At 40.1% G+C, this 55,727-nt stretch carries 67 protein-coding genes, 3 pseudogenes and 1 riboswitch (1 of these 71 running past the window's edge); of the genes and pseudogenes, 14 read left to right on the top strand and 56 right to left on the bottom strand.

Going from position 1 to position 55,727, the window contains the following annotated elements; all coding sequences use genetic code 11:
* From HT709_RS03560 to rpsJ, 31 genes are all read right to left on the bottom strand, one after another.
* Positions 1-845: the 5' portion of a PFL family protein gene (locus HT709_RS03560; protein ID WP_172925523.1), read on the bottom strand. 493 nt of this gene lie to the left of the window's left edge; only the first 845 of its 1,338 coding nucleotides appear in the window; its start codon is at positions 843-845; its stop codon lies off the left edge, out of view.
* A 9-nt stretch (positions 846-854) separates the two neighbouring features.
* Complete coding sequence (locus HT709_RS03555; RefSeq protein WP_000644123.1) at positions 855-1,121, bottom strand: ACT domain-containing protein; 267 nt, start codon at positions 1,119-1,121, stop codon at positions 855-857.
* Between the two features lie 264 nt (positions 1,122-1,385).
* Positions 1,386-1,772, bottom strand: a complete 387-nt coding sequence (rplQ, locus tag HT709_RS03550; protein WP_000331493.1) for a 50S ribosomal protein L17 — start codon at positions 1,770-1,772, stop codon at positions 1,386-1,388.
* 11 nt (positions 1,773-1,783) lie between these two features.
* Complete coding sequence (locus HT709_RS03545; RefSeq protein WP_000568988.1) at positions 1,784-2,719, bottom strand: DNA-directed RNA polymerase subunit alpha; 936 nt, start codon at positions 2,717-2,719, stop codon at positions 1,784-1,786.
* A gap of 42 nt (positions 2,720-2,761) precedes the next feature.
* On the bottom strand, positions 2,762-3,145 hold the full coding sequence (gene rpsK, locus HT709_RS03540) for a 30S ribosomal protein S11 (protein ID WP_001118385.1): 384 nt from the start codon (positions 3,143-3,145) through the stop codon (positions 2,762-2,764).
* Between the two features lie 17 nt (positions 3,146-3,162).
* Positions 3,163-3,528 carry a 30S ribosomal protein S13 gene (gene rpsM, locus HT709_RS03535; RefSeq protein ID WP_000090781.1) on the bottom strand — a complete coding sequence of 122 codons (366 nt, stop codon included), beginning with the start codon at positions 3,526-3,528 and terminating at the stop codon, positions 3,163-3,165.
* A 17-nt stretch (positions 3,529-3,545) separates the two neighbouring features.
* Entirely contained in the window at positions 3,546-3,662 is a 117-nt protein-coding gene (gene rpmJ, locus HT709_RS03530; protein ID WP_001808836.1) for a 50S ribosomal protein L36, read from the bottom strand.
* Between the two features lie 24 nt (positions 3,663-3,686).
* Positions 3,687-3,905, bottom strand: a complete 219-nt coding sequence (gene infA / locus HT709_RS03525) for a translation initiation factor IF-1 (RefSeq protein WP_001029883.1) — start codon at positions 3,903-3,905, stop codon at positions 3,687-3,689.
* A gap of 116 nt (positions 3,906-4,021) precedes the next feature.
* Positions 4,022-4,660 (bottom strand): adenylate kinase, encoded by a 639-nt coding sequence (locus HT709_RS03520; protein WP_001050436.1) that lies wholly within the window; start codon positions 4,658-4,660, stop codon positions 4,022-4,024.
* Between the two features lie 150 nt (positions 4,661-4,810).
* Positions 4,811-6,121 (bottom strand): preprotein translocase subunit SecY, encoded by a 1,311-nt coding sequence (gene secY / locus HT709_RS03515; RefSeq protein WP_000465393.1) that lies wholly within the window; start codon positions 6,119-6,121, stop codon positions 4,811-4,813.
* Between the two features lie 12 nt (positions 6,122-6,133).
* A complete protein-coding gene (rplO, locus tag HT709_RS03510) occupies positions 6,134-6,574 on the bottom strand; it encodes a 50S ribosomal protein L15 (protein ID WP_000766086.1) in 441 nt (146 codons plus the stop codon).
* A gap of 144 nt (positions 6,575-6,718) precedes the next feature.
* A complete protein-coding gene (gene rpmD / locus HT709_RS03505) occupies positions 6,719-6,901 on the bottom strand; it encodes a 50S ribosomal protein L30 (RefSeq protein ID WP_000057241.1) in 183 nt (60 codons plus the stop codon).
* Positions 6,902-6,914: 13 nt separating this feature from the next.
* On the bottom strand, positions 6,915-7,409 hold the full coding sequence (gene rpsE, locus HT709_RS03500) for a 30S ribosomal protein S5 (RefSeq protein WP_000874202.1): 495 nt from the start codon (positions 7,407-7,409) through the stop codon (positions 6,915-6,917).
* Between the two features lie 17 nt (positions 7,410-7,426).
* Positions 7,427-7,783, bottom strand: a complete 357-nt coding sequence (rplR, locus tag HT709_RS03495; RefSeq protein WP_000624044.1) for a 50S ribosomal protein L18 — start codon at positions 7,781-7,783, stop codon at positions 7,427-7,429.
* A gap of 83 nt (positions 7,784-7,866) precedes the next feature.
* Positions 7,867-8,403, bottom strand: a complete 537-nt coding sequence (rplF, locus tag HT709_RS03490) for a 50S ribosomal protein L6 (protein ID WP_000086635.1) — start codon at positions 8,401-8,403, stop codon at positions 7,867-7,869.
* 187 nt (positions 8,404-8,590) lie between these two features.
* Positions 8,591-8,989 carry a 30S ribosomal protein S8 gene (gene rpsH / locus HT709_RS03485; protein WP_000245503.1) on the bottom strand — a complete coding sequence of 133 codons (399 nt, stop codon included), beginning with the start codon at positions 8,987-8,989 and terminating at the stop codon, positions 8,591-8,593.
* Between the two features lie 285 nt (positions 8,990-9,274).
* Positions 9,275-9,544, bottom strand: a complete 270-nt coding sequence (gene rpsN / locus HT709_RS03480; RefSeq protein ID WP_001085703.1) for a 30S ribosomal protein S14 — start codon at positions 9,542-9,544, stop codon at positions 9,275-9,277.
* A gap of 17 nt (positions 9,545-9,561) precedes the next feature.
* A complete protein-coding gene (rplE, locus tag HT709_RS03475; RefSeq protein ID WP_000013542.1) occupies positions 9,562-10,104 on the bottom strand; it encodes a 50S ribosomal protein L5 in 543 nt (180 codons plus the stop codon).
* Between the two features lie 23 nt (positions 10,105-10,127).
* A complete protein-coding gene (rplX, locus tag HT709_RS03470; RefSeq protein ID WP_000497691.1) occupies positions 10,128-10,433 on the bottom strand; it encodes a 50S ribosomal protein L24 in 306 nt (101 codons plus the stop codon).
* Between the two features lie 182 nt (positions 10,434-10,615).
* A complete protein-coding gene (rplN, locus tag HT709_RS03465; protein WP_000616545.1) occupies positions 10,616-10,984 on the bottom strand; it encodes a 50S ribosomal protein L14 in 369 nt (122 codons plus the stop codon).
* A gap of 25 nt (positions 10,985-11,009) precedes the next feature.
* On the bottom strand, positions 11,010-11,270 hold the full coding sequence (gene rpsQ / locus HT709_RS03460) for a 30S ribosomal protein S17 (protein WP_000440801.1): 261 nt from the start codon (positions 11,268-11,270) through the stop codon (positions 11,010-11,012).
* 24 nt (positions 11,271-11,294) lie between these two features.
* Entirely contained in the window at positions 11,295-11,501 is a 207-nt protein-coding gene (gene rpmC / locus HT709_RS03455) for a 50S ribosomal protein L29 (protein WP_000772918.1), read from the bottom strand.
* A gap of 9 nt (positions 11,502-11,510) precedes the next feature.
* Positions 11,511-11,924: a 50S ribosomal protein L16 gene (gene rplP / locus HT709_RS03450; RefSeq protein ID WP_000960946.1), complete on the bottom strand. Its 414-nt coding sequence runs from the start codon at positions 11,922-11,924 to the stop codon at positions 11,511-11,513.
* Positions 11,925-11,927: 3 nt separating this feature from the next.
* Positions 11,928-12,581, bottom strand: coding sequence for a 30S ribosomal protein S3 (rpsC, locus tag HT709_RS03445; protein ID WP_000529936.1), 654 nt, complete (start codon positions 12,579-12,581; stop codon positions 11,928-11,930).
* 12 nt (positions 12,582-12,593) lie between these two features.
* The gene (gene rplV / locus HT709_RS03440; RefSeq protein ID WP_000818137.1) at positions 12,594-12,938 is read right to left on the bottom strand and encodes a 50S ribosomal protein L22; all 345 of its coding nucleotides are present in this window, start codon (positions 12,936-12,938) and stop codon (positions 12,594-12,596) included.
* Between the two features lie 11 nt (positions 12,939-12,949).
* Complete coding sequence (gene rpsS, locus HT709_RS03435) at positions 12,950-13,231, bottom strand: 30S ribosomal protein S19 (RefSeq protein WP_000533766.1); 282 nt, start codon at positions 13,229-13,231, stop codon at positions 12,950-12,952.
* A gap of 103 nt (positions 13,232-13,334) precedes the next feature.
* Positions 13,335-14,168, bottom strand: a complete 834-nt coding sequence (gene rplB, locus HT709_RS03430; protein ID WP_000512910.1) for a 50S ribosomal protein L2 — start codon at positions 14,166-14,168, stop codon at positions 13,335-13,337.
* A gap of 17 nt (positions 14,169-14,185) precedes the next feature.
* Positions 14,186-14,482, bottom strand: a complete 297-nt coding sequence (locus tag HT709_RS03425) for a 50S ribosomal protein L23 (protein WP_001055347.1) — start codon at positions 14,480-14,482, stop codon at positions 14,186-14,188.
* Complete coding sequence (gene rplD, locus HT709_RS03420; protein ID WP_000024547.1) at positions 14,482-15,105, bottom strand: 50S ribosomal protein L4; 624 nt, start codon at positions 15,103-15,105, stop codon at positions 14,482-14,484. The genes HT709_RS03425 and rplD overlap by 1 nt, the downstream gene beginning before the upstream one ends.
* Before the next feature lie 24 nt (positions 15,106-15,129).
* Positions 15,130-15,756 carry a 50S ribosomal protein L3 gene (rplC, locus tag HT709_RS03415; protein ID WP_000160201.1) on the bottom strand — a complete coding sequence of 209 codons (627 nt, stop codon included), beginning with the start codon at positions 15,754-15,756 and terminating at the stop codon, positions 15,130-15,132.
* A 216-nt stretch (positions 15,757-15,972) separates the two neighbouring features.
* Positions 15,973-16,281, bottom strand: coding sequence for a 30S ribosomal protein S10 (gene rpsJ / locus HT709_RS03410; protein WP_001284513.1), 309 nt, complete (start codon positions 16,279-16,281; stop codon positions 15,973-15,975).
* Positions 16,282-16,800: 519 nt separating this feature from the next.
* Here rpsJ and HT709_RS03405 point away from each other — a divergent pair.
* The 3 genes from HT709_RS03405 (at position 16,801) to HT709_RS03395 (ending at position 20,018) form a co-directional block, all read left to right on the top strand.
* Positions 16,801-17,241, top strand: coding sequence for a hypothetical protein (locus HT709_RS03405; RefSeq protein WP_100104104.1), 441 nt, complete (start codon positions 16,801-16,803; stop codon positions 17,239-17,241).
* 32 nt (positions 17,242-17,273) lie between these two features.
* Positions 17,274-17,612: a hypothetical protein gene (locus tag HT709_RS03400; protein WP_100104105.1), complete on the top strand. Its 339-nt coding sequence runs from the start codon at positions 17,274-17,276 to the stop codon at positions 17,610-17,612.
* A 267-nt stretch (positions 17,613-17,879) separates the two neighbouring features.
* A complete protein-coding gene (locus HT709_RS03395) occupies positions 17,880-20,018 on the top strand; it encodes an ATP-binding cassette domain-containing protein (protein WP_172925522.1) in 2,139 nt (712 codons plus the stop codon).
* Between the two features lie 273 nt (positions 20,019-20,291).
* Here HT709_RS03395 and HT709_RS03390 read toward each other — a convergent pair.
* The 16 genes and pseudogenes from HT709_RS03390 to uvrA all read right to left on the bottom strand — a co-directional run.
* Positions 20,292-20,438, bottom strand: a pseudogene (locus HT709_RS03390) (transposase); the annotation flags it as partial.
* A pseudogene (locus HT709_RS03385) lies at positions 20,430-20,642 on the bottom strand (phosphoribulokinase); the annotation flags it as partial. The pseudogenes HT709_RS03390 and HT709_RS03385, both read right to left, overlap by 9 nt.
* A gap of 34 nt (positions 20,643-20,676) precedes the next feature.
* On the bottom strand, positions 20,677-21,267 hold the full coding sequence (gene nrdG, locus HT709_RS03380) for an anaerobic ribonucleoside-triphosphate reductase activating protein (protein ID WP_172925521.1): 591 nt from the start codon (positions 21,265-21,267) through the stop codon (positions 20,677-20,679).
* On the bottom strand, positions 21,260-21,766 hold the full coding sequence (locus HT709_RS03375) for a GNAT family N-acetyltransferase (RefSeq protein WP_100104337.1): 507 nt from the start codon (positions 21,764-21,766) through the stop codon (positions 21,260-21,262). The genes nrdG and HT709_RS03375 overlap by 8 nt, the downstream gene beginning before the upstream one ends.
* 195 nt (positions 21,767-21,961) lie before the next feature.
* Positions 21,962-24,169 carry an anaerobic ribonucleoside-triphosphate reductase gene (gene nrdD / locus HT709_RS03370; RefSeq protein ID WP_172925520.1) on the bottom strand — a complete coding sequence of 736 codons (2,208 nt, stop codon included), beginning with the start codon at positions 24,167-24,169 and terminating at the stop codon, positions 21,962-21,964.
* 119 nt (positions 24,170-24,288) lie between these two features.
* A complete protein-coding gene (locus HT709_RS03365; protein ID WP_172925519.1) occupies positions 24,289-25,827 on the bottom strand; it encodes a damage-inducible protein CinA in 1,539 nt (512 codons plus the stop codon).
* A gap of 255 nt (positions 25,828-26,082) precedes the next feature.
* Entirely contained in the window at positions 26,083-27,615 is a 1,533-nt protein-coding gene (gene cls / locus HT709_RS03360; protein ID WP_172925518.1) for a cardiolipin synthase, read from the bottom strand.
* 107 nt (positions 27,616-27,722) lie between these two features.
* Positions 27,723-28,187 (bottom strand): annotated as a pseudogene (locus HT709_RS03355) (SP_0198 family lipoprotein).
* Positions 28,188-28,270: 83 nt separating this feature from the next.
* Positions 28,271-29,521, bottom strand: a complete 1,251-nt coding sequence (locus HT709_RS03350) for a folylpolyglutamate synthase/dihydrofolate synthase family protein (protein WP_000464366.1) — start codon at positions 29,519-29,521, stop codon at positions 28,271-28,273.
* Between the two features lie 205 nt (positions 29,522-29,726).
* The gene (locus HT709_RS03345) at positions 29,727-30,032 is read right to left on the bottom strand and encodes a DUF1292 domain-containing protein (protein WP_000017620.1); all 306 of its coding nucleotides are present in this window, start codon (positions 30,030-30,032) and stop codon (positions 29,727-29,729) included.
* 15 nt (positions 30,033-30,047) lie between these two features.
* A complete protein-coding gene (gene ruvX / locus HT709_RS03340; protein WP_001808830.1) occupies positions 30,048-30,467 on the bottom strand; it encodes a Holliday junction resolvase RuvX in 420 nt (139 codons plus the stop codon).
* Positions 30,468-30,470: 3 nt separating this feature from the next.
* The gene (locus HT709_RS03335; RefSeq protein WP_000507059.1) at positions 30,471-30,737 is read right to left on the bottom strand and encodes an IreB family regulatory phosphoprotein; all 267 of its coding nucleotides are present in this window, start codon (positions 30,735-30,737) and stop codon (positions 30,471-30,473) included.
* A gap of 86 nt (positions 30,738-30,823) precedes the next feature.
* Positions 30,824-31,393, bottom strand: coding sequence for an SP0191 family lipoprotein (locus HT709_RS03330; protein ID WP_000725131.1), 570 nt, complete (start codon positions 31,391-31,393; stop codon positions 30,824-30,826).
* A 65-nt stretch (positions 31,394-31,458) separates the two neighbouring features.
* Positions 31,459-31,857: a transcriptional regulator Spx gene (gene spx / locus HT709_RS03325; RefSeq protein ID WP_172925517.1), complete on the bottom strand. Its 399-nt coding sequence runs from the start codon at positions 31,855-31,857 to the stop codon at positions 31,459-31,461.
* Positions 31,858-31,988: 131 nt separating this feature from the next.
* On the bottom strand, positions 31,989-33,050 hold the full coding sequence (locus tag HT709_RS03320) for a Xaa-Pro peptidase family protein (RefSeq protein WP_001042864.1): 1,062 nt from the start codon (positions 33,048-33,050) through the stop codon (positions 31,989-31,991).
* On the bottom strand, positions 33,043-35,874 hold the full coding sequence (uvrA, locus tag HT709_RS03315; RefSeq protein WP_001152847.1) for an excinuclease ABC subunit UvrA: 2,832 nt from the start codon (positions 35,872-35,874) through the stop codon (positions 33,043-33,045). The genes HT709_RS03320 and uvrA overlap by 8 nt, the downstream gene beginning before the upstream one ends.
* Before the next feature lie 131 nt (positions 35,875-36,005).
* On the opposite strand from uvrA, the gene HT709_RS03310 reads away from it, so the two are divergent.
* The 3 genes from HT709_RS03310 to HT709_RS03300 all read left to right on the top strand — a co-directional run bounded on the left by HT709_RS03310 (position 36,006) and on the right by HT709_RS03300 (position 38,930).
* Positions 36,006-36,950 carry a magnesium transporter CorA family protein gene (locus HT709_RS03310; protein ID WP_000815629.1) on the top strand — a complete coding sequence of 315 codons (945 nt, stop codon included), beginning with the start codon at positions 36,006-36,008 and terminating at the stop codon, positions 36,948-36,950.
* An 11-nt stretch (positions 36,951-36,961) separates the two neighbouring features.
* Entirely contained in the window at positions 36,962-37,645 is a 684-nt protein-coding gene (locus HT709_RS03305; RefSeq protein ID WP_000078022.1) for a DUF1129 domain-containing protein, read from the top strand.
* 253 nt (positions 37,646-37,898) lie between these two features.
* A complete protein-coding gene (locus tag HT709_RS03300) occupies positions 37,899-38,930 on the top strand; it encodes a S66 peptidase family protein (protein ID WP_138707690.1) in 1,032 nt (343 codons plus the stop codon).
* Positions 38,931-39,084: 154 nt separating this feature from the next.
* Here HT709_RS03300 and HT709_RS03295 read toward each other — a convergent pair whose 3' ends face one another.
* The 3 genes from HT709_RS03295 to ruvA are packed head-to-tail and all read right to left on the bottom strand — an operon-like array spanning position 39,085 to position 40,925.
* Positions 39,085-39,762, bottom strand: coding sequence for a type II CAAX endopeptidase family protein (locus tag HT709_RS03295; protein ID WP_023935572.1), 678 nt, complete (start codon positions 39,760-39,762; stop codon positions 39,085-39,087).
* Complete coding sequence (locus HT709_RS03290) at positions 39,759-40,322, bottom strand: DNA-3-methyladenine glycosylase I (RefSeq protein ID WP_000166586.1); 564 nt, start codon at positions 40,320-40,322, stop codon at positions 39,759-39,761. Before HT709_RS03290 ends, HT709_RS03295 begins: the two co-directional genes overlap by 4 nt.
* A gap of 9 nt (positions 40,323-40,331) precedes the next feature.
* Positions 40,332-40,925 carry a Holliday junction branch migration protein RuvA gene (ruvA, locus tag HT709_RS03285; protein WP_000271489.1) on the bottom strand — a complete coding sequence of 198 codons (594 nt, stop codon included), beginning with the start codon at positions 40,923-40,925 and terminating at the stop codon, positions 40,332-40,334.
* Positions 40,926-41,081: 156 nt separating this feature from the next.
* Positions 41,082-41,196: riboswitch (FMN riboswitch) on the top strand.
* A 134-nt stretch (positions 41,197-41,330) separates the two neighbouring features.
* Here ruvA and ribD point away from each other — a divergent pair.
* From ribD to ribE (HT709_RS03265), 4 genes are read left to right on the top strand one after another with little or no spacing between them, the layout of a single operon-like run.
* Positions 41,331-42,431 (top strand): bifunctional diaminohydroxyphosphoribosylaminopyrimidine deaminase/5-amino-6-(5-phosphoribosylamino)uracil reductase RibD, encoded by a 1,101-nt coding sequence (gene ribD / locus HT709_RS03280; protein WP_001284096.1) that lies wholly within the window; start codon positions 41,331-41,333, stop codon positions 42,429-42,431.
* Positions 42,416-43,051 carry a riboflavin synthase gene (gene ribE, locus HT709_RS03275; protein ID WP_000493842.1) on the top strand — a complete coding sequence of 212 codons (636 nt, stop codon included), beginning with the start codon at positions 42,416-42,418 and terminating at the stop codon, positions 43,049-43,051. Before ribD ends, ribE (HT709_RS03275) begins: the two co-directional genes overlap by 16 nt.
* A gap of 19 nt (positions 43,052-43,070) precedes the next feature.
* Positions 43,071-44,276, top strand: a complete 1,206-nt coding sequence (locus tag HT709_RS03270) for a bifunctional 3,4-dihydroxy-2-butanone-4-phosphate synthase/GTP cyclohydrolase II (RefSeq protein WP_138704593.1) — start codon at positions 43,071-43,073, stop codon at positions 44,274-44,276.
* A complete protein-coding gene (gene ribE / locus HT709_RS03265; protein ID WP_001099502.1) occupies positions 44,277-44,744 on the top strand; it encodes a 6,7-dimethyl-8-ribityllumazine synthase in 468 nt (155 codons plus the stop codon).
* 324 nt (positions 44,745-45,068) lie between these two features.
* Here ribE (HT709_RS03265) and mutL read toward each other — a convergent pair whose 3' ends face one another.
* Positions 45,069-47,018 (bottom strand): DNA mismatch repair endonuclease MutL, encoded by a 1,950-nt coding sequence (gene mutL, locus HT709_RS03260; protein WP_172924724.1) that lies wholly within the window; start codon positions 47,016-47,018, stop codon positions 45,069-45,071.
* 310 nt (positions 47,019-47,328) lie between these two features.
* On the opposite strand from mutL, the gene HT709_RS03255 reads away from it, so the two are divergent.
* The 3 genes from HT709_RS03255 to HT709_RS03245 all read left to right on the top strand — a co-directional run bounded on the left by HT709_RS03255 (position 47,329) and on the right by HT709_RS03245 (position 49,796).
* A complete protein-coding gene (locus HT709_RS03255; RefSeq protein WP_172924723.1) occupies positions 47,329-47,769 on the top strand; it encodes a LytTR family DNA-binding domain-containing protein in 441 nt (146 codons plus the stop codon).
* Positions 47,766-48,224 (top strand): DUF3021 domain-containing protein, encoded by a 459-nt coding sequence (locus HT709_RS03250; RefSeq protein WP_023939708.1) that lies wholly within the window; start codon positions 47,766-47,768, stop codon positions 48,222-48,224. The genes HT709_RS03255 and HT709_RS03250 overlap by 4 nt, the downstream gene beginning before the upstream one ends.
* 309 nt (positions 48,225-48,533) lie before the next feature.
* Positions 48,534-49,796, top strand: a complete 1,263-nt coding sequence (locus HT709_RS03245) for an NRAMP family divalent metal transporter (protein ID WP_050260592.1) — start codon at positions 48,534-48,536, stop codon at positions 49,794-49,796.
* A gap of 292 nt (positions 49,797-50,088) precedes the next feature.
* Here the strand turns inward: HT709_RS03245 and nrdI are convergent, their stop codons facing one another.
* The 5 genes from nrdI to HT709_RS03220 all read right to left on the bottom strand — a co-directional run bounded on the left by nrdI (position 50,089) and on the right by HT709_RS03220 (position 54,791).
* A complete protein-coding gene (gene nrdI, locus HT709_RS03240) occupies positions 50,089-50,559 on the bottom strand; it encodes a class Ib ribonucleoside-diphosphate reductase assembly flavoprotein NrdI (RefSeq protein ID WP_050209058.1) in 471 nt (156 codons plus the stop codon).
* A gap of 77 nt (positions 50,560-50,636) precedes the next feature.
* Positions 50,637-51,170 (bottom strand): ABC transporter permease, encoded by a 534-nt coding sequence (locus tag HT709_RS03235; protein ID WP_172925516.1) that lies wholly within the window; start codon positions 51,168-51,170, stop codon positions 50,637-50,639.
* Between the two features lie 60 nt (positions 51,171-51,230).
* The gene (locus HT709_RS03230) at positions 51,231-52,517 is read right to left on the bottom strand and encodes a response regulator transcription factor (protein ID WP_172925515.1); all 1,287 of its coding nucleotides are present in this window, start codon (positions 52,515-52,517) and stop codon (positions 51,231-51,233) included.
* Positions 52,518-52,528: 11 nt separating this feature from the next.
* On the bottom strand, positions 52,529-54,199 hold the full coding sequence (locus HT709_RS03225) for a sensor histidine kinase (protein ID WP_345890583.1): 1,671 nt from the start codon (positions 54,197-54,199) through the stop codon (positions 52,529-52,531).
* Positions 54,177-54,791 carry a YesL family protein gene (locus HT709_RS03220; protein WP_119946711.1) on the bottom strand — a complete coding sequence of 205 codons (615 nt, stop codon included), beginning with the start codon at positions 54,789-54,791 and terminating at the stop codon, positions 54,177-54,179. Before HT709_RS03220 ends, HT709_RS03225 begins: the two co-directional genes overlap by 23 nt.
* Before the next feature lie 134 nt (positions 54,792-54,925).
* Between HT709_RS03220 and HT709_RS03215 the strand changes: the two genes are divergently transcribed.
* A complete protein-coding gene (locus HT709_RS03215) occupies positions 54,926-55,495 on the top strand; it encodes an MptD family putative ECF transporter S component (RefSeq protein WP_166727337.1) in 570 nt (189 codons plus the stop codon).
* Positions 55,496-55,727: the final 232 nt, after the last annotated feature.

Below are 55,727 nucleotides of genomic sequence, written 5' to 3'. Positions count from 1 at the left end.
GCCACAGAATCTCCAACCGCAGGAGTTGGTGCCAAACTCAAGTCCACAATACCAAACTCCACACCCAGTCTCTCGCTGGCCATTTGACCAACCAATTGACCGATACGAGTGATCTTGAAGGCAGTCTTCTTAACGGTTTCGGCTACTACATCAAAGCTCTGTCCACGAACTTTTTCCAAAGCACGTTTTACCACACCAGGACCAGAAACTCCGACATTGATGATAACATCTGCCTCCCCAACACCATGGAAGGCACCCGCCATAAATGGATTATCCTCAACAGCATTAGCGAATACAACCAACTTGGCTGCCCCCATATCTGATAGATTAGCCGTTTCCTTGATAATACGTCCCATATCTGCAACAGCCGTCATATTGATACCAGACTTGGTTGAGCCGATATTGACTGACGAGCAGACCTTGTCCGTTTCAGCCAAAGCACGAGGAATAGAATTGATAAGAATCTCATCTCCCTTTTGATAACCTTTTTGTACTAATGCAGAGAAACCACCTATAAAATCTACACCTATTTCTTTCGCAGCCTTATCAAGCGCTTTTGCTAAAACTACATAGTCCGTCGCATTTGTCGCTGCTCCAATCAGAGAAATAGGAGTCACCGATACACGCTTATTAACGATAGGAATTCCCAACTCAGCTGCAATTTCATCCCCAATAGCCACTAAATTGGCTGCCTTGCTCGTAATCTTTTGATAAATTTTCTCCGCAGCACGATTGATATCTGGATCGATACAGTCCAAAAGGGAAATCCCCATGGTAATGGTTCTGATATCGAAGTTTTGCTCCTCAATCATGGCGATGGTTTCAGTAACTTGTCTAATATCCATGTGCACCTCCTAGATATTATACATAGCTTCGAAAATCGCTGCACTCTGAATATTGATTTTCACATTCAAAATTTGCCCAAAAGCTTCAAATTCATTACGAAGATAAGTAAAATCTTGCTTTTCATCGCTAGAGACGACAGCCATCATCGTGAAATATTCATCCAAGACAGTTTGAGAGATATCATCAATATTCAAACCCAATTCTGCAATTTTACCAGAAACACCTGCAACAATTCCAGATTTATCTTTACCAACAACAGTTATAATCGCTTTCATAAGCAAACTCCAATTCTTCTTTTAATAGGAAACCTGAACATTAAACAGGATTCTTTTCAAATAGTATAGCATAATTCTAACTAAAATACTCAAAAACGCCTGCTTACGAAGTTGTTCTTAAGCAAAAAACAATTTCGTAAACAAGCGTCTACTATCCCAACTTATGATGAGTGTTCCCGCTAGGACCGAAATCCTAGCGGTAGACCAGAGCTAGACTAAGAGCACAAGACTCCATCATCATAACACTCAACAAAATTGATGATTTTATACTAATTCGATGATCGCCATTGGTGCTGCATCACCACGACGTGGTTCAGTTTTAAGGATACGAGTGTATCCACCGTTACGTTCAGCATAACGAGGTGCGATTTCTGAGAACAATTTTTGAAGTGCTGTAGTAGAAGTGTACTTATCAGTTGCTTCATCATAGTTTTCAGATGCGATTTCATTACGTACGAAAGCAGCCGCTTGACGACGTGCATGCAAATCACCACGTTTACCTAGAGTAATCATTTTTTCAACAGTTTTACGGATTTCTTTAGCACGAGCTTCAGTTGTCACGATTGATTCGTTGATCAAAAGGTCAGTTGTCAAATCGCGAAGCATTGCTTTACGTTGTGAGCTAGTGCGTCCTAGTTTACGGTAAGCCATGTATTCCTCCTTTATTTATCTTTTAATCCAAGACCCAAATCAATGAGTTTGAGTTTCACTTCTTCCAAACTCTTGCGTCCAAGATTTCGTACTTTCATCATCTCTGCTTCAGATTTTTCTGTCAAATCATGCACAGTATTGATACCGGCACGTTTCAAACAGTTGTATGAACGCACAGACAAGTCCAGTTCCTCAATCGTACGATCCAAAATACGATCGTCAGATTCAGTATCAGCTTCTTTCATCACTTCAGTTGACTTAGCAATCTCAGTAAGATTTGTAAACAAATCAAGATGTTCTGTCAAAATACGTGCTGAAAGCCCTAAAGCATCTTCTGGAATAATTGTTCCATTTGTCAAGATTTCAAGGGTTAATTTGTCAAATCCATCATTGCTACCTACACGAGCAGGTTCCACTTGATAGTTGACTTTTGTAACTGGTGTATAAATAGAATCTACAGCAAGTGTTCCAACTGGTGCATTATCCTTTTTATTTTCATCAGCAGGTACATATCCACGACCACTGTTAACAGTCATAGTCGCTTTTAGAGAAGAACCTTCACCGATTGTAAAAAGATAATGATCTGGATTTACAATTTCAATATCGCTATCTGTCAAAATGTCACCAGCTGTTACTTCAGCAGGACCTTCAACATCCAGTTCGATGATTTTTTCGTCTTCAACGTACGATTTCACTGCAATTCCTTTAATGTTCAGAATGATTTGCATCACGTCTTCACGAACACCTGGAACTGTGTCAAATTCATGTAACACACCATCAATATTGATAGATGTCACAGCTGCTCCTGGTAGAGAAGCTAGAAGTACACGACGAAGAGAGTTACCAAGAGTTGTACCGTAGCCACGTTCAAGTGGTTCGATTACAAACTTGCCATAATCTTTATTTTCATCAATTTTTGTTATATTTGGTTTTTCAAACTCGATCATTTAGTTACTCCCTCTTAAACGAAAAGCAGTGTAATGCGATGATTATACACGGCGACGTTTTGGAGGACGAGCACCATTGTGTGGCACTGGAGTCACATCACGAATTGCTGTTACTTCAAGACCAGCGGCAGCAAGCGCACGAATAGCTGACTCACGACCAGAACCTGGACCTTTTACAGTAACTTCAACTGATTTAAGACCGTGTTCTTGTGCAGATTTAGCAGCAGCTTCAGAAGCCATTTGAGCAGCGAATGGTGTAGATTTACGAGAACCTTTGAAACCAAGAGCACCAGCTGATGACCAAGCAATTGCATTACCATGCACATCAGTAATCATAACAATAGTGTTATTAAATGTAGCGTGAATATGAGCAATACCAGATTCGATATTCTTTTTCACACGACGTTTACGTGTTGGTTTAGCCAAGACTTTTACCTCCTATATTATTTTTTCTTACCAGCAATCGCAACAGCTTTACCTTTACGAGTGCGAGCGTTGTTTTTAGTGTTTTGTCCACGGACAGGAAGTCCACGACGGTGACGGATACCACGGTATGAACCGATTTCCATCAAACGTTTGATGTTCAAGTTTACTTCACGACGAAGGTCACCTTCAACTTTGATTGCATCCACTTCACGACGGATAGCATCTTCTTGATCTGATGTAAGATCACGTACACGAACATCTTCTGAGATTCCAGCAGCAGCCAAAATTTTCTTAGATGTTGCAAGTCCGATACCATAAACATAAGTCAATGAGATTACTACGCGTTTGTCATTTGGAATGTCAACTCCAGCAATACGAGCCATGTTTTCTCCTTTCTATCTTATCCTTGACGTTGTTTGTGTTTTGGATTTGCTGGGCAAATTACCATAACACGACCATTACGACGAATGACTTTACAGTATTCGCAAATTGGTTTGACCGATGGTCTTACTTTCATTTCTTATCCCTCCAAGTTTTTCGATTATTTAAAGCGGTAAGTGATACGTCCACGTGTCAAGTCATATGGACTCATTTCGACAGTAACACGATCTCCCGCTAAAATACGAATATAGTTTTTACGAATTTTACCAGAAACTGTTGCTAAAATCTGATGTCCATTTTCAAGTTCAACCGTAAACATTGCATTCGGCATTGTATCAACTACTTTGCCTTCAACTTCAATCACATCGTCTTTTGCCACGCAAAAGCACCTCCATAAATTTCGATTCGATGCCTCTAGACACAGAGACAACAATTATAAGTCAGACTATCTCAGTATAACATTTGTAGCGGATTTTTGCAAGTGTGAAAAGCGCTTTATTTCAAATTTGTCAATACTTTTTCGATATCTGAGAAGACATCATTGATATCTTGATTACCTTCGATGTCATGAACCAAACCTTTGGCACGGTAGTGAGCAATGATTGGTTCTCCTTGAGCAATATTAACGTCCAATCGACGTTTTACTGTCTCAGGTTTATCATCTTCACGTTGGTAGTAATCTTCTTCTTTATAGTCAACTGGTGGGTTAAAGACCTTGTGGAAAGTTTCTCCAGTTACGCGGTGGATGATACGGCCACTCAAACGTTCCAAGAGGCTATCTGGATTCACTTCTATGTTGATGACGCCTTCTAGTTCAATGCCAAGTTCAGCCAATGTTTTGTCCAAGGCATGAGCTTGTTCGATTGTACGTGGGTAACCATCCAACAAGAATCCTGTTTCTTTAATATCATCTTGTGAAAGACGTTCTTTTACGATTCCATTTGTAACTTCATCAGGAACTAATTCACCCTTGTCAATATATGACTTAGCAAGAACACCCATTTCAGTTTGATTTGCCATTGCAGCGCGGAACATATCACCTGTTGAGATATGTGCAACATGGAATTGTTCTACGATTTTTGCTGCTTGAGTTCCCTTACCTGCACCAGGTAAGCCCATAATCAAAAGATTCATGATTTGATCTCCTTATTTTATTTTTAAATAGAAGCAAACAGTCTTTTCACCCCTATTTAAAAACAAAATAGAAGAGGGGAGATCCAACTCTTACAAATGTCAGAGTTTAAACCTCCACTCCCTCAGCATTTACTGATTCAGTAAATACTTTTATTCTGTTCTGTCCATGAAACCAACATACTTACGTTTCAATAGGTAACCTTCCAATTGCTTGATTCCTTCGATACCTGTAGAGATAATGATCAAGAGACTTGTTCCACCAAAGGCAACAACATCAGAAAGACCAAATACATCTTTAGCTGCAATCGGCAAAATGGAAATCACACCAAGGAAGAGGGAACCAACCGTTGCAAGACGACGAAGAAGTTTAGACATATATTCTTCTGTACCTTTACCAGGACGAACTCCATGGATATAGGCACCGCTCTTTTGTAGGTTCTCTGCCGCTTTTTCAGGATTAATCTGTACAAACGTATAGAAGAATGTAAAGAGAATAATCAATAAAGCATACATAGCAATACCAGTTGGAGAAGTGGTTGCCAACATCTCTTGTGCTACCCTTACCCAAGCCCAATCATGACCTGTGGCGCTCAAAAACTGAAGAATAGCCGCAGGCGCTGCAGTAATGGAACTGGCAAAGATAACAGGGATAACTCCAGCAGGGTTTACCTTCAATGGAAGGTAAGAGCTAGATGGAGCACCTTGTGCAACCTTAGTATATTGGATTGGAATTTTGTATTCTGCTTGTTGAACATAAGTTGTAAAGTAAATGATCAACAATACAGTAATAATCAAAATGATTACGAAAATGATAGATGAAGTGATACGGCTACTTGGGACGTTCACAAAGTAGTCCACATAGATGCCCTGAATCATCTCTGGAATTGAGGCAACAATCCCGGCAAAGATAATCATAGAAACACCATTTCCGTATCCCTTATCTGTAATTTGCTCTCCCAACCAAGTGACAATCATACTACCAGCTGTTAAGATGATACCAATCGTCAGAAAAACTTGGGGAGTTAAAGCAGTTTTAATCAATTGAGCTCCAGCCAAGGTATTAAAACCAGCTGTAATCCCGATAGATTGCACAAAGGCTAGACCAAGGGCAATATAACGAGTAGCTTGGTTCAATTTTCTTCGACCTACTTCCCCTTGTTTTCCCCACTCTACAAATTTCGGTAAAATATCCATTTGTAAGAGTTGGACAACGATAGAAGCAGTAATATAGGGACTAACTCCTAGGGCAAAAATCGAAAAGTTTTTTAGGGCATTCCCCGACACCAAGCTCAACATGTTTAAGAAGGATAATCCACTTAAAGCATTCAAGCTATTGGCATTCACACCAGGAACTGTAATGCTAGTTCCGATACGAAAGACCAAAACGATAAAAATTGTAAATAAAATTTTTGATCGAACCTGCTTGACTTTAAGAGCTTCTCTTAATAATTTAAAAAACATAGGTCACCTCTCTTAGATGACTTCTACTGAACCACCTTTAGCAGTGATAGCTTCTTCAGCTGATTTAGAGAATTTAGCTGCTTTCACAGTCAATTTCTTAATCAACTCACCGTTACCAAGAATTTTAATACCTGACTTTTCAGCTTTAACAATTCCTGCTTCGATAAGAACAACTGGAGTTACTTCAGCACCATCTTCAAAGACGTTCAATTGGTCAAGGTTCACAATTGCGTATTCTTTAGCGTTGATGTTAGTGAATCCACGTTTTGGAAGACGACGGAACAATGGAGTTTGTCCACCTTCAAAACCAAGGCGAACTCCGCCACCGCTACGAGCTTTTTGACCTTTTTGACCACGACCAGATGTTTTACCGTTACCTGATGAAGTACCACGACCAACGCGGTTACGTACTTTACGAGAACCTTCTGCAGGTTTCAATTCATGAAGTTTCATTTTTATTTTCTCCTCTTTTGTAAAATGCTAGCGCCGATAAGGGAGAAAAGGTTGTCTCCCCCATCAACTCGCCTATACGACGTCATCATAGATGACTATATCTAGTTTTAGGGGATGGTATAGTGCACATCCCCTAAAAATTCATTAGTTTACTTCTTCAACTGTTACCAAGTGAGATACTGCAGTGATCATACCACGGATAGCAGCGTTATCTTCTTTAATAACAGAGCTGTTCAATTTGCCAAGTCCAAGTGCTACAACAGTTTTACGTTGTGATGGAATGCGTCCGATTGGAGACTTAGTCAAAGTAATTTTAATTTGAGCCATTTTATCCCCTTTCTTATGCCAAATCAGAAACTGAAATACCACGAAGGGCAGCAACTTCTTCAGCGCGTTTCAATTGTTTCAAACCTTCAACAGTTGCACGAACAATGTTGATTGGAGTGTTAGAACCAAGTGATTTAGATGTAATATCTGCCACACCTGCCAATTCCACAACGGCACGAACTGCACCACCAGCGGCAACTCCAGAACCTTCTACAGCAGGTTTCAACAATACTTTAGCTCCACCGAATTCTGAAAGAACTTCGTGTGGGATTGTTGTTCCAACCATAGGAACTTCGATCAAGTTTTTCTTAGCATCATCTACTGCTTTACGGATTGCTTCTGGAACTTCTTGAGCTTTACCAGTACCAAATCCTACGCGACCGTTGTGGTCACCAACAACAACAAGAGCTGCGAAACGAAGACGACGTCCACCTTTAACAACTTTTGTAACACGATTGACAGCAACTACGCGTTCTTCTAATTCAACTGCATTGTCTTTAAATGCCATTTTCTAGTGTCCTCCTATTAGAATTTCAATCCGTTTTCACGAGCTGCATCAGCCAAAGCTTTCACACGTCCGTGATATAGATATCCACCGCGGTCGAACACCACTTCTGAAATACCTTTAGCGTTTGCACGTTCTGCAACGAGTTTACCGACAGCAACAGCTTGTTCAGTTTTAGTTCCTTTTGAAACTTCTTTATCAAGAGTTGAAGCACTTGCGAGCGTTACACCCGCTACGTCATCAATCACTTGAGCGTAGATGCCTGTATTAGAACGGAATACGTTCAAACGTGGGCGATCAGCAGTTCCAGAGAGTTTTCCGCGAACGCGACGGTGGCGTTTTTGGCGGAGTTTGTTTTTATCTGGTTTTGAAATCACAGTTTTCACCTCTTTAGTTTTAAATCGTGTGCTATGCACAAAGTTGGAAAATAGGTTGGTGGTTGAAAATCAACCACTCAACATTATTTACCTGTTTTACCTTCTTTACGGCGAACGAATTCACCAACGTAACGGATACCTTTACCTTTATATGGTTCTGGTGAACGAAGGCTACGTACGTAAGCAGCTGTTTGTCCAACTACTTCTTTTGAAATTCCGCTAACAACGATTGTTGTTGGGTTTGGAAGTTCAAAAGTAATTCCTTCTGGAGCTTCAACTTCGTCTGGGTGAGATTTACCAACAGCCAAAACAAGTTTAGATCCTTGAAGTTGTGCACGGTAACCAACCCCACGCATTTCAAGTTCTTTCTTGAATCCTTCTGATACACCAACAACCATGTTGTTCAAAAGGGCACGAGTAGTTCCGTGGATAGTTTTCATTTCTTTTGAATCGTTTGGACGGTGAAGGGTTACTTCAGTACCTTCCACACGGATTTCAATATCTTTTGAGAACTCACGAGTAAGTTCTCCTTTAGGTCCTTTTACAGTTACAAGGTTGTCATTGTTAGTGAGTTCAACACCAGCAGGCAACACGATAACTTTATTACCAATACGTGACATGTTTATTTTCTCCTGTTAAATTGTCAGGCCAGAACGGCCAGTTTTCACGGGGCTAAATCGATTTCTCGATTTAAAGGAACATTTAGGTTTCAATTTCAAAGTGAATCTAGGCATCGTCTCGCAGGCATAACTTTGGGTTAGGCAAGAGACGATAACGAAGAGTCACAAAGAAATTGGGAGCTAAATATTACCAAACGTAAGCGATAACTTCTCCACCAACATTCTTTTGGCGTGCTTCTTTATCAGTAAGCAAACCTTCAGAAGTTGAAAGGATAGCAATTCCAAGTCCGTTAAGAACTTTTGGAAGGTCTTCACGTTTTTTGTAGACACGAAGTCCTGGTTTAGAAATACGTTTCAAGTTAGTGATAACTTTTTCACCGTTTGGTCCGTATTTAAGAAATACACGGATGATGCCTTGTTTGTCATCTTCGATGATTTCAACGTTTTTTACAAAACCTTCGCGTTTAAGGATTTCAGCAATCCCTTTTTTGATGTTTGATGCAGGTACTTCAAGTACTTCGTGTTTAGCTTGGTTAGCGTTACGAATACGAGTTAGGAAGTCTGCGATTGGGTCAGTCATAACCATTTTGTTTTTCTCCTCTTACTAGTAGTTTGCAAGTTGCACTTGCTAGTTAATACATGATACAAAGAGCGTAACAGCAAGAGCAAAAATAGGCAATTTGATGCAGGAGCGATGCTCCAAAGAAAATTGGTCTTTTTTTGCCAAAGCTGTAGCTCGTGTTCAAATTGGCTAGCCCAACTGAACCCGGGCTAAACTCTGTGTGAAAAAGATAAACTTTCCTAGAAACCTCAGTTTCTTCGTCAAGTTTCCTATTTTCACTTAGAGTTTTGACGCCCTTGATATCTTAAATTACCAAGATGCTTTTGTTACACCAGGAATTTGACCTTTATGCGCAAGTTCGCGAAAAGCGATACGACTCAGACCAAATTTGCGGTAAACTGAATGTGGGCGCCCCGTAACTCTACAACGATTATGTAAACGAGTCGGTGAGGCGTTGCGAGGTAATTTAGATAAACCTTCATAGTCCCCTGCTGCCTTTAATGCAGCACGTTTTTCAGCATAACGGTCAACAATTTTTTGGCGTTTAGCCTCTCTAGCTACCATTGATTTTTTAGCCATTAGATTTACCTCCTATATTATTTTGCAAAAGGCATTCCAAGGCCTGTAAGCAATGCACGTGACTCTTCGTCAGTGTTAGCAGTTGTCACGATAACGATGTCAAGACCACGAGTTTTGTCAACGTCATCAAAGTTGATTTCTGGGAAAATCAATTGTTCTTTCACACCAAGTGTGTAGTTTCCGCGTCCGTCAAATGATTTTGTTGGAACACCGTGGAAGTCACGTACACGTGGAAGTGAAACTGAAACCAATTTATCCAAGAATTCGTACATACGTTCACCACGAAGGGTAACTTTTGCACCGATCGCAACACCTTCACGAAGACGGAAGCCGGCGATTGATTTTTTAGCTTTAGTGATAAGTGGTTTTTGACCTGAGATAAGTGCCAATTCTTCAGCAGCTTTTTCAAGGCTTTTAGCGTTTGATACAGCTTCACCAACACCCATGTTCAAAACGATCTTATCTACTTTAGGCACAGCCATCACTGATGAGTAGTTAAATTGTTCTGTCAAAGCAGGAACTACTTCATTAAGATATTTTTCTTTTAAACGATTTGCCATTATACTTCTCCTTTCCTTCGTGATTAATCAAGCACTTCGCCTGATTTTTTGTTGTAGCGAACTTTTTTACCGTCTACAAATTTGTAACCAACACGACCAGCTACACCATTTTTGTCCAAAACTTGAACGTTTGATACGTGGATAGCTGCTTCTTTCTCGATGATACCACCTTGAGGAAGCTCGTTAGTTGGACGTTGGTGTTTCTTAACGATGTTAACACCTTCAACGATAACTTTGTTTACTTTTGGAAGGGCAGTAAGGACAACAGCTTCTGTTCCCTTATCTTTACCAGCGATTACGCGAACTTTGTCGCCTTTTTTTACAAACATTAGGTTTCTCCTTGATTTTTCTTACGCCCATAAGGGCACCCTAGCTTGAAGCTAGGGGACTAGTTTGTTTGTTTTTGCTCTTCGAAAATCAAAGCAATCCTTCGTCAGTTTCAACTCACCTAACTTAAGTTATGCTTTCGTTTTACTTCCTAGACTTGTTTTAATTTTCTTTGAGCAACCAATTAAAGTACTTCTGGAGCAAGTGACACGATCTTCATGAAGCCACCTTCACGCAATTCACGTGCGACTGGGCCAAAGATACGTGTTCCGCGAGGAGTTTTGTCTTCACGGATGATAACTGCTGCGTTTTCGTCAAATTTGATGTATGAACCATCAGCACGACGAGCACCTGATTTAGTACGAACGATAACTGCTTTAACAACGTCACCTTTTTTAACCGCACCACCAGGAGTAGCTTGTTTTACAGATGCCACGATAACATCACCGATGTTTGCAAATTTACGTCCTGAACCACCAAGAACTTTGATAGTCAAGATTTCGCGAGCACCGCTGTTGTCTGCGACTTTCAAACGAGTTTCTGTTTGAATCATTTCAGTTTTCTCCTTTCAGGTTTGATTAGATGATGACCGCTTCTTCAACAACTTCTACAAGACGGAAACGTTTTGTAGCTGAAAGCGGGCGAGTTTCCATGATACGTACGATATCGCCTTCTTTGGCAACATTGTTTTCATCATGAGCTTTATATTTTTTAGAGTAGTTAATACGTTTACCATAGACTGGGTGGTTACGTTTTGTTTCAACTACAACTGTGATTGTCTTGTCCATTTTGTCAGATACAACACGTCCAACAAGAACTTTACGATTATTGCGTTCCATTGAAATTTCTCCTTCCCTAGTCTATTATTTCGCTTCAGATTGAACTGTTTTGATACGAGCGATTTGTTTTTTAACTTCTTTCAAGCGAGCTGTTTGTTCCAATTGACCAGTAGCAGCTTGGAAACGAAGTTCAAACAATTCTTTTTTCAATTCGTTTTCGCGCTTCGCGAGTTCTTCTTGAGAAAGACCACGAAGTTCTTTAACAAATTCTTTTACTTCATTAAGTTTCATGCCTTCTCCTTATTCTGCTTCACGTTTTACGAATTTACATTTAACTGGCAATTTGTGGCTAGCAAGACGAAGCGCTTCGCGTGCGATCTCTTCAGATACACCAGCAATTTCGAACATCACTTTACCACGTTTAACTGGTGCTACCCAACCTTCAGGTGCCCCTTTACCAGATCCCATACGCACACCGATAGCTTTAGCAGTGTATGATTTGTGTGGGAAGATTTTAATCCAAACTTTACCACCACGTTTCATGTAACGAGTCATGGCGATACGAGCAGCTTCGATTTGGCGGTTAGTGATCCAGTGGCTAGTTGTAGCTTGAAGACCGTATTCACCGAATGCTACTTCTTTTCCACCTTTTGCTTCACCGCGCATTTTTCCACGGAATTCACGACGGTGTTTAACACGTTTAGGTACTAACATTGGTTATTTACCTCCTTTAGTGTTTTTGCGAGCTGGAAGAACTTCACCACGGTAAATCCATACTTTAACACCAAGTTTACCGTATGTAGTATCTGCTTCTTCCCAAGCGTAATCGATATCTGCACGAAGTGTGTGAAGTGGAACAGTTCCTTCAGAGTATCCTTCAGCACGGGCGATATCTGCACCGTTCAAGCGACCTGATACTTGAGTTTTAATTCCTTTAGCTCCAGCACGCATTGCACGTTGGATTGCTTGTTTTTGTGCACGACGGAAAGCAACACGTTGCTCCAATTGACGAGCAATTCCTTCACCTACAAGGTGAGCATCCAAATCAGGTTGTTTGATTTCGATGATGTTGATGTGTACTTGTTTTCCAGTCAATTTGTTAAGTTTTGCACGGAGTGCATCAACGTTAGCACCACCTTTACCGATAACCATACCTGGTTTAGCAGTGTGAAGTGAAACGTTAACTTTGTTTACTGCGCGTTCGATTTCGATAGTTGAAACTGCTGCGTCAGCAAGTTCTTTTTGAACGAATTTACGGATTGCAAGATCTTCATGAAGGTAATCCGCGTATTCTTTTTCAGCATACCATTTGGCATCCCAATCACGGATGATGCCGACACGCATACCAATTGGATGTACTTTTTGACCCACGATTTTACCTCCTTATTTTTCTGCAACAGCTACAGTGATGTGAGCTGTACGTTTGTTGATTGGTGAAGCTGAACCTTTCGCACGTGGACGGAAACGTTTCATAGTTGGTCCTTCGTTTGCGAATGCTTCAGAGACTACCAAGTTAGCTTTATCCAAACCAAAGTTGTTTTCAGCGTTAGCTACAGCTGAGTTCAAAACTTTCAAGATGATTTCAGCAGCTTTGTTTGGAGTGAATGTCAAGATTGCGATTGCATCGGCTACGCTTTTACCACGGATGTTATCAAGAACAAGACGTGATTTACGAGGTGAAACACGTACTGTACGAGCCATTGCTTTAGCTGAAGTAATTTCTGCCATTTATGTTCTCCTTATTTTCTACGTGTTTTCTTGTCGTCTGCAGCGTGACCTTTGTAAGTACGAGTTGGTGCAAATTCACCAAGTTTGTGACCTACCATGTCTTCTTGGATGTAAACAGGTACGTGTTTACGTCCGTCATAAACTGCGATAGTGTAACCAATGAAACTTGGGAAGATCGTTGAACGACGTGACCAAGTTTTAATAACTTTTTTCTTTTCGTCGTTAGCTTGAGCTTCAACTTTTTTCATCAAATGCTCATCGACGAAAGGTCCTTTTTTAAGACTGCGTCCCATTTTTATATTTTCTCCTTTAAATGTTGTACCACAGCGGCTTGCGCTCACATGGAGCGCTACCGAGCTGGCGGATTTACTAGTTGCTTAAGCGACTAGTTTAATATTATTTCTCGTTGCGACGACGAACGATAAGTTTGTCAGATTTCGCTTTCTTGTTACGAGTTTTAAGACCAAGAGCAGGTTTGCCCCATGGAGTAGATGGTGCTTTACGACCAACTGGTGCTTTACCTTCACCACCACCGTGTGGGTGATCGTTAGGGTTCATTACAGAACCACGAACTGTTGGGCGGATACCTTTCCAACGGCTACGTCCTGCTTTACCAAGGTTTACAAGTCCATGTTGTTCGTTTCCGACAACACCAACTGTAGCACGGCAAGTTCCAAGAATCATACGAACTTCACCTGATTGAAGACGAACAAGAACGTATTTACCTTCTTGACCCAATACTTGAGCAGATGCTCCAGCAGCACGTACCAATTCACCACCACGACCTGGTTTCAATTCGATGTTGTGGATCAAAGTACCAACTGGGATGTTAGCAAGTGGAAGAGCGTTTCCGACTTTGATATCTGCTTCTGGACCTGAAACGATACGTTGACCAACTTCAAGACCTTTTGGAGCGATGATGTATGCTTTCACACCGTCAGTGTAGTGTACAAGAGCGATGTTTGCAGAACGGTTTGGATCGTACTCGATTGTTTTAACAACTGCTTCAACGTTGTCTTTGTTACGTTTGAAGTCAACCAAGCGGTAGAAACGTTTGTGTCCACCACCTTGGTGACGAACTGTGATACGACCGTTGTTGTTACGACCAGCCTTGCTCTTCAATGCAACAAGCAATGATTTTTCAGGAGTGCTTGTTGTGATTTCAGCGAAATCCAAAGAAGTCATATTACGGCGACCGTTTGTTGTTGGTTTATAAACACGAATTCCCACGATATTTCCTCCTTAGATTATTCAGCTTCAGCAGCAAACAACTCGATTGCTTTAGAATCAGCTGTAAGTGTGATGATAGCTTTTTTAGTTTTGTTAGTAAAACCAGTGTAACGTCCAACACGTTTAGCTTTTGGTTTTACGTTGATTGTGTTAACATTGGCAACTTTAACACCTTCGAAAGCAGCTTCAACAGCTTGCTTGATCAAAAGCTTGTGTGCACGAGTGTCAACTTCAAATACATATTTGCCTGCTTCAAGTTGAGCCATTGAGCTTTCAGTGATGACAGGTTTTTTGATAACATCATACAAATTCATTATGCAAGAACCTCCTCGATTTTAGAGATAGCTGCTTGAGTAACAAGAAGTTTGTCACTATTTGCGATGTCAAGAACACTTGCAGTTGTAGCAGTCGCAACTTTCACGTTTGGAAGGTTACGAGCTGAGAGAGCTGCGAATTCGTTTCCTTCTTCAAGAATAACAAGGACTTTAGAATCGATGCTCAAAGCTGCAAGAACTTTTGCAAATTCAGCAGTTTTTGGAGCTGTAAATTCAAGAGAATCAACGGCTACAAATTTATTTTCAGCAACTTTTTCTGAGTAAACAGATTTAAGCGCAAGGCGACGAACTTTTTGAGGAAGTTTGTACGCATAGCTACGTGGAGTTGGTCCGAAGACGATTCCACCACCACGCCATTGTGGAGAGCGGATAGAACCTTGACGAGCACGTCCAGTTCCTTTTTGACGCCATGGTTTGCGTCCGCCACCTGAAACAGCTGAGCGGTTTTTAACTGCGTGAGTTCCTTGACGAAGGCTTGCGCGTTGGCTGATGATTACATCAAACACAACTGATTCATTTGGTTCGATACCAAAGATTGCATCGTTAAGAACAACTTCGCCCGCTTGTTTACCAGTTTGGTCGAATAATGTTACATTTGCCATTTTGACTGTATTCCCCTTTCCTTATTATTTACCAGCTTTAACTGCTGACTTGATAGTGATAAGAGATTTCTTAGCACCTGGTACGTTACCTTTGATAAGGATAACGTTCTTTTCTGGAACAACTTGTACAACTTCAAGGTTTTGAATTGTTACGCGGTCACCACCCATACGTCCTGCAAGGTTTTTACCTTTGAATACGCGGTTAGGTGCAACAGGCCCCATAGAACCTGGACGACGGTGGTAACGAGAACCGTGAGCCATTGGTCCACGTGATTGTCCGTGGCGTTTGATAACACCTTGGAAACCTTTACCTTTAGAAGTACCAGTTACATCAACAACATCTCCAGCTGCGAATGTTTCAACTGTAATTTCAGCACCAACTTCCAAGCCTTCAACGTTTTTGAATTCACGAATGAAGCGCTTAGGAGCCGTGTTAGCTTTCGCTACATGTCCTTTAGCAGGTTTGTTGCTCAATACTTCGCGTTTGTCACCAAAACCAACTTGGATAGCGTTGTATCCGTCTGTTTCAACAGTTTTAACTTGAAGAACAACGTTTGGAGTTGCTTCAATAACTGTTACAGGGATCAATTCGCCAGCTTCAGTGAAGATTTGAGTCATTCCCACTTTTTTCCCTAAGATTCCTTTTGTCATGAGAAAATAGTTCCTTTTCTATATTTTTTATTCAAAAAGTTTTTAACGAGCGTTTTTTATGCTCAAGTCTAAGATACAAAGGGCGTCAAACTCAAAGTGAAAATAGGAAACTGACACAGTGTCTAGCAGACACGAGGAAGTTTATCTTTTTCACACCGAATTTAGCCCGTGTTCAATTAGATTGAAACACCAGCCTCTGCTCTTTTATATTTTAGATTAAAGTTTGATTTCTACGTTTACACCACTTGGAAGATCCAATTTCATCAACGCATCAACTGTTTTTTGAGTTGGGTTAACGATATCGATCAAACGTTTGTGTGTACGCATTTCAAATTGTTCGCGAGAGTCTTTATATTTGTGAGTCGCACGAATGATTGTGTAGAGGCTACGTTCAGTTGGAAGTGGGATTGGCCCCGCAACTTGTGCACCTGTACGAGTAGCTGATTCTACGATTTTTGCAGCCGCTGTGTCAAGCGTACGGTGTTCGTAAGCTTTCAAACGGATACGAATTTTTTTGTTTGCCATCTTTTTCTCCTTTTCGTCTATTTAAGATAATAGGCTAGCTCCACAAGAAAACCGACGCGGTGTTGCGTGGCAATGCAACCGAGCGTGTCGCAACCTCTTGCATCAAAGCTAAAGCTGTAATTTACAGCACCATAATAGAATAACACAAAGCCCCTGCGATTGCAAGGGATTTGTTAGGTTTTTTCGTTTTTTTGGGATGAAATCGCTTTTGATGAAAAGTTTTACAAAAAATCAAGAAATAAAACAGCGAAAGCGTTGTCAAATTAAAAATAATAGAGTATAATAAGAGATGTAAATATAATTTAAAAAATAGGACAAATCAAAACAAAAACGGAAGGGGAGATGTTTTAAGAAAAAATTATTATACCTTCATTGAGAGGACTAATTTTAGTTCTCAAAAATATTGGTAGAATTTGTGGGAGTTTAGCAAGCTCTCGCCAATGAATGAAATTAGTTAAAATGTTGTAAATGGAACTATAAACTAGATTTTCTTCAATAAGATTGGAATGTGAGTAAGCTATGATTAGAAAAAAATTTTTATTAGCGATTATTGGGATTATTTTGCTATTTTTGGGGTATTGGGGCTGGAAAGTATATCAAGACAGTACAAGAGAAATTATTCCACTAGAGTCTTTACAAGTAACGGTAATAAAAACCGATAAAGATTATTCTATATCTGTTAAAGCAGATTTAGATAATTTTGAACAACTCTCAAATTATCAAGCAATACAAATAGGTAATGATGTCTATTTATATTTTATGAAAACGAAGTCAATTTTTAAAAAAAATACAGTAGATGCAGATTTATCAAATATCTTGGTTGGCGATATAAACCAAGCCATCAACAACATATATGTCGTTAGTGGCAATGATATTATCGTTAAATTTAATGATAGTAAGTATAATTACATCAATGTTTTGAAGTATACTGATAGAAAATTGTTGCTTCGTTTAAATTAAAAAGCGCATTACTTAATAAGAAAGGAAAAAATATGTTAAGAAAATTTAAATCATTAATATTTCTGTCTCTTGCTTCACTATCTCTTATTTCTGGGACTGCTGCATTCGCCGCACAAGGTTCATGGTTTTCTAATTTCCAATTTGACGTAAACGGTGTTTCAGGGGTAGGGACCTCTAATTCTTTTAATGAGGTAGGTCACTTTACTTTTAGAGTAATCCGAGCAGATGGTTCTTGGATTGGCTATAGTAATCACACAATAGGGCCTGATCAATCAGCTTCTAATAGTTACTGGGGGCAACCTGCTTTAGATAGACAGGGGCAAGTTATTATAAACAATAGATATTGGCATACGCCTTGGTTTAATTCATAAAAACTTTATGTGTCTGAATATTAGTACTTTTGGCTAATGTCTAACCCTTCAAAATAGCAAAAATCTATCAGTTGAGTTACATTAGTATTATTCTAAATAACTCAACTTTTATTTTTGGGAAAATATATTATATATCCATGGTGCTTAGTCAATTAAAAATAATAAAATCATACTGACATAAATTTGAACTATTTTAAAATTAACTAGTACCGTGATTCTACAGCAGGTTCTCATATTATTTTTAGATGTCATTGGAGAGTAAAAGGTATGTTGAAAATTTCAAATCTTGACAAAAAATATAAAGAAAAAATAGTTTTGAATTCAGTTACACTCAATATAGAAGACTCAAATAAAATTTATTCTTTAATAGGTGAAAGCGGAACAGGTAAATCAACATTGTTTAATATTTTATTTGGTTTAGATCAGGAGTATGAAGGAGAGTATACTTTATTCAAGCAAAACGCAAAAGAATATAGTTTGGATACATGGGCGCAGTTAAGAGAATCAAAGATAGGATTAGTTTTTCAAGATTATAAACTTTTGGAAGACTTTACTGTTTTTGAAAATTTAAAATTAGCAAGTAATGCACCGGATTCAGATATCGGAAGTATCATGAAAGAATTAGATATTTTTGATTTGAAATCTAAGTTTTGCTTTGAGTTAAGCGGAGGGCAAAAGCAGAGGGTAGCTCTTGCACGTGCAGCCATAAAAAAACCAAAGATTTTACTATTAGATGAACCTACAGGAAACTTAGATACTTCAACCAGCCAATTAGTTTTTAAATATCTACAAAAACTTAGAAATAGAGGGATTCTTATTTTCTATATCACTCATGATAGAGAGTTGGCTAATTTGGCAGATGTTGTATATGAGATAAAAGATAAAACAATTAAAGAAGTCAGGAGAACAGAGGAAAATATAAAGTTATCTGATAACTTCAACGAAAATACTCGAAAAATTCCCTTTAATTTTACTATAGATTATGTAAAATATAAGTCAATTCGAAATATGAAGAGGCAATTACTTCTAATAGTTCCTATGACTTTAATAATATCTATTTTTATACTAGGCTTTACTGCGTATCGTTCAGCTTCTTTACTTAGTTTTGAGAGTTTTTTTTCTGGAATAAGTGAAAGAGTCATAGTGGCATCTACTCAGCAACTCAATACAGATACAATAAAAGATTATAATGAAAATAATATACAAAGCCCTTATGATGGTAAGAGAATAGGTTTTTCGGATAAAGATAAACAACAAGTTGAATCTATTGATGGAATTGAGAAGGTAATTTTATTTAATCATGGTGTAAAATCTAATTATAACAATGCTTATAATAGTTTAAATTTAAATTTTTCTGAAAAAGATTTTTCTAGTAAAATAAGACAGTTTAACTATGGCCGGAATAAAATTTCTTCACTTTCATTCAATTTCCAAAAACTCGATGTTCCTAAATACTTTATTTCAGATTATAATTCTGAGAATATAATCCTGTTATCAGGTGACTATCCAAAGGATGACAGTAATGAAGTTTTAGTACCAGATACTTTTATTTTGCAACATTTAAATACTGAAGACTATCAAAAAGTTCTTAGAAAAGAAATTGATTTGGAAACAGCAAATATATACTCTAAGGAAAAAAAGAATGATAAAGTAATAATTAGCGGTGTTTATCAAACATATTATCAAAATAGTTTGAAATCAAATTATCCAATTTACTCATCTTATTTTGAAGAATCTAATCTTGAATATTTTTTAAGTCAAGAATCATATGAGCATCACAAACAAATATTATCGTTGACTCCTGAAACATCAAAGGCTAGTAAAGACATTGTAGATAGTTATGAAAATTATGTAAATGCTGTAGGGACGAGCAAAGATGGATTGTTAATAAAAATAACTGGTGATGTAGAGACTATTTCTAAAAATCTGCAAAAACTATTTCCTAAGTATCGATTAGCTTCCAGATATGATATGAGGTCAGGAACTTTTAGTGATATTTATGGTAGCTTAGTGAGAATATTGATAGTTGGTTCGACTGTAATTTCTCTGGTCATAGGATTAGTAGTTGCATTTTTAAATAAGGGATATATAATCAATAGATCAAAAGAGTTAGCTATTTTATATAGCTTAGGGTATAAGAAAAAGTATATTTTTTCAATAATATTTTTTGACAATATATTAATTTTTCTTTTATCTTTCTTTAGTGCAGTGCTAATAACTACAGGATTAAATTTAGTTTATCTCAGTAAGACTGTGTACTTCTCCTATTTTTCATCGTTATCATCATTATCAAATATGGGATATATTTTTGCACTTGTTATATTGATGATGTTAGTATCGGATATATGGGGGTTGAACACTGTTAAACAAAGGCAACTCCGGAAATTTTTGAATAATCAATTTTAACAATGTTAATCAAGAGTTTATTACATCAAATTTTGTGAACACTCTTTGATTTTAGCTAAAATATCTCATTGTCATGGATATTGGGAGGCTTTAAGATATTAAAAGAGAGGGAATTGAACTCAGTAATATCATTAATTTAATGAGCTAACTATTTGAATAGAAGATATGATTGAAATCATCAAAGCGATTCTCTATCCTATCTTCTATTTTTTTGCATAACAAACAGAGGGGGGCACCCCATTTTTTGAGATTTATGTTACTCTATAGATATAGTTAATTGAAACAAGAGCAGGACAGAAGAGACTCGTAAAAGGTATTGCAACTTGGTAATACCTTTTTGAGGTGCTTTTTGATATGAGCCCATGTTTTCTCAATAGGATTGTACTCAGATGAGTAGGGAGGAAGAGGTAAAAGTTCATGCGCCACCGGCAGACAAGCTGTCACCTTTTGATTTGGTGCGTCCTTTGGCACTACCAGATGGCGTTCTGAGGTGATATAAGGATCTGTTTCTAGCAAATTTACTGTAGTAGAATCTAAAGCTTGGTACAATTCTTGAGCAAAGGTTGATTTACCCGAAGCTCCATGACCGTATATTCCCAGTGTCCTGACTTTCCCCGTCTCGATCTCTGAGACTAGTTGGTCTACTAAGTCTTTTTCTTCATTCTCTCTTCACCTGTTCATAGCTTTCTTTTCCGTAATTGAGCTTGTCCCAAATCACTACTTGCCCACTTTTGAGCGATTTTTGCACATCGATAACTCGTTGGTTAGACGAACCTCGAAACTGGAGCATATGATTTCTCTTAATTCGATCATATCGTCCATCGACAAGAATGTCAATCAGTGACAAGAGTTCCAGTTTATCTGGAGTTTCCAACATCATTTCTTCCCAAGTGTAGCCGGTCCAGGACCAGATGTCCTTGTCTGGCAATTCCTTCCGAATCCGCTTAGCAAGTGGCAAGAGAATCCCAGTATTAAGAAAAGGCTCCCCTCCCAGCAAGGTCAAGCCTTGAACATAAGGTTGAGCGAGATCTTCCATGATCTGTTCTTCTAATTCTGCTGTATAGGGAATTCCGGCATTGAAGGACCAGGTGGCAACATTATAACATCCCTCGCAATGAAACATGCAACCTGATACATAGAGAGAGTTACGCACGCCTTCGCCATCCACAAAGTTAAAGGCCTTGTAGTCAATGATACGCCCTTGACTGAGTTCCTCGCTTTTCCATTCTTGTGGTTTTGGATTATTCATTCGCTACCTCTATCCAATAACGCTCCACACCATTACGAACGTCCTCAAGGAGCCCACCATTTGCTAAAATGACTGCTCTACTAGCAGAATTATTCACACTACAGGTCACCAGAGCTTTCTTGATATTCTTTTCCTTAGCAACTTTCAAGCCCTGACGGAGAGTCTCTTTTGCATAACCTTTGCCTCTTTCTGATGGACGGATGGAGTAGCCAATGTGGCCAGCATAATTCAGTAACCCCTCATTCAGTCTCAATCGCAGATTCAAAAATCCTAGAGCACGACCTACATCATCAAATGATACAAATTGAATAGAAGGAACACGATTTTCAGGCAAGTTTATTCCCATTTCTTTTTGCATATTTGTTTCCAACCATTCTTCATACACAAAGTTCTCCGTATCCCAAAATCCTCCATCATGGGCTGATTGGCTCTTTTCAAACTCTGTCATCATCTCTAAAACTGTTTCTTTATCTGCTAATCTTGGTCTTCGTAGTTCCATCCTTACCTCCCACTAAGAGAAAAGCGAGAGCTGACTCTCACTTTTATTTCTTCTTATTCTTATTTAAAAATTGTTCTCTGAGGTTGAGCAAGCGTTCTTTTTTACCAGCTCCACCTTTAGAGTGTTTCTAGTGATAACGGGTCACTTGTGCGCGCCCCTTATCGTCTAATTGATATTTTCCCATTTCATTTCTTTCTAATTTGTTACTTGATGTCCAGCTATTTTAATCGTTGAGCCATTCATATGTTTGACACGCGCTGCGATTTCCTTGTGACGGCCATTGACCATCGGTCTCGCTTGAGGATTCCCTAGATAGCCACAAGTTCGTTTAACAACGTCTACTGTTTTAGGGTCGCTATTGCCACAGTTTGGACAAGCAAATCCTCTTTCAGTTGGTTCAAAATCCCCTTCAAAGTCACACTTGTAGCAACGGTCAATCGGAGTATTGGTGCCTAGATAGCCTACACGGTCATAAGCATAATCCCAGACAGCTTCCAAGGCTTTAGGATTTTGCTGGAGAACTGGATACTCACAATAATGGATGAAACCACCTGACGCACCTGCTTCTGGATAGACTTTCTCAAAGTCCAATTTTTCAAACGGTGTTGGATTTTTACGAACATCGTAGTGGAAAGAGTTGGTGTAGTATTCCTTATCTGTAATATCAGGAATAGAACCGAACTTGTCTGTATCTAGTCGACAGAAACGGTCTGTCAAACTTTCAGACGGTGTTGAGTAGATAGAGAAATGATAACCGTATTGGTCTGACCACTCTTCTACACGGCGTTTCATATCGCGAATGATGTCTAGCGTGAATTCCTTGGCTTCTGGATTGTGTTCCCAGCTATTTCCAAAGAAGACGGTAGCCACTTCGTACAAACCGATGTAACCCAGCGAAACGGTTGCCCGACAATTCTTAAAGAGCTGGTCAACACTTTCTTCTTTACCTAGACGATGGCCAAAAGCACCGTACTGATAGAGGATAGGAGCATTGGCTGGTGTCGCCTCTTTAGTGCGTTCGACACGATAAACCAGAGCATCTTCAGCGATATTCATCCGCTCGTTGAAGATTTCCCAGAACTTATTCATGTCGCCCTCAGACTCGAGGGCAATACGAGGAAGGTTGACCGTCACAACACCTAAATTCATCCGACCTAAATTAACTTCTATACCATTCTCATCCTTCCATCCTTGAAGGAAAGAACGGCAGCCCATAGGAACCTTGAAAGAACCAGTCAACTCGATAATCTTATCGTAAGACAAGACGTCTGGATACATCCGTTTAGTTGCACATTCTAGAGTCAACTGCTTGATGTCATAGTTGGGAGTTCCTTCCTCTAAGTTGAGACCTCGTTTCAGAGTAAAAATGAGTTTAGGAAAGATAGCCGTACGATGTTCCGAACCAAGCCCCTTGATGCGAATGTTTAAAATAGCTTTTTGAATTTCCCGTTCGAAACGGCTAGTTCCTAAACCAAAACCGAGCGAAGTAAAAGGTGTTTGTCCATTTGAAGTGAAGAGGGTGTTGATTTCATACTCAAGAGATTGCATGGCATCGTAGATGTCCTTTTGCGTTTTCTTCCAAGCGTAATCTTCCCGTTTTTCAGGCAAGACCCACTCTTCTGCATCTTTGAGATGTTTTTGATAGTTCTTCTCTGCATAAGGCGCCAGGATTTCATCGATACGGTCAGCTGAACAGCCACCGTACTGGCTAGAAGCAACGTTGGCGATGATTTGAGAAATCTGTGCTGTCGCAGTCTGGATAGACTTGGGACTTTCTACCTCTGCATTTCCAATCTTAAAACCATTTTCCAACATCCCCTTGAAATCAATCAAACAGCAGTTGGTCATAGGTGTATAGGGGCTGTAGTCCAAATCGTGATAGTGGATATCCCCCTTTTGGTGGGCATTGGCTACGTGCTTAGGAAGCATTTGCAGTCCGATTGATTTTCCAACGATGCCCGCTGTCAAATCACGCTGGGTATTAAAGACATCGCTGTCTTTATTGGCATTTTCATTGACAACTGCCTGGTCTTTGTTGAGAAGTTTATGGATACTAAAGTTAATATCTGTCGCTTTTGAGCGCTCAAAATCCCTTTGTGTCCGATAAGTAATATACTCCTCAGCCAGCGCATATTCTTTGGCTTCAAGCAGTTCATGTTCTACAATATTTTGAATTTCATAAATCTTAACCCCCTGTGGAAAGCGACTATGAATTTCTGTGACAATTCGCTCAGTCAGAGCATTGAGGCGTTTTTCGACCAAGGGTGTCACATCCATAACCTTGTCTGCAGCCTTGTGGAGAGCCTTGTCAATCTTGTCCACATCAAATACAACACGTCTCCCATCTCGTTTCTCGACGAAGAGAGTTGGCAAAATTGTAATTTTTTCTTCTAGTGCAATCATATGCATGCTCTTTTCTAAAATGTTCTTTCTAAAAAGTATTATACCACTCTAAAAAGAAAAATCAATATCTTGTGTTAAAAATCCTAAAATTTTTAAAAATACACAAGATATTGATTTGGTTATTTAATTTTATAGACTTTAAACTCTGAGTAATCCGTCTTTACTGGTTGGTAATTTTCTTTTAAGAGTGTTTCCACTTCAGACCAGACTGGCACCTTGTCATTCACCACAATCACCTTGGGTTGTTTTTCTTTCAAGTCATTAAGTAACTTATTCCGATTTTCCTCAGTTGCTGTATAGTGCACAGGAGACAAAATCGCCGATGGCGACAAGCGCTCACTCTTACGATAAAGAGTTGCAGTATCATCCCATGCATAGATAGCATCTTCCGTATTTGTCTCCTCTTTTACCAAATCAGCAAGACGATTACGTTCTTGATAAGGTACTGGATAAAGGACAAACCTCATCAAAAAGGGAACAGTCAAGAGATAGACAAGCCCTAAAACTGGCAGATATAGATTTCCTTTGAAGAAACGACTCCATAGGCTAACTGGCGTTTCTCTTCGTCTTCTTCTAACACTACGCCCCCTCTGTTGACCCTTAATATTGGTTACCAATAAAAGTAGGAAAACAGGGAAGACGACCATCAAATAAGAAGCGTGCAGAGGCTCTTGTGAAAAGAAAAGCAAAATCAAACCTAAAATTGTCACAAGACTTGCAGGAACCGAAATGACGTATAGTTTAGAGGGCTTGGATTGAAAGAGACCTAAAAAGATACAAACCACAAATCCCAAACCAAGGGACAACAAGCCATAAAAAGCCATATTCTCTAAAATTTTAGAAGTGAAATCAAAGCGAATACTGTCAATAGGATAACGAATACCACTAATGGCATCCCCAAAACTTCCTGTTGCAACACTATAGTAGGCAGTTGGATAAAAGACAAGTGAAAAACCTAAAGCCACTGCAAGAAACTGATAAAACCCATGCACAAAGCGTCTATGCCCAAGGTTAAAGACCAACAAGCCTAAACTCACTACAGCAATAAACAGGAGCGATGACAAGGGAGCAAAGAAAAATCCGCCTGCCAAAGCTAGCCCAATCCGTACAAATCCCTTATCATGACTTGGATTGCTTAGATAAGTCGCAACTAAACTAAAGGCTGCAAATAAGAAAGGAAGCGCTAAAAGAGTCGCATAACCTCCACCAAAAGCAAGACCTGTAACTAGCATGTAAAAAATAGTCACCAGTTGTCCAGCTTGGTCTCCTTGCTCTGTCAAGGTGTCTGCCGATCGAAAGAGGAAAAATCCTCCTGCTACCAAGGCTAACCACTCAAAGATGGCAAAGAAAAATCCGCCCTGACTCACGTAAGTCAGCAAATAATAAAGCAAACCTTGACTTCCATAATAGTCGCTGTAAATCTTCCCTGTCTGATGAAGCGCCCAACCTGCATAAAAATCCTGCACTTCCTGTGCACTCATTAAGTCGAGTAATAGCGGTACTCCTAGAGTTATCCCCGTTACAAGCGTACTCCATAGTAAAATTTTCACCAAAGGAAGACGACTTGATTCACGATGATGCAATTCTTGTTTGATTTGGTATTCTAGAGGTTCACTATTCTCCTGATGAACTTCTTCTACTCTACCATACACACTCATATCGTTTCTCCTATTCAATTTATCTGTCTTAGTATATCAAAAAGTCCTAGGATTGTCAGCTTGCGATGGCTGTTTGAGTGATTTTTTGCATAGTTTCACAAAGGTTTCAATTTCCCGAAAGCGATGTAAATTCGTCTGTTTAAATGTTATGATATAATCCAATTCTTTCTGAGTCAGCATCGTCCCTCCCTATATCTTTCTATTCGTAAAAAGCAAGAAAAAGAGGACTCGGTCATTTCCTAAGTCCTAGATTTCTTATAAGATTGGGGCGAATAACTGGGCGATTTCTTTTACAAGTTTTTGATACCAGCTCGTTTTGATAGAATGAGGATAGACTTCCTGAGAATCTGCAAATATATTTTGAAAATCTCGGGCGATTTCCATTATAGAAGGAGTTTTATAGAGTAAGACTGCATTTTCATAATGGTGTACCAAGCTTCGGTAGTCGAGATTGATTGTCCCCACCACCGCAAAATCTTCGTCTACCAACATCTGCTTACTATGAATAAAACCTGGACTATACTCATAAATCCGAACACCAGCAGAAAGAAGGTCTGGATAAGCGCCTCTTGTGACTAACTGAATGAACTTCTTATCTGGTATGTAAGGGGTGATAATCCGAACATCGACTCCTCTCATAGCAGCATTTTTGATTGTCTCTGTTAAATCATAGTCCATAATCAAATAAGGTGTCGTAATATAGACCGATTCAGTTGCTTGATTGATCAAACTCTGATAAACCTTTTTCCCTACCTGCGTTCGAAAAATTGGCTTGGGCCCACTCCCGTATGGAATGGTTAAACCGTCACTTGGGATAGAATGATTTTCTAAATGATACTGATCAAAATCACTAATCTCTCCTCGATTAATGTACCAAGTGGTCAAAAATAAGCGTGTCAGAGCTTTTACTGCTAGTCCGTCCAAGCGAATTCCACTATCCTTCCAATAACCAAATCTCTCGACGTGGTTAATGTACTCATCTGCCAGATTGACCCCACCAGTATAGGCTATCTGACCATCAATAATCAATATTTTTCTATGATCTCTGTTATTATAGGCTACTGTCAAACGGGGAATAACTTTATTGAATTTATGGGCCTCGATGCCCAGCTGTCGAAGTCGATGAGCATAATCTCCTGTTAAAGTAGCCATACAGCCAATATCGTCATAGAGCAGTTTAACTTCAATGCCTTGAGCAACTTTTTCCTCCAAGATTTCTAGAATACTATTCCACATCAAACCTTCTTCTATAATGTAATATTCCAAGAAGATAAATTTCTCAGCCTTTTTGAGATCTTCTACCATCTTTTTCCACATCGCTTCTCCGATAGAAAAAAATGTAGAGTCAGTTTGATCATAGACATCGGCATTGGTATCCATACTCAACAAGGACTTGATGACGCCATAAGCTGCCTTGTCACTTTCTTTTAATTCCTCTTTTAGTAGCTGGCTATTTGCTTCTTGGAAATGCATGGAGCCTAGCTTCTTCAGTTGTTTGATTTCTTTTTTGGACAATCGCCTTTCCCCAAACATCAGATAGAGCAGGGGGCCAAATACTGGTACAAAGGCTACTAATAACCAGGTTACCTTATTCTCAGGAGTCGTATTACGGTTGACTATCGAAATGATTGTGATGATACTCAGTAGAATGAGGGCAGTAACCCATAAAATGGGAGCCATGCGCCCTAAATAAAGAAAGAGACCAAAAACCAGACAAAGTTCAAGTAGCATAATTGAAAGACTAAAGCCATACTTGGACATCAATAATTGAAATTTTCTATATTTCATATCCCCTCCTTGATATTTTGAATGCTAAAAACAAGTAATTGATACTAGTATAACTCAGCTATTCGACAGAAGGCAAGTATTTATGATTATTTTCTACTTGTATAGTCTTATTTAGTTAAAACGATTTGGTCCGATGGGTCTCTAGCCATATCGTCTACGACGATTTGATTACCGTTTACAGTGTAAATTTTGACATCATCACCAATAATCATGCGTTGATTTGCTGCATCAAATGTGACCTGTTTGACTTTCTGATCCCCGTCAGATTCGAGCTCAGTCCATGTACCAGTCGTTCCAGTTACCACTAAAGTGATACGGTCTCCGTCATCTTGGCCTGTATAAGTCCCATCAATATCAGTCGGTTGAGCCTCAGGTGCATTTTGTGAAGAACTTGTTGCTACCTGGTTTGTATTTTCTGTAGACGATGAAGCAGCAGGTTGTGATTGCTGAGTTTGTTATATTTGTGCTTGAGCTGCTGGTTGTTGAATCTGTTGAGCTCTTTGTGAACAAGCTACTACGAGACTAAGACTTGCTAGAGAAGCAAGAGAAAGTGTGAATCTTTTTAATTTCATGATGGATTTCCTTTCTACTACCAATTTAGAGAAATTTTCTCTAACCAGCAATTCCCCTAGTATAACAAGTTCAAAAAAGGTGGTCAATTTATCTGTTCATGCCCCAGCAGGTAGCCCCGTACTTCTGAGATAAAATAGAGAGACCCTGTAATGAATAACAAATCCTGAGCATCTGTTCTTTCTTCAAAATCGCTGATAAATTCTCGGTAAGAAGAAACTATATCGTAACCTGTCACATCCCTTTCGTCCAAAGCTCCCTGATAATCAAAGCCAGTTACCTTGAGTTCCACCTGAGGCAAATTCTCAGTCAGATAACCTAACATCCCTTGATAATCCTTCCGTTTCAAGGACCCAAAGAGGATTTGAGGACGATAGGCTTCCTGCTCTTTTTCTTTGATAAACTCAACCAAGCGAGTCAAGGCAGGGAGGTTATGAGCACCATCCAAGTAAATCTGTGGGCGAATACGCTCCAAGCGACCAGCCCAATGGGTCTGTTCCAAGGCCTTTCTTACAGCCTGTTCATCAATAGCTTCCTTTCTTTCTCCCATAAAAAGAAGAAAAGTTTGCAACGCCAAGGCCGCATTCTCCTGCTGATAGGCTCCTTCTAAGCCTATGTTCAGCTGTGAAAGATTTAGTAAAGAGCTTGAAAAATCACCATTCAGCACTGAAAAATCTTGACCTGCCTGATAAAGGTCAACAGCTAAAGATTCGGCTTTTTTCTGACAGACAAGTCTAGCTTCTGGAGGCAATTTCGCAATCACTGCCTTTTTACCAGCCTTGAAAATACCAGCTTTCTGCTCTGCAATTGCTTCTAGACTATCACCCAAGGTTTCTTGATGGTCAAGCCCAATGGAGCTGATGACAGCAATCTCTCCAGTTACCACATTGGTCGTGTCAAGTAAGCCGCCAATTCCCACTTCTAGTAAAACCAAATCCACTTCTTGCTCCCTAAAATAGAGAAAAGCAAGCAAGGTCAGCAACTCAAAAAAAGACAACTGGTCATGAGTTTGCAGAAGCGTTTTCTCCATCTCCTTGACCTGATTAGCCAAACGGATGAAGTCTGCATCAGCTATTGGTTGCCCGTTAATACAGATTCGATCATTGATGGATACGATATGAGGGGAGGTAAATGTTGCAACTTTTTTGCCATGCCCCATAAATAACTCCCTCATAAAAGCAATGGTAGAACCTTTCCCATTAGTCCCTGTTACGTGGATAATAGGGTAAGACTGCTCAGGATTTCCTAACAAATCCACCGCTTGTTGCATTCGGCTCAAGCCTGATCGAAAATTCAAACCAATCCGACTATAAAGCCATTCTCCTACTTCAAACATACACATCTCCTTGACAAAAGTCTAATCAATTATCTAGCAAAATTCCGTAGATAACAAAAAATGAGGTCAGGATTTTCGTCCCGACCTCTCACCTGGTTAGCTAATCACTAACAACTATGAATATTAACTTGGGCTAAAACATCCACTGGATGTTCCAACTCTTCTAATTTTCAGGAGTTGGGCTGATACAGTCTCCCAGACTGTATCACTCCTCCATAAAACTATTAAAGACTTCTTCAATCATGTTCCATTCGTCTTCTGAGTCTTCTGGGATTGGTTGCAATTCGCCTTCTGTTCCATCTTCGTTTTCGATGAATGAGTAAGCTTGGATTTCAACTTGTCCGTCTTCGTCTTCTTCTGCGTTAACTGGTACTAGAAGAACATAGTTTTTACCAAATTCTTCTTTTCCATCAATTGTCAAAAGGATTTCAAACAAGGTTTCATTTCCTTGCTCATCTACTAGTGTGATTAGTTCACGTTCTTCGTGGTCGTGGTTATGATCGTGTGACATATCCTCTCCTTTATATTAAAATTTTCTATCTAAATAATTTTGTAAAATCAGCTGAGCTGCTAACTTATCAATGACTTTCTTGCGCTTATTGCGACTGATATCTGCTTGTTCAATCAACATACGCTCAGCAGCCACTGTTGTCAAGCGTTCATCCTGATAGTCTACTGGTAAACCAAAAAACTCTTCTAGCTTTGCTCCGTAGGCTTGACTAGCTTCTACGCGCGGTCCGCTTGTATTGTTCATGTTTTTAGGCAGGCCCACTACAAATCGTTCCACCTTGTAAGTATCAACCAGCTCCTTAACGCGGTCAAAACCAAATTGGCCTTGCTCCTCATTGATTTGGATGATTTCAAGCCCTTGAGCTGTAAAACCGAGCGGATCGCTAATGGCCACCCCTACCGTTTTTGAACCGACGTCCAATCCCATAATTCTCATAGGTTATAGATCGACTCCTTGTCCTTTAAGGTAGTAGCGGACCAATTCCTCAACGATTTCATCACGCTCATACTTACGGATTTGATTTCGTGCATTATTATAACGAGGAACATAGGCAGGGTCTCCACTCAATACGTAACCTACGATTTGGTTGATTGGGTTGTAGCCCTTATCGTTCAACGAAGCATAGACATCAGTCAAAGTTTCGCTAATTTCTTTTTTATTGGAATCGTCCAATTTAAAACGTACTGTTTCTTCAGTAAATCCCATTCTAACACCCTCTTTCCTTAGAATAGTACCATTATAGCATAATTCCTTACCTTCTACAATTCAGGCAGTTTATTTATTTGGATTTTCTATTGTTCTGTCGCACCATTTGCCAATCTGTCTGAAATATATTTGCTTGGTTCATTCTTCAAAAGATTTTCTAAGCCAATATTCTTCAAATATTCTAACTGAGAAGCCTTCTTGACATCCAAAACTTGAAAATCAAAACCAGTCGTTGTTTGAAGTTCTGTTGCACTCAATAGTTTTGTTTCAAGCTTAAATCCTGCTAATTTACGAGCTTCTATGATGGAGTCGTCTTTCTCTTCCGCCTCGAGAAGAGCTTTTTGAGTTTCCTCCACTCCATGTTGGTCAATGTAGGTCTTCAGCTCATCTGAGACTGGACGCTTTTGTTGGATAGTTAGACTCAAAAAAATCTTGTCTTTGTAAGTAATGGTTTGGGTCTGCTGGCTACCATCATCTGACTTGGGCAAGACCAAAGTCTTGGTTACAACTGTATTCTTCTCAGCATTTTCAATAACTGGCAATGCCGACTGAAGCGTATCTTTTTCTGTTTTTGTAGCTGGTCCAGTTTCTTTTTTCTGTCCGCAACCAACCAGGACAAAAAGGAAAGCTAGACTAACAAGAACTATTTTTTTCATTTCTTTCTTCTTTCTTTTTGAAATTAAAATAGAATAAGACTGGGAATTGCTCCCAGCCTTGATGTTTATAGAGCTGCACGCAAACGTGCTTCTGCATTTTCTACATTACGGACAGAGCGTGGTAGGAAGGCACGAATATCGTCTTCCTTATAGCCAACTTGCAGACGTTTTTCATCTATAAGGATTGGGCTCTTTAAAATTCTAGGTGTTTCCATAATCAGATTGAGGACTTCGTTAACACTCAAATCTTCAATATCCACTCCAAGGGCTTTGGCATAGCGATTTTTAGATGAGACGATACTGGCTATTCCGTTATCTGTTTTGGTTAGAATATCCAGTAATTCTTCTCGCGTAATTCCTTCTTTACCAAGGTTTTGTTCTTTATAACTTAACTGGTGGGCATTAAGCCAGGTTTTTGCTTTTTTACAGCTAGTACAACTTGAGACTGTATAAATTTTAATCATGTACCTACCCCTTTCGCTACACGTTACTATCAGTTTAGTCTATTATACCATAAAAAACATCCGACTTGCGACCTATTTTTAATTTTTTTTGACTTTTTTCGTCATTTTCGTACTTTTTTCTTGACAAACAACTAAATGACTATCAACTCTTTTGGAGCTAGGGTCAATAATTCACAACCTGTCTCTGTAATCAGGATATCATCCTCGATACGAACGCCATATTTGCCTTCGATATAGATACCTGGTTCATCGGTCAAGGCCATACCTGACTTAATAGTTTCTGTAGAAGTTTGGCTAAAGTAAGGCTCTTCATGGATATCCAGTCCAATACCGTGTCCGATACCGTGGGTAAAGTAGTCACCATAGCCTGCCTCGATGATAATATCACGAGGAATTTTGTCAAAGTCACGGAAACCTAAGCCAGCCTTAGCCTGTTCAATCAAGGCTTGGTTAGCTTTTAGAACTGTATTGTAAATCTCTGCTTGCTCGTCGCTGACATGCCCCAGATAGATAGTCCGTGTCATATCACTGACATAGTGGTCGTAGAGGCAACCGAAGTCCATGGTAATAGCTTCTCCTAGCTCCACTGGTTTGTGCATAGGATGGGCATGGGGTTTGGAAGAGTTGATACCGCTAGCTAGGATAGTGTCAAAAGACAAGCCAGATGCTCCCAACTCACGCATACGGAAGTCAAGGAAGTTGGCTATTTCAATCTCTGTCTTTCCTGGTTTGATAAAGTCAAGCGCATCGCGGAAAGCTTGGTCTGAGATAGAACAAGCCTTACGAATAGCTGCAATCTCCGCTTCATCCTTAATCATTCGAAGACCTTCGACAAACTGAGTTTGTGGAAGCAAGTCAATTCCTTCAAAGGCGGCCTGCATACGGTGATAATAAGAGACTGAAATCTCATCTTCAAAACCGATTCGAGATAAGCCCATGTCCTTAACAATTCCTGTAATGACAGCCAATTCATCACGGTCAGCCACAATCTCAAAGCCACTGGTTTCTTGCTTAGCTGCAATGATATAGCGAGAGTCTGTCACCAAGACCTGACGGTCGCGGCTGATAAAGACTGTTCCGTTTGAGCCCCAAAAACCAGTCAAGTAGTAGACGTTTTTAAGATTATTGATGATGATACCATCTAGTTCTTTTTCTTGCATTTTAGCTAGAAATGCTTGTACGCGTTTATTCATGATGTAATTTTCCTTTCAAATAATGTCCTGTGTAGCTGGCTTCCTTGGCCGCTACTTCTTCTGGAGTTCCTGTTGCGATGATGGTTCCACCACCGACACCGCCCTCAGGTCCCAAGTCAATAATATGGTCTGCCGTCTTGATAACATCCAGATTGTGCTCAATGACAAGAACTGTATTGCCATCATCGACAAAGCGAGCTAAAACCTTGAGCAAGTGAGCGATATCCTCGGTATGGAGTCCTGTCGTCGGCTCATCCAGAATGTAGAAAGATTTTCCTGTCGATCGTTTGTGGAGTTCACTAGCCAGCTTCATACGCTGGGCTTCTCCCCCAGAAAGGGTGGTAGCTGGTTGCCCTAGCGTCACATAGCCCAGTCCCACATCCTTGATAGTCTGAAGTTTACGCTGAATTTTCGGAATGTGTTGGAAAAACTCCACCGCATCATTGACGGTCATATCCAAGACCTGCGAGATATTTTTTTCCTTGTAATGAACTTCTAGGGTTTCACTATTGTAGCGGGTTCCGTGGCATACTTCACAAGCCACATAAACATCTGGCAAGAAGTGCATCTCAATCTTGATGATCCCATCGCCTGAACAGGCTTCACAGCGACCACCCTTGACGTTGAAACTGAAACGGCCCTTCTTGTAGCCTCGAATCTTGGCTTCGTTTGTCTGGGCAAAAAGGTCACGTATATCGTCAAAAACTCCTGTATAGGTAGCAGGGTTAGACCTTGGCGTTCGTCCGATAGGGCTCTGGTCAATGTCAATCAATCGGTCTACATGCTCAATCCCTGTAATAGTCTTAAATTTACCAGGCTTGTCTGAATTACGGTTGAGCTTCTGGGCAATGGCTTTTTTGAGGATGCTGTTGATCAAGGTAGACTTGCCTGAGCCCGACACCCCTGTCACTGCGATGAATTTTCCTAGTGGGAAGCGAGCAGTAACATTTTGCAAGTTGTTCTCACGCGCTCCTGTCACCTCGATAAAACGACCATTTCCGACACGGCGCTCTTCTGGTACTGGAATGGCACGTTTACCTGACAAGTACTGGCCTGTGATAGACTTACTGTTACGAGCTACCTGCTTGGGCGTACCTGCAGCAACAATCTCTCCACCAAAAACACCGGCACCGGGACCAACGTCAATCAGATAATCAGCCTCACGCATGGTATCTTCGTCGTGTTCCACTACTATGAGAGTATTGCCCAAGTCACGCATCTTTTTGAGACTAGCAATCAGACGGTCATTATCCCTCTGGTGGAGACCGATTGACGGCTCATCTAGGATATAGAGGACGCCAGATAGATTGGAACCAATCTGGGTTGCCAAACGAATACGCTGGCTTTCCCCACCTGAAAGGGTTCCTGCTGAACGTGACAGAGTCAGATAATTAAGACCCACATTATTAAGGAAGGTCAAACGATCCTTGATTTCCTTGAGAATGGGACGAGCAATGATGGCTTCATTTTCAGACAAGGTCAGCTGGCTCACCAAGTCCAAGTGGTCTGCGATAGATAGGTCTGAAATGTCTCCGATATGCGGCCCTTGCTCGCCACCCACACGAACAGACAAGGCCTGGTCATTGAGACGATAGCCGTGACAGGTTCCGCAGGTCAGCTCATTCATGTAGAGACGCATCTGGGTGCGGGTATAATCGCTGTTTGTCTCGTGATAACGACGCTTGATATTATTGATAACTCCCTCAAAAGGAATGTCAATATCGCGCACACCACCAAATTCATTCTCATAGTGGAAATGGAATTCCTTGCCATCTGAGCCGTAGAGAATCAAGTTTTTATCTTCTTCTGACAAGTCCTCAAAAGGCTTATCCATATCCACTCCAAAGGTCGTCATAGCCTGCTCTAGCATGTTTGGATAGTAGTTGGATGAGATAGGATTCCAAGGTGCTAGCGCTCCCTCACGTAAGGTCTTGCTGGCGTCTGGCACTACCAAATCAGTATCCACCTCCAACTTGATGCCCAAACCGTCACACTCACTACAAGAGCCAAAAGGAGCATTGAAGGAGAAGAGACGTGGCTCTAACTCTGGAACAGTAAAGCCACAAACTGGGCAGGCATAATGCTCAGAGAAGAGCAACTCCGAATCGTCCATAGTGTCGATAATGACATAGCCTTCTGCGATACGAAGGGCAGCCTCAATGGAATCAAAGAGACGACTACGAATGCCCTCCTTGATGACAATACGGTCAACCACGACATCGATATTGTGTTGCTTGCTCTTGGACAAGTCTGGCACTTCGGTCACATCATAGACTTCCCCATCCACACGGACACGGACATACCCATCTTTCTGAACCTTCTCGATAACACTCTTATGTTGACCTTTTTTCTTGCGGATGACAGGGGCCAAAATCTGCAAGCGCTGGCGTTCAGGTAACTCCAAAACCTTATCAACGATTTGCTCCACCGAAGAAGCCTTGATAGCTCCATGCCCCTTGATACAGTAAGGCGTCCCCACACGTGCGTAGAGAAGACGCAGATAGTCATTGATTTCAGTCGTTGTTCCCACCGTCGAACGAGGGTTTTTGCTAGTCGTTTTCTGGTCGATAGAAATAGCTGGGCTGAGACCATCAATAGCATCTACATCTGGTTTTTCCATATTGCCCAAGAACTGACGAGCGTAGGCGGACAAACTCTCTACATAGCGACGTTGTCCCTCCGCATAGAGGGTATCAAAAGCCAGACTGGACTTCCCTGAACCTGACAAGCCAGTCACGACAACCAGCTTATCTCGCGGAATCTCCACATCAATATTTTTTAAATTATGGGCACGCGCCCCATGAATGACAATTTTATCTTGCATCTTTGTTCTTTCTAGTCCATTATTGCTTACCATTATACCAAAAAAAGTGAGATTCTATTACCCAAAAGGCCGATTTTGTAGTATAATAGTACGGTGTGAAAAAATCTGAAAAATGAGAAAGGATAAGGGATATGAAACAAGTTTTTCTCTCTACAACAACTGAATTTAAAGAGATCGATACGCTTGAACCGGGTACTTGGATCAATCTCGTCAATCCGACTCAAAATGAATCACTCGAAATCGCCAACACCTTCGATATTGATATTGCCGACCTTCGAGCACCGCTCGATGCGGAAGAAATGTCTCGTATTACCATTGAAGACGAGTATACCCTGATTATCGTAGACGTGCCGGTCACGGAGGAAAGAAATAACCGCACCTACTACGTAACCATACCGCTTGGTATTATCATCACCGAGGAAACCATTATCACTACTTGTTTGGAACCATTACCAGTCCTCGATGTCTTTATCAACCGTCGATTGCGTAATTTCTATACTTTTATGCGTTCGCGTTTTATCTTCCAGATTCTTTATCGCAATGCAGAGCTTTACCTAACAGCCCTTCGTTCGATTGACCGCAAGAGTGAACAAATCGAAAGTCAACTGCATCAATCAACTCGTAATGAAGAATTGATTGAACTCATGGAATTAGAAAAAACCATCGTCTATTTCAAGGCCTCCCTCAAAACAAATGAGCGTGTGATTAAGAAATTGACCAGCTCAACCAGTAATATCAAGAAATACCTTGAGGACGAAGACCTGCTTGAAGATACCCTGATTGAAACCCAACAGGCCATCGAGATGGCAGACATTTATGGAAACGTCTTGCATTCTATGACAGAGACCTTTGCCTCTATCATTTCTAACAACCAGAACAACATCATGAAAACCTTGGCCCTTGTGACCATCGTCATGTCCATCCCAACCATGGTCTTTTCTGCCTACGGTATGAACTTTAAGGATAATGAAATCCCCCTAAACGGAGAGCCAAATGCCTTCTGGTTAATCGTCTTTATCGCCTTTGCTATGAGTGTCTCGCTCACTCTCTATCTCATCCATAAAAAATGGTTCTAAGAGGAGTTCCTATGTCTCAAATTGATCTACAAAAATTAACTAAGAAAAACCAAGAGTTTGTCCACATTGCTACCCAACAATTCATCAAAGATGGGAAAACAGACGCTGAAATCCAGACTATTTTTGAGGAAGTCATTCCCCAAATCCTTGAGGAGCAATCTAAAGGTACAACTGCCCGTTCCCTATACGGCGCACCAACTCATTGGGCTCATAGCTTCACTGTCAAAGAGCAGTACGAAAAAGAGCATCCAAAAGAAAATGATGATCCAAAACTGATGATTATGGACTCAGCTCTTTTCATCACTAGCCTCTTTGCCCTTGTCAGCGCCCTCACAACCTTCTTTGCGGCAGATCAAGCTTTCGGCTATGGATTGATTACTCTTCTATTAGTTGGACTGGTTGGTGGATTTGCCTTCTACTTGATGTACTACTTTGTTTACCAATACTATGGACCAGATATGGATCGCAGTCAACGTCCACCTTTCTGGAAATCTGTACTAGTTATCCTAGCTTCTATGTTCCTTTGGTTGCTTGTCTTCTTTGCAACAAGCTTCCTACCAGCTAGCCTTAACCCAGTACTGGATCCATTGCCACTAGCTATTATTGGAGCAGCCCTCCTAGCCCTTCGCTTCTATCTCAAGAAACGCTTGAATATCCGTAGTGCAAGTGCAGGACCAACACGCTATCAAGAATAAGAAAACGATAAAAGCAACTGCAGGTGCGGTTGCTTTTTCACTTACTTTTTTGAGTTATACTCAATGAAAATCAAAGAGCAAACTAGGAAGCTAGCTGCAGGTTGCTCAAAGCACGGCTTTGAGGTTGCAAATAAAACTGACGTGGTTTGAAGAGATTTTCGAAGAGTATTAAAAGTATTCTTCTGACATCCACATAGCTCTATCTAATCTTTTGTGATAAAATAGGCTCAATCTATTTCTAGGAGGATCAGATATGATTTCTACTATTGGTATTGTTAGTTTATCTAGTGGCATTATCGGAGAGGACTTTGTCAAACACGAAGTAGACTTGGGTATCCAACGTCTCAAGGATCTGGGACTCAATCCTATCTTTTTGCCCCATTCGTTAAAAGGATTAGACTTTATCAAGGACCATCCTGAAGCGCGTGCAGAGGATTTGATTCATGCCTTTTCTGATGATAGCATCGATATGATCCTATGTGCCATCGGTGGAGACGATACATATCGCTTACTACCTTATCTTTTTGAAAATGACCAACTCCAAAAGGTTATCAAACAAAAAATTTTTCTTGGCTTCTCGGATACAACCATGAACCACCTCATGTTGCATAAATTAGGAATCAAGACTTTTTATGGTCAATCCTTTTTAGCAGACATTTGTGAATTAGACAAAGAAATGCTAGCCTATAGCCTTCACTACTTTAAAGAATTGATTGAGACGGGAAGAATTTCAGAAATCCGCCCTAGTGACGTTTGGTATGAGGAACGAACTGATTTTAGTCCCACGGCCCTGGGAACACCTCGTGTCAGTCATACAAATACAGGTTTTGACTTGTTGCAAGGAAGTGCCCAGTTCGAGGGGAAAATCCTCGGTGGTTGCCTCGAATCCCTCTACGATATCTTTGACAACTCTCGATACGCAGATAGCACGGAGCTCTGCCAAAAATACAAACTTTTCCCTGACTTGTCAGACTGGGAAGGGAAAATCCTCTTGCTCGAAACAAGCGAAGAAAAGCCTAAGACAGAAGACTTCAAAAAGATGTTGCTAACTTTAAAGGACACTGGCATATTCGCGGTCATCAATGGACTCTTGGTCGGAAAACCTATGGATGAAACTTTCCATGATGACTATAAAGAGGCACTATTGGATATCATTGACAGCAATATCCCGATTGTCTATAATCTGAATGTCGGCCACGCAACTCCAAGAGCAATTGTACCCTTTGGGGTCCATGCTCATGTAGATGCACAGGAACAAGTCATTCGCTTTGACTATAACAAATAAAGCTGGGAAAAGTTTCTCAGCTTTTTTCTCGGTATCATTACTGGCATTTTCATCACATATTACAGCACATTGAAACTAGAATAGTACACCTCTACTTCTAAAACATTGTTAGAAATCGATTTGACTGTCCCGATCGATTTGTCCTGTTCTTATTTCATTTCTCTATACTGATAGCTAAAATGATTAAGGAGAGGCTGTTGCTTAACATGTGAACAAGTAGGGGATAGTAGATATTCTCCTTTTCTTTCACAAAAATAATAGAAAGGGCAAGACCAGCACCTAGATAACCGACTGCACCAACCCACTCGGACAAATCCAAGCTGTGCATATGAGTTAAGGCAAAAGCAAATCCGACTATAAAGATACTCAGCCAAGTTGGCAGACTTTTTCTTAAATATCTCAATAGAGTTTGACGAAAAATTAATTCTTCTACCAGAGGTCCAATAACACAAGCAAAAACAGCTATCAGTAGTGGTTGTTCTTGAAAGGCACTTTGAATATTCGACTGGTTTAGACCTTGTCCATCTAGTCCCACAAACTGCTTCAACATCTCTGATACAAATTCAAAGACAACAGTCATCAGAATGAGAAAGAGCCATCCTGTTAAGACGCCCAAGAAGAATTTCCTTTTAGTCTTTCTAATCTCATTCCATTGTTTGATCAATCTATCCTTAAATAAAAAAGAACCATATAAAGCTAAAACTACATAAACAAGATAATTTGCAATGACATATGGCATTAAAGAAGCCAGCAATTTAACGCCATCAAACACAAAGAGGACTGTATAGAGAATCGCAAAAATCAGAATTTCCTTATTTTTGTTAGACATCATTTAAGACCTTTCCACTCACAATCATTCTCGTGATCATCAACTAGCCCTGCAGCCTGTAGAAAAGACAATACGGCGACTGGGCCTGTGAACTTGAAGCCTCGTTTTTTGAGATCTTTGGCTAATTTCTCAGATAAGGGTGTTTTAGCTGGGGCTTGGCGATAATCAGGAACATCGTTAACGACAGTTTTCCCCTCAACAAAAGACCAAAGATAGGCATCAAAAGAGCCGTACTCTGCCTGTAACTGTAGAAAAGCTTGGGCGTTAGCGCGTGTAGCAAAAATCTTGGCTCTATTTCGAATGATAGCTGGATTCTCCAGCATGGCTTCCAATTCAGTGTCAGTCATCTCTGCGACTGAGTGAATTTGATAGCTATGAAAGGCTTCTCGGAAAGCTTGGCGTTTGTTGAGTACCGTTTCCCAAGACAGGCCTGCCTGATAGGTTTCCATACACAACAACTCAAACAATGCTTGGTCATCATGGAGGGGCTGACCCCACTCCTCATCATGATAGGCGATGTAGAGCGGGTTGGTCATCTTGACCCACGAACAACGTTTTGTCATTCTCTGCTCCTATTTGACCAACATTTTAAGGGCCGACTTGATATAGTTCTCAGCTGTATCTGTCGTTCCTTCAAAGAATTTCTTGATTTTCTTGAGCTCTGTTGCCTTGTAGCCCAGAGCCAACATGGCTTCCATAGCTTCTTCCAATTCTTGGTTTTCAGCACTTGCTTGCACTGCGACCTTGGCAGGAAGGCCATCTCCTGCAACTACTACCTTGCCTTCCAAGTCCAGCACCATCTGCTGGGCTGTTTTCTTGCCAATTTTAGGGAACTTGGTCAAGTAGGTGATGTTCTTGGTTTCAATGGCTTGAACCAAGCCAGCATTGTCATCAGCAGCGATAATAGCAAGAGCTGATACAGGACCAATCCCAGAGACCGAAATCAGACTAAGAAAGAGCTTTTTCTCATCCTCTGAGCGAAATCCATAAAGCAAATGGGCGTCCTCACGCACAACCTGATGCACATAAATCTGAGCCTCCTGATTAACCTGACCTGAATAGGCATAAGGATTGGCCACATGCAGGATATAACCAATACCATTGGTTTCAAGAACAATGTATTTGGCAGTAATTTTGGTAATGATTCCTTTTAAATATGCGTACATAGTATTCCTTCTCTCTTATTTCGTTTATCTAGTATATCATATTTTCTTTATCCGAGGAGCGAGAATCGATTATCACAAATACAGTATATCAAAAACAATCGGTATTTATCTGTTGACATATTCAAAATTAAGTACTATAATCATCTGTAATTGAATAACTATCTTCAGGGCAGGGTGCAATTCCCTACCGGTGGTATAGCCCACGAGCCGAAAGGCATGATTTGGTGAAATTCCAAAGCCGACAGTATAGTCTGGATGAAAGAAGATAAAAGTATATTTGTGCTTTTTGCGTGCTCTGAAATGATTACTTGTCATTTCAGAGTATTTTTGTTAATCGCATAAGTTTTCTTTTGTATGCCTTGAGTAGTCCCCTATTCAAGGTATATTTTTTTTGGAGGTAGTGAGATGAGCGATTCAAAATATATGAAATTAGCAATAAAACTGGCACAAAAAGGGGCTGGTTACGTCAATCCCAATCCTATGGTCGGCGCAGTTATTGTAAAAGATAATCACATCATCGGACAAGGTTATCATGAGTTTTTTGGTGGCCCACATGCTGAGAGAAATGCTCTTAAAAACTGTAGAGAATCCCCTGTCGGAGCGACGCTTTATGTAACACTTGAACCCTGTTGTCACTTCGGGAAAACACCTCCCTGTATAGATGCTATAATCGATAGTGGTATTACAAGAGTAGTCATTGGAAGCCTAGACTGTAATCCTATTGTATCTGGAAAAGGAGTAAAGATACTTGAGGAAAATAATCTTCAAGTTACTGTTGGAATTTTAGAAAATGAGTGTCTTAACTTAATAAAAAGTTTTAGAAAGTATATTACCCAGCATGTACCCTATGTTTTTATGAAATATGCAATGTCAATGGATGGAAAAATAGCCACTAAAACAAATCAATCCAAATGGATTACTGAAGAAGAAGCAAGAAAGCATGTGCATCAGTTACGACACCATGTTAGTGCAATTATGGTGGGAGTCAATACTGTTATTCAAGACGATCCTTTGCTGACATGTAGATTGGAGGAAGGGAAAAATCCTATCCGTATCATATGCGATACACATTTACGAACTCCTCTTACCTCTAAAATCGTAAAAACAGCAAATGATATTAAAACTTACATTGCCACTTCCTCTGAAGACAAAAATAAAATGAAGCTATATCAAAATCATGGCTGTGAAATACTTTCCATAAAGAAAAAAGGCAATCATATAGACTTATCGAGTTTAATGCAACATCTAGGAAACATGCAGATTGATAGCCTAGTTCTAGAAGGGGGCAGTCTAATGAATTGGAGTGCTTTGGAACAACAAATTGTTGATGAGCTGAAAATATATATTGCACCAAAAATTTTTGGAGGCAGTGCCAAGTTTCCTGTCGGAGGTGAAGGCATTTCTTTGCCAAATGACGCTATTAGATTGAAACCTTATGCTTTTTCTCAAATAGGAAATGACTATCTCATAGAAAGTGAAGTGATTTATCCATGTTCACAGGAATAATTGAAGAAATCGGAAAAGTTGAAAGAATACAGAAAGACTCTCGTAATTGTAAACTATCAATTAAAGCCTCAAAAATATTAACGGATATCCATTTAGGCGATAGTATAGCAGTAAATGGTATCTGTCTTACAGTTACTCATTTCAATCATCAATCCTTTACAGTTGATGTAATGAATGAAACATGGAGTCGAACAGCTCTTACTCTATTAAAACATGGAAGTGAGGTGAATCTAGAAAGAGCCTTATCTGTCAACGGTCGACTTGGGGGTCACGTCGTTACAGGACACATTGATGGTACAGGAAAAATCTCGTCAATAAAAAAAGATGATAATGCTGTATGGTATCAAATCAACACACAAAAAGAAATTTTAGATTTAATAGTTGAAAAAGGATCTATTACAATTGACGGCATTAGTCTGACTGTCGCTAAAGTCTCCAAAGTAAACTTTTCAGTATCTGTTATCCCTCATACCTTGGAACAAACCATTCTTAAGAGTAAACAAGTCGGGAGTACAGTAAATCTTGAAAATGATATCTTAGGTAAATATGTGCAAAAACTGATGGATAACTCTCCAAAATCAGAAATATCTAAGGAACTATTATATCAAAATGGATTTTAGCAGAAAGGATAATCAGTCAATGGAATATCGAAAAATACAAGAAGCATTAGAAGCATTGCAGAAGGGACGACTTGTTCTTGTTATAGACGACAAGGATAGAGAAAATGAAGGAGACTTAATTTGTTCTGCACAAGCAGCTACAACAGAAAATGTTAATTTTATGGCTACTTATGCCAAAGGATTAATTTGTATGCCCATGAGCGAAAGTTTAGCTAATCAATTAATGCTTTCACCTATGGTTGAAAACAATACAGATAATCATAAGACTGCTTTTACAGTTTCAATTGATTATAAAGAAACGACCACAGGTATTTCTGCCGAGGAAAGAGGACTGACCGCACGTATGTGTGTAGCTGAAGATATAACACCCTCTGATTTTCGCAGGCCAGGACACATGTTTCCTTTAATTGCAAAAAAAGGTGGTGTTCTAGAAAGAAATGGACACACAGAAGCAACTGTTGATTTATTAAAATTAGCTGGACTAAAAGAGTGTGGCCTATGTTGTGAAATAATGAATCATGATGGCAAAATGATGAGAACAGATGATTTAATTCAGTTCTCGAAGAAACACAACATTCCACTAATTACCATCAAAGAATTACAAGAATATAGAAAAGTATATGATCAGCTGGTAGAACGAGTTTCAACTATCAATATGCCTACTAGATACGGTAATTTCAAAGCAATTAGCTATATAGATAAACTAAATGGGGAACATCATCTTGCTCTTATTATGGGAAACATAGAGGATGAAGCCAATGTATTATGTCGGGTCCACTCCGAATGTTTAACAGGGGATGTTTTAGGCTCTTTACGTTGCGATTGTGGACAGCAATTCGATAAAGCTATGAAAATGATTGTTGAGAATGGTTCGGGTGTCTTACTTTACTTGCGACAGGAGGGACGAGGAATTGGACTTATCAATAAATTAAAAGCCTATCATTTACAAGATCAAGGCATGGATACGCTTGATGCCAATCTTGCATTAGGCTTTGAAGGTGATTTAAGAGAATATCATATTGGAGCACAAATGCTTAAAGATCTGGGACTTCAGTCACTTCATTTACTGACAAATAATCCTGACAAGGTTGAACAGTTAGAAAAATATGGAATTACCATTTCCAGTAGAATATCAATCGAAATAGAAGCCAATCCTTACGATAGTTTTTATTTAGAAACAAAGAAAAATCGAATGGGTCACATTTTAAATATGGAGGAAAAATAAATGAACACTTATGAAGGTAATTTAGTAGCAAACAATATTAAAATAGGTATTGTTGTAGCGAGATTTAATGAATTTATAACTTCAAAATTATTATCTGGAGCACTAGATAATCTCAAAAGAGAGAATGTAAACGAGAAAGATATCGAGGTAGCCTGGGTTCCAGGAGCTTTTGAAATACCACTGATTGCATCAAAAATGGCAAAAAGTAAAAAATATGATGCAATTATCTGCTTGGGAGCTGTCATTAGAGGGAATACAAGTCATTATGATTATGTATGTAGCGAGGTATCTAAGGGAATCGCCCAAATCAGTTTAAATAGCGAAATTCCTGTTATGTTTGGTGTGCTAACGACAGATACAATTGAACAAGCCATAGAACGAGCTGGTACTAAAGCAGGAAATAAGGGTTCTGAGTGTGCACAAGGGGCTATTGAAATGGTCAACCTAATTCGTACATTAGACGCATAGAACAGACTCTACTTTTAGACGAATAAAGAAACTTGGCAAAATCGCAATTTAATACTCTGTGAAAATCATAGAGCAAACTAGGAAACCAGTCGCAGAGTGGTCAAACACAACTTCGATGTTACAGACAAAACTGGCAAAATTAGCTCAAAACACTGTTTTGAGATTACTGATAAAACTGACGTGGTTTAAAAAGAGTTTCGAAAAGAATTAGGAAAAAATGAAGTAAATATTTCTATGATAAAACGCATAAAATCAAGGTTTTTGAACACCTGATTTTATGCGTTTTTCTGATTTTGAAAATTTTTCCCAGACTTTTTTATACTTTTAATATTTCCCCAACTCACGGAGACTGGTGTGATTTTCCTGAATGCGTCGGAACATCTTTTCCATATCCGACTTGGTAAAATGCACCAAGACAGGACGTCCGTGAGGACAGTTATAGGGATTGTCACATTGAGAAAGCTGATAGAGGAGTTGTCTAGCTGAATGATCATCAATACGATGATTGGCCTTGATAGATCGCTTGCAAGACATCATGATAGCCAGCTCTGCTCGGTATTTCTTGATAGAAACTTCCTTGGTCAAAAGGAGCATGTCGCACATCTCATAGATGCCTGATTCAATCTCTTCTTCTGCCATCCAAATAGGATGTTCACGTAGAATAAATTGATTTTCTCCGTACTCTGCTAGAAAGACGCCCACTTCCTCTAAAAGTGCCATTCTTTCCTTGAGACGCAGGGCATCATCCGCAGGAAATTCAAAGATGTAAGGTACTAGGAGTTGCTGCTGGCTCTGGTCAACATTCCCAATACTTTCACGGTACTCCTCGTACTTGACCCGTTCCTGAGCCGCATGCTGGTCTATGATGTAGAGTCCATCTCGCCCTTGGGCAAAGAGATAGGTTCCATGCATTTGCCCGAAAAATTCCAACTCTGGGAAGCTGGATGCTTCTTCTCGCTCCAGTTTGTCATAAGCCTTATCGATGCTAGCAAGATCTAACTCTGGATGGTCTAGCTGGTCGTAGTTAGCAGGCTTTCTCTCTGCAAAATGCAGTTTTGCTGGCTTGGTCAATTGCTCCAAGGTTTCTTTGGCAAATAAAGTCAAATCCTGTCCTTCATCAGTCAATTCTACCTGATAATCGGCTACTTCAGCTTGACTAGGTCTTGTCGGCTCAGTTTTCTCATAGTAGAGCGTATTTTCTTTGAGTGGGAGAATAGTTTGCTCCACCTTCTCACGATTGCGCACGGTCGATTTGGCAAGATTTTCCAAGGCATCTGGAATCAAGGTTTGTTCCTTGAGACTATTTGCAATAGCTTCTGAGACCAGCGTCATCAGTTCTTTTTCCTTAGAAATCCGCACCTCTTGCTTGGTTGGATGCACATTGACATCCGCTAGATAAGGGTCGATATGAATGTGAATGACAGCCAGTGGAAAACGGCCTACCATGAGCTTACTACCATAGCCGTCAAGAATAGCACGATTGAGTAAAAAGTTCTTGATATAACGGCCATTGATGAAGAGACTGATATAGTTGCGGTTGGCTCTAGTTAACTCAGGCAAGGACACAAAACCTGAAATTTCGAAATCAAGGTCAGAATTCTCAATTTCAATCATCTTCTTGGCACTCGCCAAACCGTAAATCCCTGCAATAGCTTGACGCAGTTGACCAGTCCCTGCTGTCCGCGTCATTTCCTTGCCATCACTAATCAAGCTAAAAGAAATCTCAGGATGGGCCAAGCCCAGACGGTTGACGATATCAATGATATGAGACAACTCTGCTTGCTGGCTCTTCATATACTTGAGACGGGCAGGCGTGTTGAAAAAGAGATCCTCCACACAAACCTTGGTTCCCACAGGACTAGTCGCTGGGATGACTTCCTCAACTTCACCCCCACGCGCGACGAGCTTGGTTCCGTGACTTGCGCCCTCAACTGCTGTCAAAAGAGTTAAAACGCTGACGGACGCAATAGAAGGCAAGGCTTCACCACGAAAACCAAGCGTCCGAATCCGAAAGAGGTCTGCTTGATTTTTTATCTTACTAGTCGCATGACGACGCAGAGCCAGCTCCACCTCATCGTGGGCAATTCCATGACCATTATCTGTGATTTGGATTTTCTTGAGACCAGCTTCCTCAATCTCAATGATAATCTGACTAGAGCCCGCGTCAATGGCATTTTCTACCAACTCTTTGACCACACTGGCAGGACGTTCAATGACCTCTCCAGCCGCGATTTGGTTTGCCAGCACCTCTGGCAATTCAATAATATGAGACATCTTTCAGCCCCTTTCTGTATCTGTTTTCCTAGAAATTGATAGTGCTATTATACCATATTTCAGATAGGACAGAAAAGCTAACACCACATAGAAGCCAAATCCCTCCACATAGACAAAGTCCCTTGCCAGGGGGCATAAAATAGTGGTATACTCAATAAAAATCAAAGAGCAAACTAGAAAGCTAGGCGCAGACAGTACTTTAGTACGGCAAGACGACGCTGACGTGGTTTGAATTTGATTTTTGAAGAGTATTAATAAAGATGTACAAGAAGTGAGATTAATTTTGTATGAAAAACAAGGAGAGAAATTTATGAAAGTAGAACTACAGATTAGTGAAACTTACGAGGAGGAAAAATTGATTGTCCAAGCACCTCAAGAGACCGAAAAAGTCCAGAAAGTCATCGAGTTCGCAGAAAATCTGGATATAACAGAAAAAATCAAAGGGAAAATCGATAGTCAGGTCTATCTCGTTAAGATTGGCAAGATTCAACGCTTCTATATCGAAAATCGGAAGGTTCTAGCAGAAACAGCAAGTCAGACCTACAACATTGATTTACGGCTCTATCAGGTCCTTGAAATTCTGCCAAGCAATTTTATCCAAATTTCCCAATCAGAAATCGTCAATATCGACTCCATCTCTCATCTCAAGCTCACACCCAACGGTCTGGTAGAAATCTTTCTAAAAAACGAAAGCTTCACCTACTCTTCACGCCGTTATCTAAAAACCATCAAGGAGAAATTAGAACTATGAAAAAACAAGTATTTCACGATGCAGCTGCCGGTGTTCTTATCGGCCTCATCCTCTCCATCCTCTTTTCACTCATTTATGCACCAAATACCTACGCACCACTAAATCCCTACTCTCTCATCGGTCAAGTGATGGATCAGCATCAGGTTCACGGTGCCTTGGTCTTGCTCTACTGCACACTTATCTGGGCAGCCATTGGTATGCTCTTCAACTTTGGCAACCGCTTATTCAGCCGTGACTGGAGCATGCTTCGTGCCACTCTGACTCATTTCTTCCTTATGCTGGCTGGCTTTGTCCCACTAGCAACTCTTGCTAGTTGGTTCCCTTTCCACTGGATTTTCTACCTCCAGCTCATTATCGAGTTTGCGATTGTCTATCTCATCATCTGGGCTATTCTCTATAAAAGAGAGGCTAAAAAAGTAGATCACATCAATCAACTCTTGGAGCATAGAAAATAGGCACCTCATAATAAGCAAATCCGAGAAAGAAACTTCTCGGTTTTTCTTTATCCTGCTGCACCTTACTATAGTGAAATGAAATAAGAACAGGATAAATCGATCAGGACAGTCAAATCGATTTCTAACAATGTTTTAGAAGCAGAGGTGTACTATTCTAGTTTCAATCCGCTATATCATAACAGTTATTTCAGATCTTCTTTGTAAATTTTCTATCTTTTTTCAAAATACTCTTGCATTTTTCCAAAATTTTTTGTAGAATATAGATTACATATACAGATTATTCTGAAAATTCAAAAAGGAGTATTTGTCATGTCGCAAGCTATTTCCTTAAATCAATCAACCTGGGCAAGCAAGCTAAAAGCAATGGGACCTGGAATCCTAATGGCAACTGCCGCTGTTGGAGGTTCCCACATTGTATCCTCAACTCAAGCTGGCGGTTCTTACGGTTGGTCTCTACTTCTCTTGGTCATCTTAGCCAATGTCTTTAAATATCCATTTTTCCGTTTTGGTGCTGAATACACAGCTGATACTGGAAAGACTTTGGTTGAAGGTTATGCCGAAAAAGGAAAACTCTATCTCTGGATTTTCTTTATCCTCAATGTCTTTTCGGCTATGGTCAACACGGCTGGTGTTGCCATTCTGTGCTCAGCTATCATCGCCAGTGCCTTCCCAATGATTGGACTTAGCATTACTCAGTGGTCCCTCATTCTCGTTGCAATCATTTGGGCTATGCTACTCTTTGGAGGCTACAAACTTTTAGACGGCATGGTCAAATGGATTATGTCTGCCTTAACCATTGCAACTGTTCTTGCAGTTATCATCGCAGCGGTCAAGCATCCAGAATACAGTTCTGATTTTGTCGAGAAGACACCTTGGCAAATGGCAGCTCTGCCCTTCATCGTCTCCCTCCTAGGATGGATGCCTGCTCCTATTGAAATTTCAGCTATCAATTCACTTTGGTCAGCTGAAAAGAGAAAGACCGTCAACTTTAACAAAGAAGACGCTCTGTTTGACTTTAACACTGGTTATATTGGAACAGCTATCCTAGCCGTCTTCTTTGTGGCACTGGGAGCACTGATTCAGTATCCTACAGGGCAGGCGGTTGAAGCTGCTTCAGCCAAATACATCTCTCAATTCGTGGGCATGTATGCCTCTGTTCTTGGCGAATGGTCCCGTTACTTGATTACCTTTATTGCTTTCCTGTGTATCTTTGGAACAGTTATAACTGTTATCGATGGCTATTCTCGCGTTAATCAGGAATCTCTCCGACTGCTAATCAGTCAAAAAGAGGACAATCGTAAATCTTTGAACATCTGGATGACCATCACTGCTATCATCGGTATCGTCATTATCAAGTTCTTCGCTGGTCAGGTTTCAACCATGCTCCGCTTTGCCATGATTGGCTCTTTCCTGACAACACCTTTCTTTGCTCTTTTGAATTACGCCTTGGTAACGCGTGAAAACAAAAATCTTCCTTCTTGCCTCAAACACCTTGCCATTGCGGGATTGATTTTCCTCTTTGGCTTCGCCATCTTCTTTATCTACGCACTCGCAATCGGAAAAGCAGGGTAAGGGACAAGCGCGAGATGAAGATAAGGTTTCATTTCAAGAGAAAATGCAGCAAATATTTCTATGATAAAAAGCATAAGAACAAGGTTTTGAAGACCTGAACTTATGCTTTTTTACGTTCTTAAAGACTGTTTATACTCAAAAAACAGTTGAACAACTTCAACCACCTCTTATAAGAACTTTATACTATTCGAGAATCTCTTCAAACCACGTCAGCTCTATCTGCAACCTCAAAGCTGTGCTTTGAGCAACCTGCGACTAGCTTCCTAGTTTGCTCTTTGATTTTCATTGAGTATTAATTCTCCTTTTCCAACTCATACAAATCTGCGATAATCGCTGCGACACGTTTGATATCTTCCAGCATGCCTCGCATTTCAAAGTCAGCCAATACAGGGAAGCCAAAGCGTTGACTGTATTGCTTAGCTGTCAGGCAGTATTGGTTATTAAAGTTACGATTTCCTGAACCAACTACGCCAAAACACTTACTAGCATTGTCACCATAGGCGATAAAATCCCCAACGGGTGTCGTCAAGATCTCGACATCTCCGTTGTCTACGCCATTCCCACCTTCTAGGTAAGTCGGCAAAAAAGCGACATAGGGATGGTCCATTTCATAGAAATCTTGGCCTTCCTTGACCAAATCCTTGATATGAATCTTTTGAACCTCAATTCCCTCGTACTGGGACAAGAGATAGTCTTTCAAGCGTGTCACAAAACTTTCAGTGTTGCCACTCAAACTAATATAAACTAAAGAAATTGTCTTCATATGTACCTCCATGATTTTATCTATAATCGAAAAATAACTACCAAGATTGTATCTTGATAGTTCTTTTTTGTCAATACTTAAGCAAGATCTTCTGCTTCCTCTTCTTCTGCCAAGGCTTTCTGCTGACGCCACATCTTATAGAAGACAAGGGCTAGGAAGAGAACATTGATGACGATATAGAAAATACTGACAGCTTTGGAACCAATACTCATTGTCAAACGCATGCTTTCATCTTGAACCAACTGCACAGCGTCCTGTAAACCAACATAGCCATAAATCGAACCGATAATAGCTAACAAAACATAGCCAACGTAAGTATAGTTTGCATATTGCAAATTCTTACGAATAAGGAAGACAATCGCTACGACCACTAAAATAACAGATAGCACAATCAAGGCCATATTAAAAATAGAATGATACGCTTCTGCTACTCCATAGTTATAATTAAGCTGGTCTTCTAATTGCTGAGCACTGACCCCTGCAACTTGTTTCTGAGCAGCACGAAGGGCTTCTTTACTAGGCAAGGGACTCACAATCCCAAACAGAGACGGAACTGAAATAAGGGCAGACAAGATTAACAAGACCCATAGATAAATCGGTTTCTTTTTCATGATAGAACCTCCTAATAATATTATTCATATTATAGCACATTTTGTAAAGGAATACAAATCTTATAGTATCGTTTCTACCTGTTTTCGGTAGGCTTTGGGAGACTTTCCGCACAATTTTCGGAAAACTTTATAGAAATATCCAAGGTTACTGTAACCAACAGCATAACAAATATCTTCGATACTGTCACTGGTTGAAAGCAAGAGCTGCTGGGCAGCCTTAATACGTTGTTTGTTTAGTAACTCTGCAAAGGTCGAATCGGTTTCTCGCTTAATCAACTGCCCTAGATAGACAGGATTGATAAAGAGTGCCTTACTGATATCCTTGAGGGAAAGCTCTTTTTGGTAATCACGACCAATGACTTCCAGCACACTGACCACATTTTCATTCATGCGGTATTGACCGAAAAAGCTGGTCAGAGTTTCCTTGATATAAGAAACCAATTCATCGAAGGATTGAATAGCATGAATGGTTTTGACAATGTCCGTCATATCATCAGCTTTGAGATGTTCAAACAAGTGAAAGACATCCATGACAAACTGGATAAAAAGCTGTTTGGTAATCGGAACACGGGGTGTATTTTCAAGAACTACCTTCTCCAAAAGATTCAACTCTTCCACGATTTGATTGAGATTCCCCTGAATGATAACCCTATAAATCGGTTCGTAGTAGGCAAAGAGACTCTGAGACTGTTTTAGATTTACAGAACCGTAAAAGAGGGCTTTCTCAGCATTCAGCTTCCAGCGTTCAAAGTGTTCTTGATAGGGAGCTTCAAAAGGTGTAACAACTAAACCATCTAGGGGTTGGTCAGAAATGAAAATCTGCCAGTCTTGACCCAAGACATAGTAGGGAATGGTGAAGGAACCTTGCTTTTCCTTGGATAGACCTATCCACCAATTCTCCTTACCTCCTAGATAACTAACAAATCCAGCCTCGTCTAAATCTTGACTGAGAGTCTGACTTTTCTTTCTTCTCTCGCCAAGCTGACCTGCAATCTTCTCCAGCAGATTTCCCAGCTCTACCTTATCAACAGGTTTGACCAGATAGTCCACCACACTAAGGTTCATTGCTCTTTTGACATAATCAAACTCCTGATAACCTGAGAGCAGGATATAGGCAGCATCTGGTAAGATTTCTTTCATCTCCCGAATCATATCAAGCCCTGTTTTGTCGGGCATATTGACATCTGAAATGATGACATCGACGGGATTGTTCTGAACATATTCTATCGCTTCATCGGCATGACTGGCTGTTGCGACGACCTCCATATCCCACTTATCAAAGGGAATCAAACGTTTCAGACCTTCTGTCACCATGTACTCATCATCTACTAATAATACTTTATACATTTTCTCCCTTTCTACTCATCTTGAATTGTAATACGATACTGAACACCGGCTTGCTCTGCAGACTCTATAGTAATGGCATAGCGGTCTCCAAAATAGAGCACAAAACGCTCGTGTACATTGACAATCCCGATAGACTGCCTTTGATCACTGTAGCTGGCTTGGTGTTCAAAATATCTCTGACTTAATTTTTCTCGGATATTTGCCAACTTTTCAGCCGACATTCCTCTACCATTATCGACCACCAAAATTTCCACAAAGCCATCCTGTTTAAGAGCCTTGATGCTAATCACATTATCTGTCCGCCTGTGGTCAACACCATGCGCGAAATAGTTTTCTACCAGCGGTTGCAAGGTAAACTTGGGAATCTTCATATTCTCTAACTCTGGATCTATCTTGAAACCATAGGCAATGGACTTGGGATAGCGAACCATGCAGAGATAGCTGTATTTACGGCAAAATTCTAATTCCTGTTTGAGGAGTGTTTCTCTTTCGTCAGAAATATTGTTACGCAAGAGACTACTGAACTCATAAATGATATCTGCCAACTCATCTTGACTCTGCATAACTGCATACATGCGCAAGAACTCCAGCGTATTATACATAAAATGAGGGTTGATTTGCGCCTGCAGGGCTCGCATATTGGCATCTTTTTGACTAAGCTCTAACTGGTAAATATCATGGATATTCTTTTCCAATCGATCCAACATATCATTGGTCGTCTCCGCGATTAGGAGTAATTCCTGATCTTTTTCGGAAATGTCAATCCGACGCCCCTCTTCGCCTTGAGCAATGACTTGAATGGATTCTACTAAATCCACTACCTGCTTTTGGTAATTAGCAAAAGTCTGCCTCAAAGTCAGATAAAGAATGACAATAAAGAGAAGGCTCAAGCTCACAATCAAAGCAGAGCTAGTCACTGTTCCTTGTAAAACAAAGTTTTTTGGAACTGCCACCTGAACCTGATATCCATGAGAGGTTAAGCCAACTAGCCAATTTTCACTCTCCTTATCAACTGTTTCACCAATATGAAAAATCTCCGTATCAAAAGGTGAGGTCACTGTTACTGCCATCGGAGTATGACCTCTAGTATTATCAATGGCATGGTATAAAACAGCAGGATCCAAGGAGATGTAAATCACTCCTAAGTCTTGATCTGACACTGGATCTGACACCGGAATGGCAAAACTATTTCCTGCTGGTTTGAAATCCTCAGCCCTGATTTTTTCTCCACTACGTTTGTCTTTAGTAGAAACATAGACTTCCTTGTAATCTTGAAAAGCAATGGCCACTCCAGTTACAAAATCATTTCGAACATAGAGGTCATCAACATTTTCATGCAGAGAGACTGATACATAAGGCGAAGCTTTCCGCTCTAATTGCCAGTAAAAATAGTCTGGCATGCTAAGGCTAAAGTATTTATAGATTCCCTCAATACGAGCTTGATTTTCAACTAAAGCCTGAGCTATCTGGGTTGATTCTCTATGGTAATATTCAATTTCACTCACTGTTCTAGCAGTTACACGCTGGGCCACTCTCTGAGCTTCCTTTTCCCGTGAATCCCAGTCAGCGTAAGAGAGTAAGATTGCAAAACTCGCAATAATAATGATCATCACTGAACTGTAGGTTCTTAGAAGTGTATGTAGCCAAAACTGCTTCATCCTACTTTGTCGCCAATTTTTCATGGATACTTTCATAGACCGGTTCCAACATATCACTGATAAAGAAATGCCATATCCCAATTCCTACAAAGAAAAGTAGGGCAGGCATATAGTAACCAATTGCCACAAGTAGCACGGTCCCAAGGAGAACCTTGGCCACAGTTGCTAGACTCATAAAGATGCCAATCAAGGATAGTTTGAGACTATTTCGATAAGACAAGTCAAAATAAACTTGTAATTTCAAAGATACTGTATAGGCTAAAAAGAGCAGGGCAACTACTAGGACATTCAAAAAGGTCGCAATCAAATGAACGATAGTCTGATGAGGCAATTGCACCAAGAGATACAAGCCATAGACCAAAACTAAATCCACTCCTAAAAAGCTATAGAAAATCAGGTTGCTTGATACAAAATTTTGCTTATAAAGAGACCAAGCCTCCTTCAAACTGTATTCCCGAAAGCTATAACCATGTTCTGCATACAAGCTCATCAAGGTGGCACTAGCCGGCGCTAGACCAAGGATAATCCCTCCTGCTAAAGTTAATAGCCAAAAGAAGGCTGTCGCAATCATCCCTAAAAAGAAACGATTAAAGACAAAGTCTAAAAATCTCCCCATGATACCCTCCTAAAAATAACTATGAAACTATTATATCATATTTCAAGCGTTTTCAAAAACTTCTAGTATCCATTTACAATCCCACCAAACCATGGTAAAATGAGAATTGTGAAAAAATTATCAGGAGACAATTCATGAAAAAATCTATCTTAACTACACTGCTTTTTGCAGTTCTTTACTTCCTCAGCATGGGGATTGGTGTCCTTTTGGGCAATCTCCTTGACCAAACTGGAAATATGTTTTATGCGCCTGCCTTTACTGCCCTTGTAGGCGGTAGCGTCTATATGATTCTGGTCGCAAAAGTTCCACGCTTTGGAGCCATTACCACTATCGGCCTTGTCATTGCTCTCTTTTTCTTGGGAACTAAACACGGTGCCGGTGCCTTCCTTCCTGGAATTATCTGTGGGCTGCTAGCAGATGGAGTAGCTAACCTCGGAAAATACAAGGACCAAACAAAGAACTTCCTTTCTTTCCTTATTTTTGCCTTTAGTACAACAGGACCAATCTTGCTTATGTGGATTGCCCCCAAAGCCTATATGGCAACCCTTCTAGCAAGAGGAAAATCCCAAGAATATATCGACCGTATCATGGTCGCTCCAAACCCTGGAACTGTCCTTCTATTTATCGCAAGTATTGTCATCGGAGCCCTAGTGGGTGCCTTAATTGGACAAGCCTTGAGTAAAAAATTTGCCCAGAAAATCTGATTAGTTAAAAAGAGCCAGGCGGCTCTTTTTTATTTGGCTCTATAATATTTGTAGTGGGTAAATCCCCTATAGATCTTATGGAGCCTATTTTATTTATGGCTCAAGACTTAGTCAAGAAGTCTCCCAAGAATTGATACTCTTCGAAAATCTCTTCAAACCACGTCAACGTCGCCTTGCCGTAGGTATATGTAACTGACTTCGTCAGTCTTATCTCCAACCTCAAAACAGTGTT

Origin of the sequence: Streptococcus sp. 1343 (assembly GCF_013277355.1) — a bacterium.
Taxonomy (GTDB): domain Bacteria; phylum Bacillota; class Bacilli; order Lactobacillales; family Streptococcaceae; genus Streptococcus; species Streptococcus pseudopneumoniae.
This window is presented reverse-complemented; position numbering and strand designations above follow the sequence as displayed.

Excerpts from the sequence above, each read along its gene's own strand:
- ruvX (WP_001808830.1), bottom strand. The coding sequence starts at position 30,467 with ATGAGAATTATGGGATTGGACGTCGGTTCAAAAACGGTAGGGGTGGCC.
- ribD (WP_001284096.1), top strand. The coding sequence starts at position 41,331 with ATGAGCGATTCAAAATATATGAAATTAGCAATAAAACTGGCACAAAAA.
- nrdD (WP_172925520.1), bottom strand. The coding sequence starts at position 24,169 with ATGATTGCACTAGAAGAAAAAATTACAATTTTGCCAACTCTCTTCGTC.
- rplP (WP_000960946.1), bottom strand. The coding sequence starts at position 11,924 with ATGTTAGTACCTAAACGTGTTAAACACCGTCGTGAATTCCGTGGAAAA.
- rpsS (WP_000533766.1), bottom strand. The coding sequence starts at position 13,231 with ATGGGACGCAGTCTTAAAAAAGGACCTTTCGTCGATGAGCATTTGATG.
- rplF (WP_000086635.1), bottom strand. The coding sequence starts at position 8,403 with ATGTCACGTATTGGTAATAAAGTTATCGTGTTGCCTGCTGGTGTTGAA.
- HT709_RS03350 (WP_000464366.1), bottom strand. The coding sequence starts at position 29,521 with ATGTTTGAAGTAGGAGAATGGCTTTATAGTCGGATTGGTTTGAATTTT.
- rpsJ (WP_001284513.1), bottom strand. The coding sequence starts at position 16,281 with ATGGCAAACAAAAAAATTCGTATCCGTTTGAAAGCTTACGAACACCGT.
- nrdG (WP_172925521.1), bottom strand. The coding sequence starts at position 21,267 with ATGAATAATCCAAAACCACAAGAATGGAAAAGCGAGGAACTCAGTCAA.
- rplO (WP_000766086.1), bottom strand. The coding sequence starts at position 6,574 with ATGAAACTTCATGAATTGAAACCTGCAGAAGGTTCTCGTAAAGTACGT.
- HT709_RS03215 (WP_166727337.1), top strand. The coding sequence starts at position 54,926 with ATGAAAAAATCTATCTTAACTACACTGCTTTTTGCAGTTCTTTACTTC.
- HT709_RS03395 (WP_172925522.1), top strand. The coding sequence starts at position 17,880 with ATGTTGAAAATTTCAAATCTTGACAAAAAATATAAAGAAAAAATAGTT.
- secY (WP_000465393.1), bottom strand. The coding sequence starts at position 6,121 with ATGTTTTTTAAATTATTAAGAGAAGCTCTTAAAGTCAAGCAGGTTCGA.
- rplV (WP_000818137.1), bottom strand. The coding sequence starts at position 12,938 with ATGGCAGAAATTACTTCAGCTAAAGCAATGGCTCGTACAGTACGTGTT.
- HT709_RS03220 (WP_119946711.1), bottom strand. The coding sequence starts at position 54,791 with ATGGGGAGATTTTTAGACTTTGTCTTTAATCGTTTCTTTTTAGGGATG.
- uvrA (WP_001152847.1), bottom strand. The coding sequence starts at position 35,874 with ATGCAAGATAAAATTGTCATTCATGGGGCGCGTGCCCATAATTTAAAA.
- HT709_RS03405 (WP_100104104.1), top strand. The coding sequence starts at position 16,801 with ATGATTAGAAAAAAATTTTTATTAGCGATTATTGGGATTATTTTGCTA.
- cls (WP_172925518.1), bottom strand. The coding sequence starts at position 27,615 with ATGAAATATAGAAAATTTCAATTATTGATGTCCAAGTATGGCTTTAGT.
- ribE (WP_001099502.1), top strand. The coding sequence starts at position 44,277 with ATGAACACTTATGAAGGTAATTTAGTAGCAAACAATATTAAAATAGGT.
- HT709_RS03235 (WP_172925516.1), bottom strand. The coding sequence starts at position 51,170 with ATGAAAAAGAAACCGATTTATCTATGGGTCTTGTTAATCTTGTCTGCC.
- HT709_RS03295 (WP_023935572.1), bottom strand. The coding sequence starts at position 39,762 with ATGATGTCTAACAAAAATAAGGAAATTCTGATTTTTGCGATTCTCTAT.
- rpmJ (WP_001808836.1), bottom strand. The coding sequence starts at position 3,662 with ATGAAAGTAAGACCATCGGTCAAACCAATTTGCGAATACTGTAAAGTC.
- HT709_RS03250 (WP_023939708.1), top strand. The coding sequence starts at position 47,766 with ATGAAAAAACAAGTATTTCACGATGCAGCTGCCGGTGTTCTTATCGGC.
- rplC (WP_000160201.1), bottom strand. The coding sequence starts at position 15,756 with ATGACAAAAGGAATCTTAGGGAAAAAAGTGGGAATGACTCAAATCTTC.
- HT709_RS03305 (WP_000078022.1), top strand. The coding sequence starts at position 36,962 with ATGTCTCAAATTGATCTACAAAAATTAACTAAGAAAAACCAAGAGTTT.
- rplD (WP_000024547.1), bottom strand. The coding sequence starts at position 15,105 with ATGGCAAATGTAACATTATTCGACCAAACTGGTAAACAAGCGGGCGAA.
- HT709_RS03225 (WP_345890583.1), bottom strand. The coding sequence starts at position 54,199 with ATGAAAAATTGGCGACAAAGTAGGATGAAGCAGTTTTGGCTACATACA.
- nrdI (WP_050209058.1), bottom strand. The coding sequence starts at position 50,559 with ATGAAGACAATTTCTTTAGTTTATATTAGTTTGAGTGGCAACACTGAA.
- HT709_RS03320 (WP_001042864.1), bottom strand. The coding sequence starts at position 33,050 with ATGAATAAACGCGTACAAGCATTTCTAGCTAAAATGCAAGAAAAAGAA.
- rplX (WP_000497691.1), bottom strand. The coding sequence starts at position 10,433 with ATGTTTGTAAAAAAAGGCGACAAAGTTCGCGTAATCGCTGGTAAAGAT.
- spx (WP_172925517.1), bottom strand. The coding sequence starts at position 31,857 with ATGATTAAAATTTATACAGTCTCAAGTTGTACTAGCTGTAAAAAAGCA.
- rpmD (WP_000057241.1), bottom strand. The coding sequence starts at position 6,901 with ATGGCTCAAATTAAAATTACTTTGACTAAGTCTCCAATCGGACGCATT.
- rpsQ (WP_000440801.1), bottom strand. The coding sequence starts at position 11,270 with ATGGAACGCAATAATCGTAAAGTTCTTGTTGGACGTGTTGTATCTGAC.
- HT709_RS03270 (WP_138704593.1), top strand. The coding sequence starts at position 43,071 with ATGGAATATCGAAAAATACAAGAAGCATTAGAAGCATTGCAGAAGGGA.
- HT709_RS03545 (WP_000568988.1), bottom strand. The coding sequence starts at position 2,719 with ATGATCGAGTTTGAAAAACCAAATATAACAAAAATTGATGAAAATAAA.
- rpsE (WP_000874202.1), bottom strand. The coding sequence starts at position 7,409 with ATGGCATTTAAAGACAATGCAGTTGAATTAGAAGAACGCGTAGTTGCT.
- HT709_RS03345 (WP_000017620.1), bottom strand. The coding sequence starts at position 30,032 with ATGTCACACGATCATAACCACGACCACGAAGAACGTGAACTAATCACA.
- HT709_RS03245 (WP_050260592.1), top strand. The coding sequence starts at position 48,534 with ATGTCGCAAGCTATTTCCTTAAATCAATCAACCTGGGCAAGCAAGCTA.
- HT709_RS03365 (WP_172925519.1), bottom strand. The coding sequence starts at position 25,827 with ATGAGTGTGTATGGTAGAGTAGAAGAAGTTCATCAGGAGAATAGTGAA.
- ribE (WP_000493842.1), top strand. The coding sequence starts at position 42,416 with ATGTTCACAGGAATAATTGAAGAAATCGGAAAAGTTGAAAGAATACAG.
- rpsM (WP_000090781.1), bottom strand. The coding sequence starts at position 3,528 with ATGGCTCGTATTGCTGGAGTTGACATTCCAAATGACAAACGCGTAGTA.
- ruvA (WP_000271489.1), bottom strand. The coding sequence starts at position 40,925 with ATGTACGCATATTTAAAAGGAATCATTACCAAAATTACTGCCAAATAC.
- HT709_RS03520 (WP_001050436.1), bottom strand. The coding sequence starts at position 4,660 with ATGAATCTTTTGATTATGGGCTTACCTGGTGCAGGTAAGGGAACTCAA.
- HT709_RS03425 (WP_001055347.1), bottom strand. The coding sequence starts at position 14,482 with ATGAATTTGTATGATGTTATCAAAAAACCTGTCATCACTGAAAGCTCA.
- rpsN (WP_001085703.1), bottom strand. The coding sequence starts at position 9,544 with ATGGCTAAAAAATCAATGGTAGCTAGAGAGGCTAAACGCCAAAAAATT.
- HT709_RS03330 (WP_000725131.1), bottom strand. The coding sequence starts at position 31,393 with ATGAAAAAAATAGTTCTTGTTAGTCTAGCTTTCCTTTTTGTCCTGGTT.
- rplE (WP_000013542.1), bottom strand. The coding sequence starts at position 10,104 with ATGGCAAATCGTTTAAAAGAAAAATATCTTAATGAAGTAGTTCCTGCT.
- HT709_RS03300 (WP_138707690.1), top strand. The coding sequence starts at position 37,899 with ATGATTTCTACTATTGGTATTGTTAGTTTATCTAGTGGCATTATCGGA.
- rpmC (WP_000772918.1), bottom strand. The coding sequence starts at position 11,501 with ATGAAACTTAATGAAGTAAAAGAATTTGTTAAAGAACTTCGTGGTCTT.
- HT709_RS03290 (WP_000166586.1), bottom strand. The coding sequence starts at position 40,322 with ATGACAAAACGTTGTTCGTGGGTCAAGATGACCAACCCGCTCTACATC.
- HT709_RS03335 (WP_000507059.1), bottom strand. The coding sequence starts at position 30,737 with ATGGGATTTACTGAAGAAACAGTACGTTTTAAATTGGACGATTCCAAT.
- HT709_RS03230 (WP_172925515.1), bottom strand. The coding sequence starts at position 52,517 with ATGTATAAAGTATTATTAGTAGATGATGAGTACATGGTGACAGAAGGT.
- HT709_RS03310 (WP_000815629.1), top strand. The coding sequence starts at position 36,006 with ATGAAACAAGTTTTTCTCTCTACAACAACTGAATTTAAAGAGATCGAT.
- HT709_RS03400 (WP_100104105.1), top strand. The coding sequence starts at position 17,274 with ATGTTAAGAAAATTTAAATCATTAATATTTCTGTCTCTTGCTTCACTA.
- HT709_RS03555 (WP_000644123.1), bottom strand. The coding sequence starts at position 1,121 with ATGAAAGCGATTATAACTGTTGTTGGTAAAGATAAATCTGGAATTGTT.
- rplQ (WP_000331493.1), bottom strand. The coding sequence starts at position 1,772 with ATGGCTTACCGTAAACTAGGACGCACTAGCTCACAACGTAAAGCAATG.
- HT709_RS03255 (WP_172924723.1), top strand. The coding sequence starts at position 47,329 with ATGAAAGTAGAACTACAGATTAGTGAAACTTACGAGGAGGAAAAATTG.
- HT709_RS03375 (WP_100104337.1), bottom strand. The coding sequence starts at position 21,766 with ATGGAACTACGAAGACCAAGATTAGCAGATAAAGAAACAGTTTTAGAG.
- rplN (WP_000616545.1), bottom strand. The coding sequence starts at position 10,984 with ATGATTCAAACAGAAACTCGTTTGAAAGTCGCAGACAACAGCGGTGCT.
- mutL (WP_172924724.1), bottom strand. The coding sequence starts at position 47,018 with ATGTCTCATATTATTGAATTGCCAGAGGTGCTGGCAAACCAAATCGCG.
- rpsH (WP_000245503.1), bottom strand. The coding sequence starts at position 8,989 with ATGGTTATGACTGACCCAATCGCAGACTTCCTAACTCGTATTCGTAAC.